Genomic DNA, 55,047 nt, shown 5'->3' on the forward strand with positions numbered 1-55,047 from the left:
TTTTGTCGAATGGGACGTTGGCTTGCACCGGGAGACCCTCCAGAAATTAACTATACTAATTACGAATATACTTTCTGCCTTAATGAAGCCTTAAACAAGTCTTTTTGATCGATTTGGGCCATTTACCATCTTAAATCAGCCTTTTTTCGCCAAAACTAGTGTCGCCCAGTCTACAATCGACCGATTTTCGATTAATTCGAACCCATTTTGATGATAAACTGAAACGACCTCATCGGCTTGTTCGTTCAAAATACCCGAGAGAATCACATACCCTCCCGTGCTTACATGCCGCCCCATATCAGGCGCGAGGCCGATCAGAGGGCCTTTGAGAATGTTGGCAAAGATCAAGTCATAGGGGCCTCCATTTGCCAGTTCGGGCGCTTCAAAACCCGGCGCTACAAGACAGTTGATGCGGTCGCGCAGATTATTGCTCAACACGTTGGCTTGGGCCACTTCAACAGCGACCGGATCGATGTCGCTGGCCAAGATCATATCAGGCAACACTTTGGCAGCTGCCATTGCGAGTACGGCCGTGCCGCAGCCGATATCCAAAATCCGCCCACCTTTGAACCCTAGGTCCATTAACGCGTCGAATGCTTCTAGGCAGCCTTTTGTGGTGCCGTGATGACCCGTTCCGAACGCCATTGCCGCATCGATTAACAGCGGGATCTTGTCCATTGGCACCTTGTCTGCGTCATGCGATCCGTAGACAAAGAACCGCCCTGCTGCGACGGGCGCCAATTCGCGCTGCACTTTGGACACCCAATCCTGATCGGGGATTTCCGAGATGTTGAATGGTTTGGCTTGATGCAAGGCCGAAAACACAGCCAATGCCGCCGCGTCTGGCGTTTGCGTGAAATAGGCCGCGACCTCCCACAGACCCGAACCGTCTTCGATCTCGAAAACACCGATGCCTGTCGGCTCAGGCACCAGCCCTTCAAGTGTCTCTGCTAATTGGTAGGCAGGATCTTCGCCCGCGATGGTTGTCAGTGCAGCATATGTGGTCATTTTGGCGCCCTTCGCGTCTGTCCCGCTCCCGTTATTGCGCAGGCCCGACAGCGTCAAGGCAATGGCGCGTGCGCTTTGATGCACTTTACCGCTTCTGCCGCCCATGCGGCATAGACATCAGGTCCGGGGTGAAATCCATCAGACGCCATGCTGTCAGCTTGTAAGGTTTGGCTGAAGGCCAGCCCAGCGCAGCCAGCACGCTGATCCACCATTTGCCGCAAAGCCTTATCGAACCGCATTGCTTGTCGGCCCAGTAGCCACCGAAGTGGATATGGCAGGGCCGGAAAATCCTTAACTGGCGGCAGGCCTGATATGATGACCAATCCGGCTTGGCGTTGCGACTGCAGGTGATCAAGCATTTGTGCCTGCTGCCAAAGGAACCGCCGCAGCGATGTACCTTTTGTGACGTCATTCACACCAAAGGCCGTGAGAACAACGTCATATTGGTCCGAAGCGAGGTCAGGCAGCCAGCCCAGCGCATCAACTGTGCGCGCGCCTGTGACAGCCACAAGGTCATAGTGAACGGTGAAATCATCACAAAGCGTTTGGGTGATCTGCCCCAAAAGCGCATCCGCTTGTGTAGCAACCCCCACGCCTGCGGCGGAAGAGTCGCCGATGATGAGCAGGCGCAGACTTGGGCCAGAACCACAGCTACCACTGCGCGCGCCCTGCGGTTCTGGCAGTTTGACAATACGGTTGCGAACAAAAAGCGCTTGCCCAATCAAGACAGGCAGCAAAGCAATTCGCGCACCGATATCAAGCATCATGGTGTTCGCTTACGCGCCGACCCCAATCGGGCAGGTCACCCCGGTGCCACCGATCCCGCAATAACCACTCGGGTTTTTGGCAAGGTACTGCTGGTGATACTCTTCCGCAAAATAGAACGTCGGCGCGCCGACGATCTCGGATGTAATCACACCAAAGCCTGCTTCGGACAAGCGCGGTGCAAAGGCGGATTTAGATGCTTCGGCCGCAGACTGCTGCGCACTCGAATAAGTGTAGATGCCAGAGCGGTACTGCGTACCCGCATCATTGCCTTGGCGCATGCCTTGGGTCGGGTTGTGGCCTTCCCAAAATACCTGCAGCAGTTCGTCATATGAAATAACGGACGGGTCAAACACGACGCGAACGACCTCGTTATGGCCGGTCTTGCCGCTGCAAACTTCTTCGTATGTCGGGTTCGGAGTATAGCCGCCGGCATAGCCAACCATTGTGGATTGCACCCCGCCCAGCTTCCAGAACATCCGCTCAACGCCCCAAAAACAGCCCATACCGAACATCGCCTCTGCGAGGCCTTCGGGGGCATTTGCGACGATTGGCGTGCCGTAGACAAAATGGGTTTGTGCAGTCGGGATCGCTGATGCGCGTCCTGCGAGTGCAGCCTCTGGCGCGACCATTTCGGATTTTGAACGGTTCATGAAAAACATTTGCGGCCTCCTGTTAGGTTCGACAAGGATATAAGGCGGATGTGCGCATTTACTACTCTGCAGCGCTCAATAATCGCCCTTGGAACACGGTCTCGTGACCGGGGGCTGGATGGCGCGGGATCATCAACGACAAAAGCAGCGATATGATCGCCATGCCAGCAGCGAGCAAAAACACCATGCCGGGTGATTGCAGCCAAACATATCCGAGTAGCGCAGGCAAAAAGACTGCTGCGATATGGTTGATCGTAAAGGCCACTGCGGCAGTCGGTGCAATATCTTGCGGGTCAGCGATTTTCTGGAAGTATGTCTTGATCGCAAGAGCGAGGCTAAAGAACAGGTGGTTCACAACATAAAGTACCGTCGCCAACACCACGCCCCAGCCGAAATAATAGATGCCGCCGTAGGCGAAAAACACCAGACACAGCCCGGCATATTCGAACACTAACGCACGGCGTTCGCCAAAGAATTGCACCAATCCACCCAAAAGCGGGGCCACGAACATATTGATCAGTAAAGTCACCATGAACAGCTTGGTGATGTCATCAACCGCAAAACCAAACTGTTCGACCATCATAAAGCCCGCGAACACGACAAAAATCTGACGCCGCGCGCCAGACATGAATTGCAAGGCATAATACAGCCAATAACGCTTGCGTAGGATCATCTTTTTGATTTGCGGATGCGGGGCCTCGAATTGCGGATAGGCTAGCAGGCAGATCGTGGCGACAACGGCGGTGAACCCGCCAGAGAGCCAATAAACGATACTATATGTTAGCCCGAAACGCTCCCAACTGATCACAATCAGCAGGTAAACCACTAAAGTTGCGGCAGACCCGGCTGACAAAATCCAACCCAGCGTTTGTGGTGCTTTCTTTTTGTCGATCCACTGCAATTGCAGTGATTGGTTTACCGTTTCGTAATAGTGGAAACCGATTGAAGACAACATCGTGACCGCCAAAATCCCGCCCATTTGGGGGAATTGCGCAGTCACCGCTGTGGCCGCACCCAGCATAATCAGCGCGACAAGTCCTAAAACCTGTTCGCGGATAAACATGATCAGGGCGATCACACCAATCGCAAAGAACCCCGGAATTTCGCGGACCGTATGCAGCCAACCAATGTCAGATCCGTCAAAGCCTGCCACCTCAATCACAAAGTTATTCAGCAGCGCGGACCATGTCGCAAAGGCAATTGGCATCGCCATTGCCATAACAAACAACAGCGTTGTCGGCCTGCGCCATAGTGGCAGGGTATGGGCATCTTCAAGGCGAACAATATTCATACCCGCAGACCTACGCCTGTTGTTTCGTGAAAGCGAGAGGGCTTAGTCGTAGGCCGCGTCCACGATGAATTCGACCTTCAATTCTGGACGCGCCAGCTTGGCTTCGCCGCAAGCGCGTGCAGGTGCATGACCGCTGGGAACCCAGTCGTTCCAAACCTCGTTCAGTCCTGCGAAGTCTTTCATGTCCGCCAACCAAATCGTGACCCGCAGCATGTTTTCGCGCGATGATCCGGCTTTTTCCAGCAAGGCATCAACCTTGTCCAAACAAATGCGCACCTGCTCTTGGATCGTGTCACCTTCGGCGACCTGACCGGTCAGGTATGCCACCCCATTGTGCTTTACGATTTTGGAAGAGCGTTCGCCGGTTTCAATACGTTCAATCATTCTGGGTTCCTCTTTGGATCATCATTACGCGCATCAAAGTGATACCGTCCGCGCTTTGGGTCTTATGAACGCGGTATCGCGGCGAAAGCAAATGCAAACATATTTCGATTTTGCAATACAAAGTTAGTTAGATTGATCCACATCAAGGTTTTCTATCGCAACTCCCTTAGAACAGACTCAGCGAACAGAAACTTTCTTTAGGCCAAAAAATGTCTTCAACAGATCCGCAGCCGCTTTATGCCCCGCGTGAACCTATTTTTCCGCGCAGAGTAAAAGGCTTTTACCGCAATCTAAAATGGTGGGTGATGGGGATCACTTTGGGTATTTATTACCTGACCCCGTGGATTCGTTGGGACCGTGGGCCGAACCTGCCCGACCAAGCGGTGTTGATTGATATGGCCCACCGCCGTTTCTATTTCTTCTGGATCGAGATCTGGTCGCACGAGTTCTATTTCGTCGCGGGTCTTTTGATTATGGCCGGGCTTGGACTGTTTCTATTCACGGCGGCACTTGGACGGGTTTGGTGTGGCTATACTTGCCCCCAAACTGTCTGGACCGACCTGTTTATCCTTGTCGAGCGCTGGATCGAGGGCGACCGCAACGCACGGGTCCGCCTGTGGAAAGCGGATTGGAGTTTTCACAAAATCCGCCTGCGCCTATTTAAATGGACCGTTTGGTTGCTAATCTCGGTGGCGACGGGTGGTGCGTGGGTGTTCTATTTCGCCGATGCGCCGACTTTGGCCGTTAGCCTTGCAACCTTAACCGCACCTGCCGTCGCGTGGGCCACAATCGCCGTGCTGACTGCAACAACATTCATATTCGGCGGCTTTATGCGCGAACAAGTGTGCAACTACATGTGCCCTTGGCCCCGTATTCAGGCCGCAATGATGGACCCCGAAACACTGACTGTCGCTTATCGCGAATGGCGTGGCGAACCGCGCGGCAAGCAGCGCGTCGAAGGTGCGGGCGATTGCATTGATTGCATGGCTTGCGTGAATGTCTGCCCAGCGGGCATCGACATTCGCGATGGTCAACAGATGGAGTGCATCACTTGTGCGCTGTGCATTGATGCCTGCGATGACATCATGGCGAAGATTGGCAAACCGCGTGGATTGATTGACTACCTTGCACTGTCTGATCAGGACGAAGAGGCCAAAGGCAAACCAGCCAAGCGTATTTGGGAACATGTCTTGCGCTTTCGGACCATGCTTTACACGACCCTTTGGGCTTTGATTGGTGTAGGTCTGGTTGTGGCACTGTTTGTGCGTGCTGACATCGAAATGACGGTCGCACCTGTGCGCAACCCGACATTTGTAACTCTGTCAGACGGCACGATCCGAAATATCTACGACATCCGCCTGCTCAACAAGAATGGCGAGGACCGCGAGTTCCATCTGTCCCTCACCTCGGACGCGATCCTGCGGATCGAACTTGAGGGGACATCGCAGTTGGTTGTCACGGTCCCCGCAAATGAAACATTTCTACAGCGCGTTTACGTATCGGCCCGCCCAATTGATCCGGCGGCGAGCGTTGACCGAACCGATCTTCGGTTCTGGGTCGAAGACCTGATTTCAGGCGAACGCGCCCACAAAGACGCAATCTTCAACGGAAGGGCACAATAATGACACGTGAATTTACTGGCTGGCACATGTTGGGCCTGATGATTGGTGGTTTTGGTATCATCATCGCGGTGAACCTGACACTGGCGTGGAATGCCGTTGCGACCTTCCCTGGCCTTGAGGCCCGCAATTCCTACGAGGTAAGTCAAACCTTTCAAGCCGACCGCGCAGCACAAAACGCACTGCGCTGGGATGTCAGTGCGGACATCGACGACGGTCTTTTGACGGTAACTGTCCTTGATCATCGCGGTGAACCCATCGAAGTTGAAGTCACGCGCGCCATCCTTGGCCGTGCGACCAACACCAGCCAAGACAGCACGCCCGCATTTGTCTGGAACGGCACCGAATTGGTGGCACCTGTTGCTATGCACGAAGGCTACTGGAATTTGCGCCTTGAATTGATCGCTCCTGACGGTACGAAATTTCGCCGCCGCTTTCCGCTGACCGCGAAATGAGCGACGCCGCCTTTTGTCCAGCTTGCGTTGGGCTGCCAGAAGGGCAGCTTGAAAAAGCGGCATCCAATGGCACCAACCAGATCGTTTTGTCGTTACCCGGTATTCACTGTGTTGCCTGCATCAACGGGGTCGAGCGCAGCTTGCGCGCACTCGAAGGTGTCGCAAACGCGCGGGTAAATCTCAGCATGAAGCGGGTCACGATCGGCACCAACCAGCCCGTGTCACCCGAAACCCTGATTGACACGCTTGAGATGGCAGGGTTCGAGGCCCGCATTCTGGACAATAGCCTGCTAGGTTCCGACGCCGACGAATACGGGCGTGGCCTGATGACCCGCCTCGCCGTGTCCGGTTTTGCGAACATGAATATCATGCTGCTGTCCGTCGCGATCTGGTCCGGTGCGATCGGTGCGACAATGCAGCTGTTCCATTGGATCACAGCGATGATCGCGATCCCGACACTGCTCTATTCCGCCCAACCTTTCTTTGAAAGCGGCTGGCGTTCGCTGAAAGCGGGCCGGTTGAATATGGACGTGCCAATTGCGTTGGCGATCATTCTGGCCTCTGGCATTTCGCTTTATGAGACGATTTATGGCGGGCATCATTCTTACTTTGACGCAGCCGTCACACTGACGTTCTTCCTGCTCATTGGCCGCTACCTAGATCACCGCAGCCGCAAAGCTGCCGCCTCCGCCGCCGCGCAACTTTCCGCACTTGAAGTACCGCGCGTCATGCGGTTGCGCGACGGCGTGCGGCAAATGGTGGATTTCGCAGATTTGGCGATTGGCGATCTGATTCAAGTCTTGCCCGGTGGGCGCATTCCCGTTGATGGCAAAATCACCGACGGTATCAGCCAAATTGACCGCTCGCTTTTGACAGGTGAAAGCCGCCTGAGCGACGCAACTACGGGGACCTCGGTCACCGCAGGCGAGGTCAATATGACCGGTCCGCTCACGATCCGCGCGACCACGGTCGGTTCGGACACAACGCTGCGCAAGATGGTCACGATGGTTGATGAGGCCGAAGCGGTGCGCAATCGCTACACGGCAGTCGCCGACAAAGCCGCTGCGATTTATGCGCCTGCCGTGCATCTGCTGGCACTGTTCGCATTTATCGGCTGGATGCTGTATTCTGCCGATCTGCGTCTGTCGCTGAACATCGCGGTCGCGGTTTTGATCATCACTTGCCCTTGTGCGATGGGCCTTGCTGTCCCTGCAGTGTCGACCACCGCCGCTGGGCGTTTGTTCCGTGCGGGTCTGTTGGTCAAAGACGGCACAGCGCTGGAACGTTTGGCCGAAGTCGATACGGTTGTATTCGATAAAACCGGTACGCTGACCATGCCCGCAGCAGCCCGTGATATGATGGATGCGCAAACGCAAAGCATCGCCCTTGCCATGACACAAAACGCGACCCACCCGATTTCCCAAGCGATAGCGGCTTCGCTTCATGGTGTGATCCCCGCATTAGTGACGAACCAACAAGAACATGCTGGCCAAGGCCTCAGCGCCACTTACAACGGCCAAACGGTCCGCCTTGGGTCAGGCAATTGGCTTGGTGTAGGGCACGGCACATTCATTCAGATCGGTGATGCAAAGCCACAAAGGATTGCTTTGCAGTCGCAGCTGCGCGAAGGCGCGGCAGCCCTCGTGCGCGCATGGCAGGACCAAGGGCTTAGCATTCATCTGGTGTCAGGTGATGACGCAAATGAAACGGCGCGCATCGCTGCCGCACTGAACATTGATGCATGGCAGGCGGCAACCAAACCCGCAGACAAGATAGCGTACATTGAAAAGCTGACAGCAGATGGCGCAAAGGTCCTGATGGTCGGCGACGGTTTGAATGACACTGGTGCGCTGGCCGCGGCCTATGCCTCTATTTCGCCGGCGACGGCGGCGGATGCGTCGCGCGCGGCCTCTGACATCGTGCTGCTGAACGACAGCTTGCAGCCCTTGATCGAACTGCCGTTGGTGGCACGCGCAGCGCTTGCCCGCATCAAGGAAAATTTTACGATATCGACCATTTATAACGTCATCGCAGTGCCCGTAGCCCTTGCCGGTTTTGCCACCCCGCTGATCGCATCCATTGCAATGTCGGCGTCTTCGATTACGGTTCTTTTGAACGCATTGCGCTTGAAGGGACGGCTATGAACATTCTTGTTGTGCTCATTCCAATATCACTTTTTCTAGGCGGGCTTGGGCTGGCAGCGTTCTTGTGGACGCTGCGCAGCAATCAGTATGAAGACCTTGAAGGTGATGCATGGCGTATTCTTTCGGAAGATGACAAAGAACCACGCAAGAAAGACTGAGTGGTGATCGATGCACTGCTTTGGATGAGGGCAGAAACGTTGATCAGCGCATTTGACAAGTAGATAAAGCGGTAATTTTCGCATGCCAAAGACTGTCATACTTGTCAGGCTATTTAACACAAATACAACATACATGTCGAATGTGCTGTTCAGCGCGGCGCTCCACAAGCCCTCCGTTTGCGAGTGCGCACAAGTCACTTCGTTTCCCCAACCAAAATCCCTTGAAACAGAAAAACAAACAATTGCGGGGTGCCACCTGTTGACTCACCTCTCCACGGTCCCTACCTACGCGTTGTCACTCGGCACTGTTGAGTGCTAACACAAAGAAACCCGAACTGGAGAAGTTCTGAAATGGCATTTACACCACTTCACGACCGCGTACTCGTCCGTCGCCTTGAAGGCGAAGAGAAGACGTCTGGCGGCCTTATCATTCCTGAGAGCGCGAAAGAAAAGCCCGCAGAAGGCGAAATCGTCAGCGTTGGCGAAGGCGCACGCAAAGACAGCGGTGAGCTGATCGCGATGTCCGTCAAAGCAGGCGACAAAGTACTGTTTGGCAAATGGTCCGGCACTGAGGTCAAGATCGACGGCGAAGAGCTGTTGATCATGAAAGAAAGCGACATCCTCGGCATTATGTAAGCCGAAGTGATCGACCTCATTATTCACTTAAACGAAGGAGCACATGAAAATGGCTGCTAAAGAAGTAAAATTCGGGACCGACGCCCGCAACCGTATGCTCAAGGGTGTGAACATCCTTGCAGATGCGGTTAAAGTCACGCTTGGTCCAAAGGGCCGCAACGTGGTTTTGGACAAGTCGTTCGGCGCCCCACGTATCACGAAAGACGGTGTATCTGTCGCTAAAGAGATCGAACTGGAAGACAAGTTCGAGAACATGGGCGCGCAGATGGTCAAAGAAGTTGCATCGCGCACCAATGACGAAGCTGGTGACGGTACAACAACTGCAACAGTTCTGGCCCAAGCGATTGTTCGCGAAGGTATGAAATCTGTTGCTGCTGGCATGAACCCAATGGACCTCAAGCGCGGTATCGATCTTGCCACGTTGAAAGTCGTTGAAGCCATCAAAGCTGCGGCACGTCCGGTCAACGACAGCGACGAAGTTGCGCAGGTCGGTACAATTTCCGCCAACGGCGAAGCAGAAATCGGTCGTCAGATCGCTGATGCGATGCAAAAAGTTGGCAACGAAGGCGTTATCACTGTTGAAGAGAACAAAGGCCTCGAGACTGAGACTGATGTTGTTGAAGGCATGCAGTTCGACCGCGGTTACCTGTCCCCTTACTTTGTCACTAACCCTGACAAAATGACTGTTGAACTCGAAGATGCGATCATCTTGTTGCACGAGAAGAAGCTTTCTTCCCTGCAGCCAATGGTTCCACTGCTTGAGGCAGTCATCCAGTCCGGCAAGCCACTTTTGATCATCTCAGAAGATGTCGAAGGCGAAGCACTTGCAACGCTTGTTGTAAACAAGCTGCGCGGCGGTTTGAAAATTGCGGCTGTTAAGGCACCTGGTTTCGGCGATCGCCGCAAAGCCATGTTGCAGGACATCGCAATCCTTACTGGCGGCCAGGTCATCTCTGACGATCTGGGCATGAAGCTGGAAAGCGTCACAATGGACATGCTTGGTTCTGCCAAGCGCGTTTCGATCACCAAAGACGAGACGACTATCGTTGACGGTGGCGGCGACAAAGCTGAAATCGAAGCACGCGTCATGCAGATCCGTGGCCAAGTTGACGAGACAGCATCCGACTACGACCGTGAAAAGCTGCAAGAGCGCGTTGCCAAATTGGCTGGCGGTGTTGCTGTTATCCGCGTCGGCGGCATGTCCGAAGTGGAAGTCAAAGAGCGTAAAGACCGCGTTGACGATGCACTGAACGCGACACGCGCTGCTGTTCAAGAAGGCATCGTTGTTGGTGGTGGTGTTGCTCTGGTTCAGGCTGGCAAAGTACTTGCTGACCTGAAAGGCGCGAACTCCGACCAAGACGTTGGTATTTCGATCATCCGCAAGGCCCTCGAAGCACCACTGCGTCAGATCGCTGAAAACTCAGGCGTTGACGGTTCTGTCGTCGCTGGCAAAATCCGCGAAAGCAACGACAAGTCGTTCGGCTTTAACGCACAAACAGAAGAATATGGCGACATGTTCAAGTTTGGCGTCATCGACCCGGCTAAAGTTGTGCGCACAGCGCTTCAGGACGCAGCATCTGTTGCTGGCCTGCTGATCACAACCGAAGCTATGGTTGCTGATAAGCCGTCGAAAGACGGCGGCGGCGCCGGCATGCCTGACATGGGCGGAATGGGCGGCATGGGCGGCATGATGTAAAACGCGACTTGGGCATCGCCCATACGCGTTTTGCATGAAGCAAGTGTTTGCACAGCAAATACCGGGAACATGTAGACCAAAGTTAAAGAAGGGCGGTTCCGCAAGGAGCCGCCCTTTTCATTTTCGTGTAACCAGTATCAACTAGCTCGACCGCAATTGAAGGGGCTCAAATGGAACGGATCGGTGTCATTGGATTAGGCCGCATGGGTAGCGCCATCGCTTCGCGCATGCAGGATCAAGGATACAACGTCTTGGGCTGGACCCGAAGTGGCGCCAACTTAGCAGGCATCACATCAGCGCCCAATCTTGCAGCACTTGTCGCCAATAGCGACGTCCTGATCCTAAGCCTATTTGACGATACTGCCGTCGCCAGCGTTCTGGATGCATTGCTGGACTCTGACTTGACCGGAAAACAAATCATCGAAACCAGCACTGTTGTTCCTGCCGTTTTGAAGGACCGTATCGCAAGTATAGAAGCGAAAGGGGCGGTTGCCGTTGATGCACCTATTTCTGGCGGACCTGAACTTGTTCATGCTGGTGCGTGTGGTGTTTTCATTGGCGGAACAGAAGCCGCAGCAAAAAGGGCGAGTGCAGTTCTTGCAGGCATCTCAAGTCGGGTTTTTCATGTAGGTCCACTGGGAACCGGACTTGTGATGAAGACAATCAACAACGCTATGCTGCAATGCTACTTTAACGGGCTTGGCGAATTAATGCCCTTGGCCAAACGCTCTGGCTTGCCGATGGAGACGGCGATGCGCATTCTGGCCGGAGGTCCGGCAGGTATGCCTTTCATAGTTGATCGGTTGCCAAAAATCCTAGGCGAAGATGACACCGCGGGCTTCACCATCAACGCGGGCAAAAAAGACAACGGTGTGTTTCAGGGGGTGGTGCAGTCTTATGGGCTGGCATCCGAAACATTGAAGGCTTCCGGCACACGTCTAGAACTGGCGATCAATGCAGGACTGGGCGAAGCCGATCCTGCAGCGCTTGTCCGATTTGCATATGATGCGGGATAGCGCATGAGACTCTTCGCGCTTGTCGCTTTGACAATGTGTGCCTTTGCGGCCAATTCGGTACTCAACCGGATCGGGGTCGCGTTGCAGGGCATGGATCCGCTGGATTTTGCCACGGTACGGACCGCTGCTGGTGCCCTGATGTTGTGGCTGTTGGTGATCGTCCGCAAGGCCCCTTCCCCGCCAGTTTTGACCCGAAAACGCATGGCAGGTGCGGCAGCGCTCGCAGTCTACATGGTTGGGTTCTCATGGGCCTACATCACGCTCGACGCGGGTCTAGGCGCTCTTATTCTATTCGGTGTTCTGCAAGTTGTCATCTTTGGCTGGGCTGTGTTTGAAGGCAATAACATTCCCCTACTGCGCTGGATCGGGGCCGTGATCGCGCTGACGGGGCTTTGCGTATTACTGTGGCCCAGCGGAGAAGCGGCGGTGCACTTGGGCGGTGCAATATCAATGACAATCGCGGGTATCGCTTGGGCTGCCTATACGCTTTTGGGTCGCGCTGAATCTGACGCTTTGGGCGCGACTGCGAGCAACTTTTTGTTGTGTTGCCCTCTCGTGGCAGCGGCAATGGTTTGGATCGGCATTGGCGCCATGCCATTGAACGGTATATTCACAGCGATCATCGCAGGGGCAATCACATCCGGTGTCGGCTATGCGATGTGGTATCACGCACTGCCATCTCTGCCCACAACAGTCGCAGGGATCGCACAGCTTAGCGTTCCAGTGATCGCCGTGGCAGCCGGGGTTGCGCTCCTAAGCGAGCCCTTAACGCTGCGCTTGATCGTCGCTGGCGCGCTTGTTCTAGGCGGAATAGCGGTGTCACTTACCGCGCGACGTTAGGTTTTCTTGTGTTGGGGCTTTTGCTACGCCGAACAAATGCTACCTTTCCAATATGAAACTGATTTGGGCGATCCTTTTTGGCGTTTTTACCGGAGGTGCAGCAATGGCACAGGACTGCGTTGTGCTATTGCACGGCTTGGCACGGACTGAAATTTCTTTGACACCGATGCAATTGGTCCTTGAGGATCACGGCTATAAGGTGATCAACCGCGGCTATCCTTCGACGTCTGCTGATATTCAAACCCTTGTCGATGAACACCTCGCCGAAGATGTGGCGGCCTGTGGTGACGCCACTGTGCATTTTGTGACCCACTCGATGGGCGGCATCCTTGCGCGTGCTTGGCTAGAAAATAACCGCCCGCCAAGCATGGGTCGTGTCGTGATGCTGGCACCACCGAATGGCGGGTCTGAACTGGTCGACATTTTCGGAGATTTTGAACCGTTTCAGTGGGTCAATGGACCTGCGGGAATGCAGCTAGGTACTGACGAAGACAGCCTACCAAACTCTCTTGATTTGCTGCCCTATGAAATTGGGATCATCGCAGGAAACCGCTCGCTTAATCCGGTCTATTCGGCATTAATTGACGGGCCAGACGACGGCAAAGTTTCGGTTGCATCGACCCAGCTGGCCGAAATGCAGGACCAGATTGTCCTGCCTGTCACGCACACCTTCATGATGAACAACCCCCTGGTCATAGAAGAAGTGATCGTGTTCCTCAAGGAAGGGCGTTTTGATCGCGACCTGAGCCTGACTGACGTTATTTTCGGGAACGACTAAGGTCTATTTGGCGGCAGGCACGATCTTGTTTACGTGGCCCATCTTACGGCCCGCTTTAACGTCAGCCTTGCCGTAAAGGTGGATAGCCGCATCGGTTTTAGCTAATTCAGGTACGCGGGCCATATCGTCGCCGATCAGATTTTCCATCACGACATCAGAATGACGCGATCCGTCCCCCAAAGGCCAACCTGCAATGGCACGAATATGCTGTTCAAACTGACAAATCGTACAGCCGTTCTGCGTCCAATGCCCCGAATTATGCACGCGCGGTGCAATTTCGTTCACGATCAAACCTTGCGGTGTCACGAACAGCTCGGCCCCCATAACGCCAACGTAGTCCAGCGCATTGAGAATGCGTGCGGCGATCAAAACCGCGTCTGTCCGCTGGTTCGGGCTAAGCTTTGCAGGCACAGTAGTGGTGCGCAAAATGCCGTCCTCATGCACGTTTTCGCCGGGATCATAGCAAGACACTGCGCCATCCGGCGACCGCGCGCCGATGATCGACACTTCGTGGCTGAAATTAACAAAGCCTTCCAGGATTGCAGGCGCGCCTGCCATATCAGCAAATGCTCCAGCAGCAGCAGCAGGCGTCATAATCCGCGCCTGCCCTTTCCCGTCATACCCGAAACGGCGGGTTTTCAGGATCGCGGGTGTGCCGATTTCAGCAATCGCGGTATCTAGATCAGCGGCGCTGGCCACATCCGCAAAGGGTGCGGTTTGCAGGCCAAGATCTTGCAAGAACTTCTTCTCGACCAATCGATCCTGGCTGGTCGCCAATGCAAGGCGTCCAGGGTGTATCGGCGCAAGCGTTTCAAGCAGATCAAGCGCGCTGGTCGGGATGTTTTCGAATTCATAAGTAATGACATCGACGCTGTGACCAAATGCGGTCAGGGCTATGGCATCTTCATAACTGGCGGTCGTCACACGGTGGGCCACGTCGCCAGCAGGCGCATTTACACCTGGCTCAAAGATATGTGTTTTCAGACCCAACCTTGCAGCCGCGACAGACAGCATCCGACCCAATTGACCACCGCCCAAAATACCAATGGTCGCCCCCACGGGCAGCGGCTTAGTCATTGCTAGGCTCATCAGGGATAGAGGCGCTGAGATCAGCACGCCATTGGTCAAGACGGACGGCAAGTGCGGGGTCTTGAAGCGCCAGAATACCAGCCGCCATCAAGCCACCATTTTTAGCACCAGCCGCACCGATTGCCATTGTGGCCACCGGATAGCCACGCGGCATTTGCAAAATAGAATAAAGACTGTCGACACCCGACAGGGCATTGGTTTGCACTGGAACACCCACAACTGGCACGCGGGTCTTAGAAGCCATCATACCCGGCAAATGAGCAGCGCCGCCTGCGCCAGCAATAATCACCTGCAGTCCGCGATCAACGGCAGTTTTGCCATATTCCCATAGGCGATCAGGCGTGCGGTGCGCTGACACGATCTTGGTCTCATAGGCGACACCCAACTCATCCAATACATCTGCAGCTTCGCGCATTGTGGGCCAATCGGATTGGCTGCCCATAATAATGCCGACAAGGGGTTTGGTCATGACATCGTTCCATCGTTTCAAGAAGGCCGCACTATAGCCATGGCCGCAAGCGCGGCAATGCCATCAGGCAATAATATCAGGGAGAATGCAGTCCTCAAGATACGTGATCCGGTCTTTCAGAGCCAATTTTTGCTTTTTCAACCGCCGCACCGTCAACATATCGGACGATCCACGCATTTGCAGGGCGTCAATCGCCTCGTCGAGATCGCGGTGTTCTTGCTTGAGTACTTCCAATTTCACACGCAGCACTTCGTGCTCTTCCATTTCGTTCGAAACATTCATGTGAAAGGCGTCCAAATCTAGCGTTAACTTGTCGCTACCCTACAGCGGTTTAGGACCAAGAACCTAATACTTCCTCTTGATCAATGCCCTCAGCGCCCCCATATTTTTGATAACGGTCGCCGCATGCGGGGCCAGCACCTGACAGTCGCTTCGAAAAGGACATGTCTTATGACAAAAATGGCTTTAGGGACGCATCCGTTCCTTTTGGGATTTGAGCAGCTGGAAAGGCTGGTTGAACGTACCGCAAAGAACGGGAACGATGGGTATCCCCCCTACAATATAGAACAAACTTGCGCGCATTCCTACCGTATCACGCTGGCCGTGGCAGGTTTCGCGGAAAGCGATCTGGCAATCACCGTCGAGGACAGCGCTTTGGTGATCCGTGGGCGACAGTCCGACGAAAGCGATGGACGGATTTTCCTACACCGCGGAATTGCCGCCCGCCAGTTTCAGCGGTCATTCGTTCTGGCAGACGGCGTTGATGTCGGCGAGGCTGTGATGGAAAACGGATTACTGCACATCGATCTGACCCGCGCAGAACCGGAGCGCATCGTTCAAACAATCAATATCAAGAAAGGCTAGAGCATGAACACGAAATTCGACTTGGGAAACATCGACAAAGGCATCGTCTACGTAAAACCGATCCTGGTTGCTGATCTGCCTGATGACATGCGCGAAAAAGCCGGAGATCTGCTGGAATTATTCGCTGTTCACAACGCCTCTGGCGAACAACTGGCCTTGGTCGCAAACCGCAAGTTGGCTTTTCATCTGGCGCGCGAAAACGACATGCAGCCCGTCACACTACATTGATGGACGTAAGGTGGGTCTTGACCCACCCTACCCCTTAATCAATCCAAGGCTTTCAAGCTTCAAGATCACTTGATGCGCACAGTTATCGACAGGCACGCTTTCAGTCTCAAGGCTAAGCTCGGGGTTCTGCGGAACATCATATGGGTCTGAAATCCCCGTAAATTCCTTGATCTTCCCCTCGCGGGCCAGCTTATAAAGCCCCTTGCGATCACGGCGTTCACATTCCTCGATGGATGTTGCGACATGCACTTCGATGAACGCACCAAATTCCTGTACATCTTCGCGCACAGCGCGGCGGGTCGTTGCATAAGGCGCGATCGGAGCGCAAATCGCGATGCCGCCATTTTTGGTAATTTCGGACGCAACATAACCGATTCTACGGATGTTCAGATCGCGGTGTTCTTTGCTAAATCCCAATTCCGATGACAGATTCTTGCGCACGATATCGCCATCAAGCAAGGTCACCGGACGGCCGCCCATTTCCATCAGTTTGACCAGCAAAGCATTCGCTATCGTCGATTTTCCAGAACCGGAAAATCCGGTAAAGAACACAGTAAAGCCCTGTTTCGCCCGAGGCGGCCGCGTCTTGCGCAGCTCTTCCACAACGGCCGGGAACGAAAACCACTCTGGTATTTCTAGCCCTTCAGACAAACGACGTCGCAGTTCAGTGCCCGAGATATTCAGAATTGTGACGTTTTCTTTGTCCGTAATTTCGTCGGCTGGTTCGTATTGCGCGCGGTCCTGCACGTACACCATCTGCTTAAAGTCGACCATCTCGATGCCCATTTCGACTTGGTGCTCGCGGAACAAATCCTGTGCATCGTAGGGCCCGTAGAAATCTTCACCTGCCGAGTTTTTGCCCGGTCCAGCATGATCGCGCCCCACAATAAAATGGGTACAGCCATGGTTCTTGCGGATCAGACCGTGCCAAACTGCCTCGCGTGGGCCGGCCATGCGCATCGCTAGGTTCAACAGGCTCATCGTCGTTGTCGCGGACGGGTATTGATCCAGAACCGCCTCGTAGCAACGCACGCGGGTAAAGTGATCAATATCGCCCGGCTTGGTCATGCCAACGACGGGATGGATCAACAGGTTCGCCTGGGCTTCTTTCGCGGCACGGAACGTCAGTTCTTGATGGGCACGGTGCAGCGGGTTGCGGGTTTGAAAGGCCACGACCTTGCGCCAGCCCAGTTTGCGGAAATAGGCGCGCAGTTCGTTTGGCGTGTCACGACGTCCGCGGAAATCATAGTGAATGGGCTGTTGAATGCCCGTGATCGGGCCGCCCAGATAAACGGACCCAGCCGTATTACGCAAATAGTTCACGGCTGGATGGGCCTGATCGTCAGCGCCGAAGACCATCGTGGCTTCGTGTGATTTATTAGGCACCCATTTATCGGTTACCGTCATAGTCGCAAGGATCACGCCTTCTTGGTCGCGCAGCGCAATATCCTGCCCAATTTTGACCGTATCTGAGACGGTCTGCGAGACATCCAAGTTGATCGGCATCGGCCACAACGTGCCGTCCGCCATCCGCATGTTGTCCACAACGCCGTTATAGTCTGCCTCTGACAAGAACCCTTTTAGTGGATTGAACCCACCATTCATCAACAGTTCCAAATCGCACACTTGGCGCGGCGTCAGGTCAAGGCTGATCAGATCAGCCGCTTCGACCTTTAGCTTTTGTGCACTTTCATAGGACACATAAAGTTCGGGGATTGGGGCCAGATCTTGCGACATTTTCATACTCTATCAACTGCCAATGCGATTGCTGTTGGCATACCCCTCCAATAAGTAGGATGTCTAGCAAGGCAGGCAGAAAAGGCCGTTTATCTGCGAAAACGCGGCTAATCGGGACGTATCATGCCAAAACGACATCTGCTTAGGACGGATCATCCATTTCTGCGATGAACTTTTCCGCGTCCAACGCCGCCATGCAACCCATCCCCGCAGAGGTAACCGCTTGGCGGTAAACGTGATCGGTCAAATCGCCCGCTGCAAACACACCCGGGATCGCCGTTTTGGTCGTACCTGCCGCAACTTTCACGTAGCCACCGTTGTGCGTCTCAAGTTGGTCTTTCACCAATTCGCTGGCAGGCGCATGGCCGATCGCCACGAAAACACCCTTGGCAGGCAGGTCCGTCACTTCACCCGTTTTCGTGTGTTTAACGCGGACACCTTCGACACCTAGCGGGCTATCGCCGCCATAAACTTCTTCGATCTGATGGAACCAGAGCGTTTCGATTTTGGGGTTTTTCATCAGACGATGCTGCAAAATCTTCTCGGCCCGCAATTCATCGCGGCGGTGCACCAACGTCACTTTGGACGCGAAATTCGTTAGGAATAGCGCCTCTTCCACGGCCGTATTGCCGCCGCCAACGACGACAATCTCTTGGCCGCGATAAAAGAACCCGTCGCAAGTCGCACAGGCACTGACACCAAAACCTTTGAATTTTTCCTCGGACGGCAGGCCCAGCCATTTGGCCCGCGCGCCAGTGCACAAGATCACTGCGTCCGCAGTATATACCGCGCCGCTATCACATTTAGCAGTGAAGGGGCGGTTTTGCAGATCAAGTTCGGTAACGATATCGCCTACAATCTCGCAGCCCATTGCGCGGGCGTGCGCCTCCATCCGGATCATCAGATCGGGACCTTGCACTTCGGTATCGCCGGGCCAGTTTTCGACCTCTGTCGTTGTGGTCAATTGTCCGCCCGGTTCGATCCCTTGAATGAGCACCGGTTCCAACATCGCGCGCGCGGCATAAACGCCCGCAGTATAGCCAGCAGGGCCAGAGCCAATGATCAGAACTTTGATGTGTCGCGTGTCGGTCATGGCAGCCTCTTCAAATTTTGTTCCTCTCGATATAGCCCCGCAGCGGGTATGTTGAAAGACCAGCAAACAGCAAAATAGCAAAGTTCTTTTCTTGCGAGGTCTTGAAATATTGTTGCGCAAGTCATTACTTCAGCGTAGTATTTGTAAAAATATCAGGGAAATATCCGATGCCAGGGGCAAAATTAGACGAAATTGACCGGATGATTCTGGCCGAGCTTCAGGCGGACGGTCGTATGACCAACGTCGAGCTAGCCAAACGCGTCGGAATCTCTGCGCCACCCTGTCTGCGCCGCGTGCGGACGTTGGAAGAACAGGGCTTCATCCTTGGCTACCACGCAGACGTTAACGCCCGCGAATTGGGGTTCGAAGTGCAGGTCTTTGCGATGGTCGGATTGGTCAGTCAAGCCGAAGCAGACTTAAGCGCGTTTGAGGGGCTTTGCCAAAGCTGGCCGTTAGTGCGCGAGTGTCACATGCTGAACGGCGAGGTGGATTTTGTCCTCAAATGCGTGGCTCCTGATCTGCGCACGTTCCAGCGGTTCTTGACCGAAGAACTGACCAGCGCGGGCAACGTCGCATCAGTGAAAACATCGCTGGTTATTCGCGGCGCGAAGGACGATCCAGGTGTGCCTTTTGATGTGCTTGAGGCGCGATTGGCGCAGCAGGCTTAGCGCGTCAGACGCCACAGTTGATAGAGTGCAACGCCAAACGCAAGCAAGGCCATAGACAACCATGCTATGCCTGATTGTTCCAAATAGACGTTCCCGACATCACCATCGAAACACCTGCCTGCCTCGTTGAAACAACTTTGCCAATTGCGATACGAAAAGTAATACGCAATGCAGAAAAGTCCCGACAGTCCCGAAGACACAACGAAAATTGTTTTTCTGAGCCAGTTTCTCATTGCACCATTCTGACAAGCGGCCACCAGACTATCAATTGTTGCTTACGTCCGCATCGCAGATGCGTATAGCCCGCAATCCAACATAACCTAACTGCAGATCAAAGGTCTTCTATCAGAAAAAGGCGCCCGCTTTCGCAGACGCCTTTCCCTTCACTTGGCCCTTGCACCTATGCGCGAACAGGTGGTGCAGGGCCGGTGATGCTTACTCGCCCCCTCCCAATTGGTGCACGTAAGCGGTGACTGCTTTGATCTGCGCTTCGCTCAAGCGTTCACCCCAAGGGGGCATCACACCAAAGCGGGCATAACGGACAGTTTCTTCGAGGCTTTCCAGATCACCACCGTAAAGCCAGATCGCATCTGTCAGGTTGGGCGCACCAAGATCGTAGTTGCCCATGCCTTCATCACCGTGACAAGCAGAACAGTTGTTCAAGAACAGCTCTGTTCCCGCCTCGGCCATGCCTGCGTCATGTTCTTGACCTGAAATCAAACGCACATACTGGACAACCTGATCGACCTCTTCATTGCTGAAAATCTCGTCATAGGCGGTCATCTCGGAATAGCGCGCATCCCAGTCCTCTTCGTTGCGAATGCCGTGGCGCACTGTGTATTCGATATTCTCGAAATCACCGCCCCAAAGCCAATCATCGTCAAGCAGGTTGGGATAACCCAAAGCACCAGCCGCACCCGATCCGTGACACTGCGAACAGTTGTTGCGGAAAACCGCAACACCCGCAGAGTTCGCAAATCGCAACAATTCTGGATTTTCGTTCAGAACGTTCAGATCCGCTGACGCAAGTTGTGCGAGTATCTCGCCGTTAGCGTCTTCAAAGCGGGCGATGTCTTGGGCGACTTCTGCGCGTGTTGAATAGCCCAGCACACCAGCGGTGGCGCTGCTGACCATCGGCCATGCGGGATATGCGATCGTATAACCGACAGCCCAAATGATCGTCAGGTAAAGTGACCACAACCACCAACGTGGCAACGGGTTGTTCAATTCCTTGATGCCGTCCCAGTCGTGACCAGTGGTGTCGGTGCCGGTGACTTCATCAATGTCTTTTTGATCATTGCTGCTCATGATTGCGGCTCCTCGTTCTTGGATGACGCCTTGCGGTTCGCGCTTGGCGGGTGATCCTCGTTGCGGAAAGGGATGTTGGCTGTTTCCTGGTGAACGGCTTTGCTACCTGGGCGCAAAGCCCAGAGAATAGCACCGACAAACAAGGTGAACATTGCCACAAGCATCCAGTTATCTGCGAGTTCGCTTAGAACAGATGTAGTTTCCATTATCAGCCCTCCTTAGCGGCTTGCGGCTGGGGTAAAGGTCGAAAAATCGACCGTGGTGCCCAGCATTTGCAGATAAGCGATCAAAGCATCCATTTCGGATACGCCCGGCGCGTCATCAAAGTTGCGAATTTGCGCACCCGGATAGCGTTCCAACAGATCATCATAGGCATCTGTATCCGGATCGCCCTGTGCCAACACGTCAGCGGCGGCCACTTCGACCATCTCTTCCGTGTAAGGTACGCCGACAAAGCGGTGGGTGGATACCAGATCGGCGGTGTGTTCCGCGTTCACTTGGGTATTAAGCAAATAGGCGTAGCCCGGCATGATCGATTCCGGCACAACAGAACGTGGCGCAATCAGGTGATCAAGATGCCAAGCATCCGAATACTTGCCCCCGACCCGGGCCAAGTCAGGCCCGGTACGCTTTGATCCCCATTGGAACGGATGATCGTACATCGATTCCGCAGCCAGTGAATAGTGACCATAACGTTCGACCTCGTCGCGCATTGGGCGGATCATCTGGCTATGGCACGTATAGCACCCTTCGCGGATGTAGATGTCACGCCCTGCCAATTCTAGCGGGGAGTAAGGACGCACGCCTTCGACCTCTTCGATCGTACCTTCGAGGTAGAAGAGCGGTGCAATTTCCACGATCCCGCCGATGGACACGACCAACAAGGTCGAAACCAGAAGCAACGTGGGGCTACGCTCCAGCAATGCGTGTTTGGCAAGGAAGCCTTTAGCGGGTGAGTTTGGTGTATCAGACATTTTCCTGACCTCCTTATTCAGCTGGCACGCCAACCGGTGCAGTGACTTTCGCCCCACCCCGGATGGTCATGAAGATGTTCCAGGACATGATCACTGCGCCAGTCAGGTACAAAACCCCGCCAAGGCCGCGAACAACATACATCGGGAACTTCGCGGAAACGGTGTCGGCAAAGCTGTTCACAAGGAACCCGTTTGCGTCGACTTCGCGCCACATCAGGCCTTCCATGATACCGGTGACCCACATCGAGGCCGCGTAAAGGATGATGCCGATTGTCGCCAACCAGAAGTGCCAGTTAATCGCACTCATGGAATACATCTGTGCCCGGCCCCACAATTTTGGTGTGAGGAAGTACAGTGCAGCAAATGTAATCATGCCGTTCCAGCCAAGTGCGCCTGAGTGAACGTGACCAATGGTCCAGTCAGTATAATGTGACAGGCTGTTGACCGCTTTGATGGACATCATCGGACCCTCGAAGGTCGACATCCCGTAGAACGCGAGGCTAATCACCATCATCCGCAAGATCGGATCGGTGCGCAGTTTGTCCCAAGCGCCTTGCAGCGTCATCAGACCGTTGATCATACCACCCCAGCTTGGCATCCACAGAACGATCGAAAAGACCATGCCCAAGGTTGCAGCCCAATCAGGCAGCGCTGTGTAGTGCAAGTGGTGTGGACCGGCCCAGATGTATAGAAAGATCAGCGCCCAGAAGTGAATGATCGACAGCTTATAGGAATAAACCGGACGACCGGCCTGCTTGGGCACGAAGTAGTACATCATGCCAAGGAAGCCCGCAGTCAGGAAGAAGCCCACCGCGTTATGTCCATACCACCACTGCACCATCGCATCCTGCACGCCACTAAAGACCTGCACGGATTTGCTGCCCCAGATGCTGACGGGAATACTAATGTTGTTGACGATATGTAGCATCGCCACTGTGACGATGAAGGCCAGCAAGAACCAGTTTGCAACATAGATGTGCTTTTCGGTCCGCTTAAAGATCGTACCAAGATAAACTGCCAAGAACGCAACCCAAACAATGGTCAGCCAGATATCGACGTACCATTCAGGCTCTGCGTATTCTTTGGATTGTGTGGCGCCCAGCAGGTAGCCAGTCGCGGCAAGAATAATGAACAGGTTGTAACCCCAGAACACAAACCATGCCAGATTGCCGCCCCACAGGCGCGCACCACAAGTGCGCTGCACGATATAGAACGACGACATGATCAGGGCATTGCCCCCAAACGCAAAAATCACCGCACTGGTGTGCAGCGGGCGTAGGCGTCCAAAGTTGCCATAAGGTTGCAATACCTCAAAGTTCAGAGCCGGAAAGGCCAACTGAAAGGCGATAACGACGCCGACCAACATGCCGATCACACCCCAAAAACTTGTGGCGATCACACCGGCGCGGACGACATCGTCCATATAGCCATCCGGTGTGGCGTAGGCTGGTGCATCCATGCGGCGCAAAACGCGCACGAACATATAGGCTGCAACAACCATAATAATCATGGCGTGAACGATGTAAGCAACATCACGCCCCCAGTTTGCCCCGATAGCGGCAAAGAGCGTCACGCCCCCCAGTGCTATGAGCTTAATGTAGTTCCCCATAAGAGATCCCCTTCTTTTGTCGGATTACAAATGGGTCCGACAGCTACTTGGTGATTTTCTTATGATGCGCGCGACATCGAGCGTCCTTGATGTGGATCAATGGCACATTTGATATGGATCAAGTCAGCCTTCGCAAGCCTGTGCCATGATCATGTTTATGGAGCGGTTCTGCGCGAACGATCGCCCCCAATATTTATCCGATACGGGGAAGGCCAAGCACTATGGCTTACAAGATCATTGCGACTATTCTAACAAGCACCAATCAAGCGGCCGAAGGACTTGATGCGGCGATCGCACTTGCTGACAGAATGGACGCCCATCTGGATGTTCATGTCGTCACGATCAGTCATACGGAAACGATGCACCACTACATGGGCTCCGAGGCGCTGTTGATTGCCGAACAAACCCGTGATGCGATGGCGGAACGTGACAAGATCAATGTCTGGCTCAAAGATCGGATGCACGGTGAAGTCACCCGCTGGTCGTCGCAATCTGCGACCGTTCAAGGCCCTGCTCTGCATGATTACCTTGCAAGCAAACTTAGATTTTCTGATTTGGTCGTCCTCCCCCGACCCTATCAGGACAACCCGGAAGCTGCCACTTTGGTTGAGGCGTGCCTTTTCGCAGCCGAGCGTCCGGTTTTGATGATCCCCAAAGGCTGCAAAGCCCCCGATGCGGGCGGCCATGTGCTCATGGGGTGGAACGACGGCGACGAGGCGCTGGCCGCTGCGCGCGCGGCGTTGCCTTTGTTGGAACAGGCCGACGTGGCCGATATTTGCATCATTGATCCGCCAAAGCATGCTGCTGACCGGTCCGACCCGGGCGGCGCTATGGCACAATACCTAATGCGGCACGGCACCAAATCAGAGGTCGCGGTCTTGGCGAAAACCGAAACGCATGTGGGTGACATCCTGTTGCGGCGCGCCAAAGAAGTCGGCGCGCATATGATCGTCAGTGGTGCATATGGACATTCAAGAATGCGCGAAGCCGTCTTTGGTGGGGCAACGCGTGACTTGCTCGAAGCTGCTGATCTGCCGATTTTAATGTCACGCTAGGTGATCCGGCCAACGTCCCGTCTTTGACAGCTTGACTTATATGGGCCAACCCTTAGGGGCAGTACATGACCCAACAGCACATCATCTCGCAGGCACAGACGCCGCGCGCCCTGATCATTTGGCGCGAAATGCGCAAACTGACGGGTTTGGGTTTTCCTATCGTGATCTCTTTGGCGGCGGCTACATTGATCGGCGTTGTGGACACGATCATGATCGCGCCCCTCGGCACGCTATCGCTTGCGGCAGCATCGATTACCAATTCGGTGATTATCATCTTTTATTCAGGGCTTTATGGCTTTGTCTCAGCCGTTGGCGTGCGGATGGCAGAAGCCCGCGGCAAGCAAAGCGTAGATGACCTTTCAAGCGCCACCCAAACCGGTGTGCGCATTGCGATTGTGGCAGGCATCCTAGGCGCCACGCTGATGCTCATGCTGCGACCAGCATTGGTCCATTTAGGCCAGCCACCAGAAGTTCTGGCACTTCTTTGCGGGTATTGGACTGCAATGAGCCTGCTGTTAATCCCGTTCACCATCTTTTACGCGCTTAAGGGTTTGTTTGATGCAATCGACGCGCCTTGGGTCGGTGTGATGCTGGCACTTGCGGCCGTCGTGCTGAATATACCCGCCAACTACATCCTCATTCACGGGATCGGACAATGGGAAGGGCTTGGGCTTGTCGGCGCTGGTATTGCAAGCCTCTTGTCGCAAACCGCGTCGTTGGTCTTGGCGTGGATCATTTGGCAGCGATCCAAACTGACAGCAGACGCGCGGATGAAAGTTGCGCGCAATCGGCAAGAACTTCGAATTCAACTCAAGCAAGGTGCGGCGATTGCGACCGGATATATCGGCGAAGGTGCTGCCTATGCTTTTGCGGGCTTGATGATGGGATGGTTCAGCGCGGTGGCGCTTGCGGCTAACCAGATCGTTTCTGCTGTGGCGGGCGTGCTTTACATGGTGCCTTTGGGCATTTCGATCGCGGTTTCAATTCGCGTGGGCCAAGCAGTTGGCGCAGATGAACGCGCGCGACTGGTACAAATCGGGATTGCGGCACTTGCCGTGATTATCGGATGGATGACGCTTGTCATGGCGGGCCTTTTGGCAGGCGGCGATTATCTGGCCAACGCACTCTCGGATGATGCAGCAGTGATCAAGCTGGCCACATCAATGTTCATCGTCATCGCTGCAATGCAAGTGGCCGACGGCGTGCAAGGCACGATGCTGGGGGCGTCACGCGGTATGATGGATAATTTTGTGCCCGTGGGGATCACCATGATCAGCTATTGGATCATCGCACTGCCTATTGGCTATGTCTTGGGGTTTGTGTGGGATTGGGGGCCAAACGGAGTCTGGATCGGATATGGAACCGGACTTGGGATTGCGGCGATTGCCACGACCTATCGGTTCTTTACGAAAGTTAAGGCTTAGAAGTCCTCGCCTGTTTCCGCTTTGAGCGCTTCCAGATCAGGCACGCGAATATCGCGGCGGTCTTCAAATGCAATCAGCCCTTCTTTCTTGAGTGCAGACATCTGGCGGCTGACAGTTTCAATGGTCAAACCCAAATAATTCGCCATCGTTTCACGGGTAATCGGCAGCGTAAAAATCGCCTCTGCCGTCTCTCCGGGTTTCAGCGATGCCATGCGGACAGCAATCATATGCAACAGCGACGCGATCTTCTCACGTGCGGTTTTTCGCCCCAAAACCAACATCCATTCGCGGGCGGCATCAAGTTCATCCAATGTCATCTCAAGCAGGCGCTGGCCGACATGCGGGGTGCTCTCGATCATCTGCTCGAATGGCTTACGGCGGAAACAGCACAGCATCACATCTGTCTCGGCCACAACATCACATTCAATCGTCGCGCGGTTCGGTCGGCCCATAAAATCACCGGGCAACAAAAGCCCGACCATCTGGATACGCCCATCAGGCAAAGTGCGGGTCAGGCTGGTCACGCCAGAGACAACCGAACCTACAAATTCCAGAGAATCGCCACCAAAAAAGATTGTCTGGCCTGCTGAATATGAGCGGTAGTATTTGATTTCTTCCAAGTCGCGCATTTCGTCTGGTTCGCATTTGGAACAGACAGCATTATAGCGGATCGGACAGTCCGAACAGGACTTTAGTTTCGGGACGGCAAGCGTCATCTGCAATTCCCCAGTCTTTTGGCTACCTTCTGTATGCCTCAGCCTAGGCACCCATTCCAGCCAAAAATCTGAAGCTGCAAAATGTTACGTGAAAGCGACAGGGTATGTTTTCACGAATGAGTGCTAAAGCACCAATTAGCTGCGTCTTAGCGACCCACAATCGCGGCTAATTCAACTGCGGCGTCTTGAAGCAGTCCCAGATACTCGACCAAATCAGGCAAATGACGGCGTTGTTCGGGCGCATGAATTGACAGTGTCGATAGTAGCCGGCCGCGATTATCCAATATTGGTACCGCAATTGCCGTCATTCCGGGCATGAATTCTTCATTATCGGTTGAATACCCACGCTCGCGCGTGATTTCCAGTTCTTCGTGCAGCAGTTTGGGGTCTGTAATTGTCTTGTCGGTTTGCTTTTCGAGCACATAGTTTTTCAAGAACCGTGCAAGGTAATCAGGCCGCAGACTAGACAGATACATCTTACCGCTGGCAGTGCAATGGAATGGAACTTGGGTGCCGACGGGCAACTGGATGCGCAGCGGCCAATGCGTTTCAACACGGTCAAGATAGAACATGCCATCGCGTTCAGGGATAGCCAGATTACAGGTCTCGCCAACACTGACGGCAAGTCCTTTCAGAATTGCCAGACGCACAGTGCGCACACGTTCTGATGAAAGAGTATTGATTGAAAGTTGGCGCATACGTCGACCGGGACTGTAGGATCGTCCGTCGATATCACGCTGCAAGAACCCTTCGGCCTCTGCTGTTGCAAACAGGCGATGGATCGTTGGTTTGGGCAGGCCCATCACCTCGTTCACCACCGAAGGAGTGACGGGAACACCGACCTTCGCGACCTCCTCCAGCAGCAATAGCAGCCGGAGGTTGGTCGGAATTTGGCCGGAGTTCTCAGTTTCTTCAGTAGTCATGTGATCCTTAACGCTCTGGTAAGATCATTAGAGCAGTTTCTGGAACCAAGGCCACAAAGAACCACACTGTGATCAAAGCAATCAGGTATGGAATGATGTAGCGCAGCAACCTGAAGTACGGCACGCCCGTCACTCCCGATGCCACGTATAGGTTCAGACCGTAGGGCGGTGTGATAAAGCCGATCGACGCACCCACAAGGAACACAACAGCAAAGTGGATCGGATCGATCCCCACTGAGGCCGCAATAGGTGCCAAGATCGGTGCCAGAATGATTGTCACAGGCAGGGATTCCAAGATCATCCCTGTGACAAACACAATCGCCATAGATGTGAACAGAACCGCATAGTAGCCGCCCATGCCCGTCACGAATTCACCGATAAAGTCTTTGGCGCCAAGTGACGACATGACCTGCTGCATCGCAACCGAAACCGCAATCAATGGCACCAAGATGCCCGAAATCTGCGCGGAACGCGAAACGATGTTCGGGATCTGTAAAAGCGTGAAGCCTTCGACAACAAACATTGATGCATAGCTTTTTTCTTCGACAGGTGTATCAGCCGTGCTGCCCATGATCCGGTTCAAAGGATAAGACACCAAACCGATGAACACACAGAAGGCAACGGTCACACCAGCAGCTTCTGTTGGTGAGAACTTACCGGTGTAGATGCCCCAAAGCACCAAACCAATAGCGAAGAAGCCTAACCATGCGCCGATGCCTGTCTTGATCATACGTGTGATCGACAGACCGATCAGCACGCCCCAGCCGTTGATTGTGCAGACGATGAACGCCGCAGTCATCATGCCCAGAACCATCAAGGAACCGGGAATAATACCCGCCACGAACAGGTCCGAGATAGGAAGGTTCAGCAAGAAGCCATAAACGATGAAGATGATCGACGGTGGGATAATGATACCAACCGTACCACCCGCAGCAGCGGTCGCCGCCGAGAAGCGCTCGTCATAGCCGCCTTTGACCATTTCAGGGTGCAACATCGAACCGATTGTCGCCGTGGTGGCCGAGTTCGATCCAGAGATCGCCGCGAACAAACCACAAGCAGCAATTGATGCCATCGCAAGGCCGCCACGCAACCAACCAAGGCAAGAATATGCAAAGTCTGATAATCGTCGCGCAATACCTGATTGGTTAATCAGGTCGCCGGTCAGAATGAACAGTGGCATCGCCAGCAGTGCAAAGCCTTTACTGAACACGTTGATCAACTCGTTGCCAGTGTTGGCAAGTGGCAGGTCGATGACAAAGCTACAGCCAATGACCCAGTAGAAAATCACCAACAAAACTGGTGTGCCAAGCATGAAGAATACCGTCACGCCCAGCGAGATAAGTGTAATGAGTGTACCGTCAGACATTATACATCCCCCCCGATAACAGCTTGTTTGATGATCTGGTCACCGGAACGGTAGTTGTTCCAGTCTTCCAGCCAGTTTCCGATTACGCGGCCTGACATCAAGGTAAAGGCGGCAGGAACGGTAAGGTAGAACCACCACTTCATGACGTCGTCGACGCCGTCAACAAGTTGAAAGTTGTCCGCAGACAAAGCGGTAAATCGCAAGGATGTGGTTATCGCGATCCAACAAAAGCCAAACCAGAGTGCAGCATCCAACGTCAGCGTCGCCATCTGGCCCCTCGGTGCCATCTTTGAACGGAATTCACTAAAGCTCAGGTGTGTGCGGAGCTTGACGTTATACGAACATGCGAACCAAGCCATGACCATGAACAGGAAAGGAGGGATTGTGGTAGATCCGGACCACTGGCTAGAGAAAACGAACCGGTCAATAACGCCCCAAGCGATAATCGCGGCGATAATCAGATATACGAAGACCGAGATACCTCTCTCAAGGTGCCTCTCCATGAATGGAGATGCTTTGTAAAATAGATGCGCCAGATAGCCACCAATAAAGGTGGCAATAAAGCAAAACAGCCACATGCCATCGGCATCAAATGCTTGACGCTTTTCCCATGCACTTCCCGAGAATAAAGCAGGTATTACTGCCACCGCTTCAGCCAATATCGACATTTAGGTCTCCCCCCTCATATGTCATTTGTCCCGCCATCATGTGGCGGCATTTTCGAAATGAAAAGGGCCGACCGAACTCCCATTCGGTCGGCCCCAAACTTTCGGGTTAGCTAAAGGCTATATTAGCCCTTCCACCAACGACGTGGCTCAACGTTCTCAGGCAGCGTGTTGCCATCGATTGTACGAACTTCGTCATAGATTTCCTGGTATGTGTCCAAACCGCCGGACCAGCCGTTAAGCCGCTCGCGCCATTCTTCCCACAATGCAGGCTGATACTCGGGTGAGCACATTTCTTCGGCTTTCTTAATCTCTGCAGCGGACAAGAATGCGTTGCGCACGTTGTTCTGAGCAAAGATTGTGTTTGGAAGCTGTGGATCAGACTGGCCAACAGTGTTGATCAGGGCAACTTCGTTTGCTGCCTGAACATGTGTCTGTGCCCAATAGGCTGATTCCATAACCGCATCCTGCAGATAACCCTCAAGGCCATCAAACACGCCAGCGTTCATTGAAGTCGCTTCGGTACCGCAGAAGAAGTTCAGGTGAACCGACTGGGACACAACTGGTGCCATGTTTGCGTATGCAACAGCAGACGCCCATGTTTCTGCACCGTCGATCAGGCCCTGCTTCAGACCGTCAAGTGTCTCTTCCCATGCAACCGGAACCGGGTTCAGGTTCAAAGCTGTCATCGCGATGCGACCCAACTGTGTACCCGTGACGCGGTTCTTCGTACCAGCAAGATCGTCAACAGACGTGACAAGTGGCTTGTCTTCAAAGTTCAGACCCATCTGCAGGCCGCGCAATTCAGCGTGGCTGAAGAGGAACTTCAGGCCGTGACGTTTTTCGTATGGATCACGCAGCAAACGCTGTGATGCTGGTGAATACAAGAAGTGGTACTGGTCCGCACGGTTACGGAACATATACGCATAGTCCAGAACGTTCAGGTAAGGTGCACCACCGGCAGAGTTCTGCGTAGAAGCAGAATAGATGTCGACGATACCCTGCTGTGTCTTCTCGACGCAGGATGTCTGACCACAAATCTGGTTGTCACCAATAAATTCGATGCGAATTTCGCCGTCCGTACGTGCCTCCAAGTCACGTGAGAACTCAAGCGCGCCTGCACGCTCGATCAGCAAGTTGCGTGCGTTAAATCCCGCAGCACCGTGCTTCAAGGTGTATTTCGCAGGCTTCGAAAAGCGACGCTCGTACGTCGATTCTGCCGCTGAAGCGAGGTTTGCAAGGCTCATGGCACCACCGAATGTACCCGCCGCCATAAGCGTCGAACTCATCCCGTATTGCCCTGCTACCTTGAACAGATCCCGCCGCGAAATGCGACCTAGCTTATCTCCAATCATCATGTTTCCTCCCATGTTGTCGATTATTGAGACTTATCGTTTCAAAAAAGAGTAGTATAGTCTGCGCGTTCTGCATAGAGTTTTTTCACATTGATGGAGAAAGAAGCTATGGAAGCTGATTTTATAGTCGTAGGCGCAGGGTCTGCAGGGTGCGTCTTGGCCAACAGGCTAAGCGCGAATCCGGCCAACAAAGTGATTCTGCTCGAAGCAGGTGGTCGCGATCTTAACCCATGGATTCACATTCCGGTGGGGTATTTCAAGACGATTCATAACCCGAAAGTCGACTGGTGCTACAAAACCGAACCCGATCCGGGCCTGAATGGGCGGTCAATTGAATGGCCACGCGGCAAGGTTTTGGGCGGATCATCGTCATTGAACGGTCTGCTTTACGTCCGCGGCCAACCACAAGATTATGATCGCTGGCGCCAAATGGGCAATACAGGTTGGGGTTGGGACGATGTCCTGCCGCTATTTAAACGCTCCGAGACGAACGAGCGCGGCGCAGATGAATTCCATGGCGACGCAGGCCCGCTTTCGGTGTCGAACATGCGTATCCAGCGCCCGATCACAGATGCGTGGGTCGCGGCCGCACAGGCTGCCGGCTACAAATTCAACCCCGATTACAATGGCGCTGAACAAGAAGGCGTTGGTTTTTTCCAGCTCACGTCGCGCAATGGACGGCGGTGCAGTGCGGCTGTGGCCTATCTCAATCCGGTCAAGAAACGTCCAAATCTGCAGATCATCACCCATGCGCAGGTCGAAAAGGTCGTGATCGAAGGTAAGCGCGCAACTGGCGTCGTATACACAGATCGCAGCGGCAACAAGCAAACCGTTAAGGCCCGAAAAGAAATCGTGTTGTCAGGTGGGGCAATCAACTCGCCACAGCTTTTGATGCTCTCGGGGATTGGCGAAGCCGCACAACTGGCTGAAAACGGCATTGATGTCGTCAAGGATGTGCACAGCGTCGGCAAGAACATGCAGGACCACCTACAAGCGCGGCTCGTTTATAAGTGTAATGAACCGACGTTGAACGACGAAGTTGGCACGCTTTTTGGGCAGGCCAAAATCGGACTAAAATATCTGACATCACGCAGTGGCCCGATGACTATGGCCGCGAGCCTTGCCACTGGCTTTATGAAAACCCGCGAAGATATGGAAACGCCCGATATTCAGTTCCATGTCCAACCTCTTTCAGCTGAAAACCCCGGCAAAGGCGCTGACAAATTCTCGGCGTTTACGATGTCGGTGTGCCAGTTGCGCCCCGAAAGCCGTGGTGAAATCCGACTTGGCGGGAGCGATCCAAAGACCTACCCCAAGATCATTCCCAATTATCTTGCGACTGAAACGGATTGCCGCACGGTTGTGGCTGGCGTCAATATCGCCCGAAAAATCGCACGCCACGCTCCTTTGACGTCAAAAATCAGCCAGGAGTATCGGCCACATGCCGACCTCGATATGGATGACTATGACGCGACGTTGGATTGGGCACGCAATAACACGGCCTCAATCTATCACCCGACCGGCACCTGTAAAATGGGTCAAGGCAAAGACGCCGTCGTCGACGAACGCTTGCGCGTGCATGGTATTCAAGGGCTGCGCGTCGCCGATTGTTCGATCATGCCCGAGATTGTGTCGGGAAACACAAACGCACCCGCGATCATGATTGGGGAAAAAGCATCTGATTTGATACTCGAAGACGCTTAATTCGCACTTTAGGCAGAGGCGGCTAACCACGCCTCTGCCGCAGCTTCTTGATCCAATGCAAAGCTTTTGATCTTAAGTCCGGGGATCAGCGCGCCCTCGATTTGGGCGGCTTTCTGGATCCAGCCTTCGTCACTGATGACTGCGCATTTCGCAAACCTGCCAATCAGGCTGAAAAGCTGCGGAAGCTGGGTCATTTCGACACCAATCGCACCCAAAGTCGGCAATGAGAAATCCGTGATGCGGTACAGCATGGCAGCACCGCGCATCCCGTCAGATTTTTCAATCAAAGCATCTAGACCCGCGCGCATTTCATCTGCGTCGATCTGCCCCCGGATGACGATATCCAACCGGTTGGGCGATTTTTCAATGATCTCAAACATGTTTTTTGCTCCTCGTATGTGATTCCATATTAGCTGACGAACGCTGCACCGTCCCTAATAAGTCTCAAACCTAACACAAAGTCGTGGTTCGCGCGCCAATTCACCCCTATCCCAGCAAGAGCCCGCGATTGTCGCGGAACACCTGGGCCCGCACATCGCAGAGACGCTGATCGGTCAGGTCAACGCATAGGCCGCTGACCCAACCCATTCTTTCCGAACGAAAAGTCAAAGCTGACGTTGGTTTCCAGCATCAACTCTTATCGCAATCACCCCGTGATTATTGGCCATGCGGACATCCACACACCCCAACTTGCCGCTTGACCCGCCCTGCGGAATCGCAAACATTGACGGCGATGGTTTTCTTGCGCCGAAAATGCGTAAGGAATGAAAAGGGAATACGGTGAGGAAGAGCCAAAGCGCGCCAAAACCGTGACTGCCCCCGCAACTGTAAGCGGCGAGTGACCCCGATGATCACCACTGAGCGTTAGCTCGGGAAGGATCGGGTAAACTGCGACCCGCGAGTCAGGAGACCTGCCATCAATGGCGCGAAAGCGCCCGACTGAAACCAACCGGACGGGGTGTCTGGGAAGGAGATGATGATGGTATTACGGTTCACACCGCACAGATTTGCATATCACCACCCTTGCCCCGCGTTATCGCGGAGGGCGAGATGGACAGGACAACACATCGCATAACTGTTTGCACTTCATGCAAACACAAAGGGACGGACTGCCGCCCCGGTTATGAACTTATCGAAAAACTGCGCCGTGCGATTGCTACGGCTGGTGACACGATCACCGAAGACTTCGCCGTTTCAGGCGTGGCGTGCATGGCAGGCTGTGACCGGCCTTGCACTGTGGCTTATCATGGCACGCAAAAGGCGACGTATCTGTTCGGAGATATGACCCCCGAAGACGACATCGAAGACCTTGTCGCATTCGCCAAGCACTACGCCTTGCTGGACGACGGCTGGTGTTCCTCTGTGGACCGCCCCGGAAAACTGCGCAAATCGACCTTGGCCCGCGTGCCTGCCGCGTTGATGGTGATTGAAGAAGCCAAGGCTTTGGCATCATGAGTGGTGCACACCTGTCTGTCCAAAACGTCAGCTGGCGACCGCGCAAACGCGCGCCACTGGTCCTGCACCCCACCAGTTTCGAAGTTGGCACAGGGCGCGTTCTTGGTGTGGTCGGTCCAAACGGCGCGGGAAAATCGACGCTATTGCGCCTACTTTACCGTTTTCAAACCCCTTCCACTGGCCAAGTAATGATCGACGGCCAAGACCTGTGGGCAATGCCCGCACGCCAAGCTGCCTGTCAGGTCGCAGCCGTCTTGCAAGAACAACCCGCAGCCTTTGGCCTAACCGTGCGCGAAATCGTGACGCTTGGGCGCACGCCGCATCAGCATGGATTTGCAAAAGCAGGTGCTGGCGACGACCTTTTCATCAACCGCGTGATCGCTCTTTTGGACCTGACCTCATTTGCACATCGCAGTTTTGGCACCCTATCAGGGGGCGAACGTCAACGCGTTATGGTCGCACGTGCGCTAGCCCAGGACCCAAAGATCCTCATTCTCGACGAGCCTACAAACCACCTTGATATCCGCCACCAGCTTGAGGTGTTGGCCCTGATCCGGCAATTGGACCTGACAATCATTGTGTCTTTGCATGACCTGAACATGGCCGCGAATATCTGCGACGATGTGCTCGTGCTTGAAGACGGCCATCCACGCGGCTTTGGGGCGCCCCATGACCTGCTGACTGAGGCGCTTGTTTCGCAAACCTTCCGAATTGATGCGCGGCGCGAAACGCTGGCCCCTAGCGACACCAATCACCTTTCCTTTCATCTGCCAATTCACTGAGATGCCCCTATGAAACTGATCAATGCGACCTTTGCTGCCATCCTGTTGGCGAGCACTGCCGTGGCACAAACAACGGTCCAAAGTTGCGACCGCGAAGTCACCTTTGACGCTCCGCCAACAGCTGCAGTGTCCAACGACATTAACCTCACAGAAATGATGCTGGTTCTGGGCCTGACGGACCGTATGGTCGGCTACACTGGTATTTCCGGCTGGAACAAGCTGGACGCGGAAATGCGGGCTGGCGTCGATCAATTGCCGGAATTGTCCGCACAATACCCATCCAAAGAGGTCTTGATCGGCGCCGACGCTGATTTCTATTTTGCTGGCTGGAACTATGGCATGCGCGTCGGCGGCGAGGTGACACCGGAAACTTTGGCCCCTTTCGGGATCGACGTTTATGAATTGACAGAAAGCTGCATCCAGATCGGCACCAAAGGTGCTGCGTCCATGGATGATATGTACAATGACCTGCGCAATTTGGGCAAAATCTTTGACGTACAAGATCGCGCGGAAGCTTTGATTGCTGGATATGAGGCCGAATTAGAAGCGTTCCTTGCGGATCAACCGCAGCTGCCCACCCCGCCGCGTGTCTTCGTCTATGACAGCGGCGAAGACACCGCTTTTACCGCAGGACGCTATGCGATGCCAAACGCCATGATCGAAGTCGCAGGCGGCGTGAACATTATGAACGACTTTGACAAAAGCTGGGCCACTGTCGGCTGGGAAGCCGTGGTTGAACGCAACCCCGAGATCATCATCATCGTGAACTACGGCGAAGTGTCTGCTGCGCAAAAGCGCGCATTCATGCTGACCAACCCCGCCTTTGCGGAACTTGATGCTGTTAAGAATGACCGTTTTGTTGTGCTTGAATACGTTGAGGCCACACCAGGGCCCCGCAACATAAATTGCGGAACTTGATGCTGTTAAGAATGACCGTTTTGTCGTGCTTGAATACGTTGAGGCCACACCAGGGCCCCGCAACATAAACGCAGTTAAAACGCTGGCTACTGCGTTTCGGGCTGATTGATCTGAAATGGCCCACGCTGAACCGCATATCGCAACGCTTACGCTGCAAAAAATCAGGTTCCGCCTGACCTTTGCCGTGGGCGCGCTTGTGCTGTTCTTATCGGTGTCGATGGCAATCAGCGTCGGGGCGGTATCCGTGCCGCTATCAACCGTCTGGGGGATCATCGCCAACAAACTAATCCCCGGAGTGATTACCCCTGACTGGTCGACAGGCCGCGAGGCAATAGTATGGGATATCCGCCTGCCCCGCGCGATCCTTGCGTGTTTGGTCGGGGCAGGCTTGTCGATTGTCGGGGCCAGCTTACAGGCCGTCACACGTAACCCGCTCGCAGACCCGCATCTGTTGGGGATATCGGCGGGTGGCGCGTTCGGAGCAATCGTTGCCTTGCTGCATACCGGGCTGTTCTTGGGGCTTATGACCGTACCGCTGCTTGCGTTCGCAGGCGCGTTGGGGGCGACGTTCATCGTCTTGGCAGTGTCGCAATTCGCGTCAGCGACAAGCGCTGATCGCTTGGTCTTGGCAGGTGTGGCTGTGTCTTTCATCGTCATGTCTGCGGCGAATACGCTGATCTTTCTTGGCGATCCACGCGCGGCGCACACCGTAGTGTTCTGGATGCTTGGCGGTCTTGGCCTTGCACAATGGAGCCAGCTGATCTTTCCGCTCGTGATCTTGATCGGTTGCGGCGCTTACCTTTTTGCCAATGCCCGCAACCTGAATGCCATGACAATAGGGGATGAAACTGCTGCAACACTTGGGATTCCGGTCCGGCGCTTTCGCTTGCAGGTGTTTGTTGTTGGCGCAGTTATCACCGGCGTTATGGTCGCCTTTTCGGGCATTATTGGCTTTGTCGGCCTGATGATCCCGCATATCGTGCGGCTGATTGTAGGGGGTGACTATGCCCGTGTGCTGCCTGTCTCTGCGATTTGCGGCGCGATCTTTCTGGTCTGGGCTGATATATTTGCGCGCACCGTGATGGCACCCGATGACATCCCAATTGGCATTATCACCGGATTGGTCGGTGGTGTGTTCTTTGTATGGCTGCTGCGCGCCGCTAGCCGGTAATACAGCTGGATTATTCCTTAAGTCGCGACCAAGTCAGGCGGACCAGCAGCCCACCCAATGGCGCGCGACCAAGTGACAGGCTGCAGTCATGCGTCACTGCCATGTCATGCGCGATACTAAGCCCCAGTCCCGTCCCCGGTTTTTCTTTGTCTAACCGACTGCCGCGTTCAAGAACGGCGTCTCTCGCTGCGCCAGGAATACCAGGGCCGTCATCCTCGACAGTCAAAAACGCCAAATCGCCGTCATGACCTGCCCGCAAGGTAATGCGTCCTTGTGTCCATTTCATCGCATTGTCGATAAGGTTCCCCAAGAGTTCGGTAAGGTCGAATTCGTCAAACGGTGCGCGAAGCGTTTCAGGAATGTCGACAACCCACGCAATGTGTTCTGCACCGGGTTGGCGGCTGAGAGCTGCCTGCAGGCGCACGGCAATTGGGGCCAGTTTGCAGTGCCGCCTGATCTGATGGCTGTCGCGGCTACGGGCGAGTTCACGTTCAACGATGTATTCGATGTTTGCGATCTCAGTGCTCAATTCACTCGCAAGCACGCCTTGCCCACCCCGGCGCATCTTGCGTTCCACACCTTGCATGATTGTTAGCGGTGTTTTGAGGCCATGTGCCAAGTTTGCTGCCCCCGAGCGTACCCGACCCAATGTCTGTGCGTTGGTATCAAGGAGTTGATTGACCTCATTGGCCAATGGCAAGATTTCGGTCGGATAGTCCTCTGACAACCGATCAGTAGAGGAATCGCGAATTCGGCTTAATTCCGAGCGTACCATTTCGAGTGGCTTTAGCCCAAGCTTCACCTGAACCCAGGTTGCTACCAACAAGAATGCACCAAGAATGGTAAGCGCCAAAACAGAGTAACTAAAAAAACCCGCGACCGAAGCATCAAGGTCGGCCCGGTCAATCGCCACTGCCAAATATACTTCACGCCGTGCGTCGCCTGCGCCGGTGGTCACAATCCAACTTGCTACGGCGACAGCTTCGCCAGTTTCCATTTCAAGATTCGAAAAAACAATCTGTCCCGCCATATCCGGGCGCTTGATGGCGAGCGGTGCAGCCCAAAAAGACGGGGACAGGACCGGTGGTGCTTCGTCGATTTGAATCTGCCAATAATAGCCCGACAATGCCTGATCAAAGCGCGGGTCAGAAAGCGGTGCAATCTCGATTTCACCTGCGGCATTGACACCCACATTGCCACTTAGCAGCAAGAGGTATGTCTCAAGTTCATCCTGAACGCGTTCTTCGAAATACATCCGAAACAGAAAGTTCAACACGAATGCTGTGGCGACCAATGCCAATGCCGTTGTGATGGCTGCTGCCAGAAGCAGACGTAGGCTTAGGGATGATTTCACGGCTCATCCTCTGCGATCATGTAGCCGAACCCGCGGCGGGTCTGGATCACACCGCCGCCGATCTTGCGGCGCAAGCGGCCCACGAGAACTTCCACAGCATTGCTGTCCGGTTCTTGGTCACGGTAGTAAATGTTCTCGACCAGCTCTTCTTGACCAATCACCTGCCCGCGATGGTGCAACAGGTAATTCAAAAGCCGGTATTCCAAAGGTGTGATCTTCAAAGGGCGCCCATCAACCGATACCCGCATTTGTCGCAGATCCACTCGCAGTGGTCCGGCCTCGAGTGTTGTAGTCTTTTGTCCGCTGGACCGCCGAAGTAGGGCCCGCAATCGGGCGACGAGCTCCTCCATCTGGAACGGTTTACCCAGATAATCATCCGCACCCGCATCAATACCTGCGACACGCTCGTTCCAGTTTGCGCGCGCCGTCAACAAAATGACCGGCATATCCAAACCTTCTTCGCGCCATTTACGCAGGACGGAAATACCGTCACGCTTGGGCAAGCCGACATCCAGAACTGCGGCTGCATATTTTTCTGTGCTGCCAAGAAACCAGCCTTCTTCGCCATCGCAAGCGATCTCTGGAATCATCCCCTCTGCCGTCAGGACATCGGCGATCAATTCGGCGATTTTGCGTTCGTCTTCGACGATCAAAATACGCATTTAGCAGTTCCGCACATTGGTGATTTGACCCGATTTTGCATCAACAGTGACCGATACAATAGCACCGGAACGGTTAACAATGACGACACGAAACGCAGGCGACTGCCCACTTTCGGAAAAGCCGACCCGCAACATTCTGCCGGGGTGTCTGGATTGCACGTTGTTCAAAATCTCGCGCAGCGGTCGGGCATCGCCGCGCGCAATCGCTTGCTGCGCGCGCTCGTAATCTTGGCGCGTAATCTGTCCGCCTCCGGGCAGCGGTGCCTGTCGACAAGTCCCCGCCCCACTTGGACCGCTTGAGCTTGAAACGTTGGTGCGCTCGGTCGTCTCGGACGACCCACTAGGCCCGTTTGATGCAGACGGCGCAGACGGGGTGCTTGCCGGGCTTGGCGGCGAAGGCGGTGTGGCCGGACTGGGTGGCGAAGGTGGTGTCGCAGGACTGGGCGGCGTCGGCGCAGATACGCTTGATGCAGCATGAGCCATGCTTAATCCCAAAATGCCGGGTGACATGTAGATACTCGCGGCGCTCAGACCCAATCGCGACAGCGCCGCGCGGCGAGATATGCGTTTGTTTTCGGTCACCGTACAGCCACTTCAGCGCGCGCCGGAACAATCAACTGGGCCGCAACAAGGCTGCGCATCAGGTCTTCGCTATCGGTCGCAATCTGGGTGGTCGCGACATCTTCGAAGGCCGCCATCAGGATTTCGATGACTTCGTCCAAGTTTGCCGGCTCCTTTAGCACATTCCAGATAGCAACTGATCCCGCGTTCAGGCGGTAGATTGCAAGCCCGTTGCTATCGGCAAGAAAATGATCATGACCCACTTTGGTTTCCGTCAATCCAGCGGCTTGGACATATGGACACGCCCGCATAAACTGCGGCGACGGTTGTCCCAGCATTTCTAAAGGCGCTTGCTTCAAAGCCGGATCAACAGCGCTGCTTTTTGCGGTCGGCAATGCATGAAGCGCCGGATGGTTGGCAAGAAACTGCGCTGCTTGCTCGCCGTTGTGATATGTCAGACGGTACAAAGGGAGATGATGGGTCAACACATCCGTTGCGTTCAGGATTGCGCCAGAAAGCTGTGTGCGGGCAAAATTCTGGGTGATGAGACTGGCAAGCGCGTCCGCGCGCGGGATGACTTCCAGCAATGGCTCTGTTGGGTCGTCTTGCCGTTCCAATACCACCACCGCGCCAAGTGGCATCGTCTCGCCGCCCGGCGCGACCGGGGCCGTAGACAAGTATTTGTACTGCTTATTGGAAGGGCCTGGATCCTGCTGAACCCAAGCCTGAAAGGCATCGCTGAAACTCTCCGGTAAAGGCAGGCGAATGCGTGGCACGACACCGTTTGCAATACCATGAAAGGTACGGCTTTCTGGATCAGTCCGCACAGGCAGGAAATCATCAGTGTATATTTTGTGCCCCAGTTGGCCCAGCGCTGCTGCAATCGTGCTTTTGCCTGCGCGACGGGCATTGGGAAAGACAACAAGCCTTCCGTCAAACGCAACCGCCGCGGCATGCAAGCACAAAAGCGTCGGGTCAGAGCGCAGGCGCTCCCAAGCCATTTCCGCGACAAGGTCACAAACGGCATTCACAGCATTCCAATCACGAAGATCAGAAGGCGCTTCACCAAGCGAAATTGACCAATAATCGCCGGCGCTGGGCCTGATTGTCACGAATGGCTGACTTTGACAGACGGGACTGGCGGTATGCGGCCAGCCCGCAAGGACCTCAGAGATCATAGGCACCAAACGCGCCGCATTGTCTAATGCTACAGGATTTTTTAATCCGTCAAACTGCAAATACGTCGTCTGTGTCACGGTCTGTCCTCGCTGGATGGCCCTAACGCTATCCAAAACGAACCCTCAAGAAAAGGAAAACGGTCTGACTGCTTAAGCCATGGCAGACAAACCGTTCCCCATTTAGGATTTAGTAAGAAAGGCCTTTGCTTACTGAAGACCCATGCACCGCTTGGTTCCGTCGATGTCGTTGTCTACGACCTCTCCGCCAGCAGCTTCGCATTCGCTGGACGTCATGTTCTGTCCTGACCGGCTTGGACCGCTCGACGCGCTGGGTGAGGATGCAGGGCTGGGACTGGACGTCGAACTGGGGGCAGATGCAGGACTTGGGTTGGATGCCGGACTAGGCGCAGATGCCGGACTTGGCGCTGACGCAGGGCTTGGCGCAGATGGGGCACTGACCGACGATGCGGCATGTGCAACCGACATCATGCTGAATGCCGGAATAGTATATGCGGCAAGTGCTGCCCCACCAATGCGGGTAATCGCCTTGCGACGGGAAAGTGTTTTGTCGATGTCATTGGACATTTGAATGATCCTTTTCATGGTTTGGGCGGTTCTGGATATCCACCCTGCATGGCTTTTAGCTTGGCCGCCCGTTCAAGCGCCTGAACCAACATGTCAGTGTTTTGTCAGGTTCGGTGACACGCTCTAACCAGTTCTTTCCATTGAACTTATGTACCATGTCATCATTCGCAGCACTTGTGTGGCTGGCTGTTAAGATAAATCTGCAGCCAATCAAACTCCTAGACGTTGCAGCACCTGATCAGAAATCCAAGCCGCCGGCCTTTGGTCAATGCTCCAGACATTTTTTGAACAAACGGGGCATCCTGAACTCGTTATTCTGTCAGCCCAGTGGACCCTCGACATTGATTGGCTATTGTATTTTACTAGAAAAGACCGGATCGTATTTGTTCCGCAACAAAGCAAGTGCACCGCCTCCATGATTGAAATTTTAGAGGGTTTGAAAGCCGCGTTTTGGCTGGTGATTACATTCGACGCCGAGCTTTGGGAAATTAGCCTTCGGTCACTGCGGGTTACACTGACGGCGCTCTTGATAGCTTCGGCTATCGCGATCCCCTTGGGGACCTATCTCGCGGTGCAACGCTTTCGGTTTCGCCGTTTTGTCATATCATTGATCAACGCCTTGATGGGCCTGCCGCCGGTTGTTGTCGGGCTTGTTGTCTATATTTTGTTGTCCCGCACGGGGCCGTTTGGGGTGCTTGATCTCCTGTTCACGCCCACGGCTATGATCATCGCCCAAGTCATCATCATCACGCCCGTGATTGCCTCCATCGCGCATCAATCCATGCGCGAGCTTTGGGCCGAATACCATGATCTTCTGATCTCGCTGAATACGTCAAAAAGGCAACGTATTCTGACGTTAATCTGGGACGGCAGACGGAATTTGTTGACTGCCGCGCTCGCCGGATTTGGGCGTGCTATTGGTGAGGTCGGTGCGATCATGATCGTTGGTGGAAACATCGATCACGTAACACGCGTTTTGACGACGGCGATTGCGCTGGAAACGGGCAAAGGCGATTTTGCGCTCGCCCTTGGACTTGGCTTTGTGCTGATCGGTCTTGCGATTTTGGTGAATTTGGCGATCCACACGTTGTCACAAACAGAGCGGGAGGGCCGCTGGTGACACAGATGTTCCCATTAACCCTTGATCAAGTTTTGGTGCGTCGGCGTGGCAAAGCTGTCATCGGTCCGACCAACCTTGTGCTTCAGCCCGATGGCCCCACAATCATTATTGGGCCAAACGGTTCGGGCAAGACCACATTGCTGCGTGTGATGCACGGGATCGAACGGGTGACCAGCGGCACGGTTGCTTGGCAGCATAATGATCCGTCGCAACACGCCTTTGTCTTTCAGTCCCCAATCGTCTTGCGGCGATCGGTTTATGAAAATCTGGCTTATCCATTGCGGTTAATCCAAACGCCGAAGCCTGAAGTTGCGCAAGCGGTGGATCATTGGTTAGAACGCATTGGTCTTGCCGATATGCGCCATAGTCCAGCGTTGCGTTTGTCAGGTGGCGAGAGGCAAAAGCTAGCCATTGCGCGGGCGCTTATTCGCAAACCACAGGTCCTATTTCTGGACGAACCTTGCGCAAACCTTGATGGCCACGCCACCCGCGAAATCGAGGCGCTGCTCCAAGAAGCCACTGCAGCAGGAACCCGCCTTGTGATGTCGACACATGACATGGGTCAGGCCCGCAGGCTTGCGCAAGAACTCGTCTTCATGTTGGGTGGCAAAGTACATGATGTGGGCGATGCAGAGACCCTATTCACAAGCCCCGCAAACAAAGAGCTATCAGCGTTTCTAAGAGGAGATATCGTAACATGATCAGAAGTTTTTCGGCGCTTATCCTTGCGCTTTGGGCTACGGGCAGTACCGCTGAAGAGATGCGTTTGGCAGTAACAACGTCTTTTGATAGCTCGGGATTAGCGGATGTACTTCTGCCTGCGATCAAGGAAGATCTTGATCTGGACGTGCAATTGCTTGTCGTGGGAACCGGACAAGCGCTTCGATTGGGCGAGGCAGGCGATGTCGATGCCGTTCTGGTTCATTCCAAAGCCGCGGAAGAAGCATTCGTCGCCGCAGGTCATGGCACGCACCGTCGCGAGATCATGTATAACGATTTTGTCCTGATTGGCCCCGCAACAGATACGGCTGGAATTGCGGATGCGGCCAGTGCTGCAGATGCATTGCAACGCATCGAAACCGCACAATCCCTTTTCGTCAGCCGTGGTGATGACAGCGGTACACACAAGGCAGAGTTGACCGTTTGGGCGCAAGCTGGGTTTGACGCAAGTACCTTTGACAGTTGGTATCGTTCTGTCGGGGCTGGCATGGGTCAGGCTTTGAACACCGCCGCCGCGATGGATGCCTATGTTCTGTCAGATCGGGCCAGTTGGCTGAATTTTGCAAACAAGGCCGAATTGGCGCTGCTCTATTCCGGCGACCCTGCCCTGTTTAACCAATACGCATATCTTCCTGTCGCACCGGCTAAAAACGAAAACGTCCGCAATGATTTGGCGATGGTGCTTGAGGCATGGCTGACGGGTCCCCGCGCAGAGGCGTTGATCAATGGCTATGCGATCAATGGCGAGACGCTTTTTGTGTTCAACGCACAGCCAAAGTGATCAGTGCTGGTGTGGTTCATCCAATGAGCCATGCACAGCGAACTGGTTCATGTCCGCTTCTTGAGGTTCAATAACACGGTAGGTTTCTTTGACGCCGGCTTCGGTCAGTTCACGCGCAACCGTGAGCAGCGTATTTGGCCCATGATCGGCGCAAAGCTCTGCCATTTGGTTGATTTCTTCCATCGCGACAGCGTGTGCCGCATCAAGCGACGGCGCGCCGTAAATCTCGACAAAGTGTCGGGCAAGCAGGCCCGCAATTGCATCGTGTTCTTGCGGTTCAATTTGTGTGACGGCCACAAAGCTGACACGCCCATAGGTTTCACACCCCATCCAGCCATTCGCAAATGCCTGTCTGGCTTTGCCAACAAGATCGGCTTCGCCCCAGTTTGAAAATTCAAACCCACCTGAAATGCACCATTCACCCGTGCGCGCCGGATTGTGGAACACACGAGAGTCGCTTTCGTCAAAATGTATCGCGCGGGCAAGTTTCATGTGGGCCTCGTCAGATTAACGGTAAGTGGGACAAGTGTTGTCTTTTCATCGACCTTCAACAAGAGGCCAAGGTCTTCATCCAGCCCGCTGTAGGTGCCGGTTTGGCCCGCGACCGTGATTTCGCCTTCTAGCCCGTGTGCAAGTCCAGACCATTCACGGTGAAGCTGTGCCGTGCCGGTGTCAGCCCAAGCGTTGATACCAACCAACGTATGACGCACCCATGCTTCTAGCAAGGCGACCGCATCAACCTCTGCGCAGCCTTCGGCATAAAGGGCAGTGTCGTCTGGCGTCAGGCCAGTGTCGTCGCTAAGTGGCCACAAGGAAAGTGTAAGGTCGATGACCAACCAATCGGGTTCATTTTCGGGCAGACCGGACGCTGCCATATGCATAGCCCCGCATCGTCCGCCATTGACGTAAATCGTCCCATCCCAACCCAGATGCACACCCACTTCCGGTGGGGCCAGCGCACCAAGCGCGTTTTGGAACCCTACACCGCAAATCGGCAGCATAACCGCCGCTTTTGCCAAAGTAACGTCAGGCGCAAAAACGATCGCCGCCCGCAAGGTGTCCGGCGCAAGATCATAGATCACGAGACCCGCATCGCAACCAGCCTCGGCCGTGGTACAGGCTAGTGCAAACGGGTCACCCCCGTTCGCATCCTGCCCGGTAAAAAGCGGCGGAAACGACGGTGCGATCATGCGTGACCCTTAGCGATTAGATCGCGTGCGACACTGCGGAATGCAGCAGCTTGGGCGCTGTCTGGCTTGGACACGACTATCGGCGCACCGCCATCGGCGGCGAGACGGATATCAATGTGCAGCGGTATTTCTGCCAACAAGGGAACCCCAAGTTTTTCGGCTTCTTTCGCAACGCCACCATGACCGAACATATGTTCTTCATGACCGCAGGCGGAACAGATATGCGTCGACATGTTTTCGATCATGCCAATCAACGGTGTTCCTAATTGGTTGAACATGTCGATCCCCTTGCGGGCATCAAGAAGCGCGATGTCTTGCGGCGTTGAAACGATGATCGCGCCGTCCAACTGCGACTTTTGCGCGAGCGTCATTTGCACATCGCCCGTGCCGGGTGGCAAGTCGACGATCAGCACATCTAGCGCGCCCCATTGAACTTGGGTCAGCATTTGTTGCAGCGCGCCCATCAGCATTGGGCCACGCCACACAACGGCTTGATCTTCATTCGCCATCAAGCCCAGCGACATCATAGTGACACCAAAATTGCGCATTGGCAGGATCGTTTTGCCGTCGGGTGACGCAGGTCTGCCTGATACCCCCAACATACGCGGCTGACTTGGGCCGTAAACATCCGCATCCAACAAACCGACGCGGCGCCCTTCAGCGGCGAGCGCACAGGCAAGGTTAGACGCGACAGTCGATTTCCCGACGCCGCCTTTGCCAGAAGCCACCGCGATAATGCGGTCCACTCCGGGGATCTTTTCAGGGCCAGCAGGTGCGCCGCCACGTTGTGGCTTAAGGTCCGGCGGTGCAGCAGGTGCACTATGCGCGGTCATGACAACCGATACAGATGCGACCCCGTCGCATGCTTTAATCTTGGCCTCGGCATCATCCTTAAGGGCGGTGTATGCTTTTGCGTGGCTGCCATTGACCTCCATGACAAAACGCACATTGCCGTCTTCAACTGTGAGAGCCTTGACGATCCCGGCTTCGGTGATGGATGTCCCACTGATTGGATCAATGATGTCCTTGAGGATGGACAGGACTGTTTCTCGGGTAATCGCCACGTTAAGATTGTCCTTCGATTTTGCCGGTTACAGTATGTTCAAGCTCGAGCCCATCAATCGTCAGAACGACTTTGGCGTCAAAACTTTGTCCGCTCGTGTCGCCGCCCTTGCGCAGGGCGTCTTCGATGGCCTGTTGCGAGGTCACGCCGACCTGCTTGAGGAACTTGCGCATCGACATGTTAAAATCATCACTCATTGGGATGTCTCCATATTGCTTGGCCGTTTTGCTGACTGCGGCCTAAGTTGCTGCAGTTCAAAACGGGATCGTTGATGAGAGATCACAGGTACCCTCTTTAAAATTGATCTTGCCCGCAAATGCGGCGGCGACGGGAACGTTCAAGTTGTCTGCCCCCGACAAAATTGTCCAGTCCGGGCTTTTGCTAAACCCCTTGGCTAAGCGCCGCAAAATCAGTGATCCTTGCGCTTGGACAGATAGTCATCTGTCGTACGTGGACGCGGTCTGTCGCCACCTGCGAAGGGGTTATTTTCCGAATGGTATTGGGCATTGATGCGGCAATTGTCGCACATCTGGATCATTTTGATCGTGTCTGGGTTCGAGAACATCGCGTGATTACCAGCGAGCTTTTCAGTGATCTTTTCGACAGTCGATTTGACGCCAAATAAAATACCGCACTCGATGCAAGCAAAAGGTTCTTCTTCGTTCAGGATTGACTGGGATAACGCGGCATCGGTCAGATCAAGCTGCGGCTGCAGGGTAATTGCCTTTTCAGGGCAGACATTGGTGCAAAGTCCACATTGCAAACATGCGTCCTCTTGGAACCGAAGTTGCGGCAGATCGGAATTGTCGCCTAATGCCCCAGATGGGCAAAGCGACACACAGGCCAAGCACAACGTACATGCATCTGTGTCGACAATGACGGCGCCATAAGGCGCGTTGGCTGGCAGTGGCAGCGTTTCGACACCAGGATTAAGTGCCTTGGCCGACAATCGCGCAACTTGTCTGCGTGTGCCAAGCGGCAGGATCGGGCTTGCGATTGCAGACTTTCGCGCGTCTCCAAACAGATGATCCGACAGCGCATCAGGGTCTTCGAAATCAAGTAATGCGACCGTTCCGGGCGCTATCGCATTGGCCAATTCCGCCTGCGGCACCAGCGCGTCGCGCTCTGTTTTGGGGGCCAGCAAAACGTCAACACGGGCAAAGCCGCTGGCCAGCGCGCCAACCATCTCTGCGTGGCCAAATCCGGCAAGTGCTTCGACCTCCATGGGGATCACATGCGCGGGCAATCCACGTCCATAGCGTGCACCCAGACTGATCATCTGTCCGCCGTGATCATCATGCACCAACAGCGTGGCGTCTTTTCCGCCCGCACTGCGATAGCTGCTTGCCAATGTATTGATCCGGCGAAAGACAAAATCTGACGACGGAGCGTCATAGCTGATCGCACCTGAGGGGCAGACGGCAGCACATGCGCCGCATCCCGCACAGATCATTGGATCAATGCTGACATGTTCGCCTGCCGAAACGATTGCGCCCGTCGGACACACGTTTAGGCAATTTGAACATGCGGGCTTTTCTGCACGCGAATGCGCACAAAGACTTGTCTCCATGCGGATATAAAACGGTTTTTCAAACGTACCCACAAGCTGGCTTGCAGCAAAGATTGCATCAGCAACAGCCACCATGCTTTTGGGATCAGCGCGGACGTATCCGTCACGTTTCTCTGGCGCGGGGAAAAGCGGGGCAGCCCCCGAAAGATCAAGAATAATATCACATTGCGACAGAGCACCATCCCGCGCGGGGGTCATCGCAGGTGTGCCGCGGCCGCCCGAAACACTTTGTTGAAAATCATTAATGCGGACTTCAAATCGCCCGAGTGTTCCAGTCGCTTGGTGCAAATTTCCAACGACGGTATCGTAATTGGGCGACGGAATAACCTCCGTGCCCGGAGCCAGCAAAACAGTGACAGATAGTGCCTCTCCAAGCTTTTCAGCGGCCGACAGAACAACATCTGCAGCCCCAACAATCATGCAGGTGCCTTCGCTGATAATATCAAAGGACTTTTGCGCAGGTGGGTTCAAAGCAGCATCAGCGATCAAAGCGGCCATCTTTGGCGTGGTGTCTGCTGCATCATCTGTCCATCCAGCACGGTCGCGAATGTCGACAAAATCAGGCGCGCTGGCGTCCATATCTTCGGCAAGCGAAGCGAAGCGATGTGCTTCTTGCTGGCAAGCAATGACGACATCGCCCTCAGCAATCGCCTTGGCCGCGATGTCGATCTGATCGGTGCAAAGGCTTGTAAAACAGGTGCGACATCCAAGCCCGGTCGCTTTTTCTAAAGCAGCAGCATCGACTTTCTGAGATCCGAGACAATCACACACCAATAATGTTTTCGACATGGTTTTCCTCGATTTTCATGAACTTAGGTCGCGACTTAGCTAGGCAGGAAAATCCGGCACAGTAAACCCGAATTCCTACCCGAGACTGACTTTAGCGGCTGCATATGGTTACTGCAGGGACAATTTGTCGCCCAATTATCAGGCCGGTTTGGCCCTCGATTTCCTGTTCAGTATGGGGCTAGGGCAATGCCGCAACGCAGAATGATATTGGCTTCTCTTTCAGAACTAAATTGTTTCTTTGCGTTTCGCTTATACTAGTCCATGCTGTTTGAAAGAATCTGCCACCAACGGAGTACCACTTGAAGTTCGAATACCCAGACTCTCAGACGTTGCCACTTGGCGTTGTCGTCAAGCGTTCAATTGGTGTGACGAGATGGGCAAAGTATGCTTGGAAAGCGACAGACGTGTTACCGGGCGCCGGACCTGCCGATTGGAAAGTGCTGCGAACCGATGGTGATGTGACCGAATTTCACGCGGCGACACTCCCTTTGACACTCTATGTTTCGGACGCCGAAGCATACGCGCACGAACTTCAGGCGCGGATACCTTCGGTTTACGCAGTTCTACGGCCCGGCGATGTAAACGCCGATGTGCCATGGACCGTCGCACTTGTGACCGCGTCCCCCTACGAGGCGCAGGATTATTGCGATTCCGCTGAAGAACTGGTTGAGAAAATTCCAATGTCAGACGGGCTTGGTGCATGGGTCACTGCGTTTGTTGAAAAGCATTACGAAGAAGAGGCATTTGTAAAACGCCGCCGGAAAAACGCCCGTGTTGACCAAAGCCAAGATGGCATTGGCGATCCGCGTATCCGCCAAGTGAGCGACGTCTACCGCGCGCCGCGCCGCAAAGAGGTGCCAAATTGAGCGATATGATGTCATCATGGTCGCGCCGTCGGGCCGCTGTCGCTGCTGAATCCGAAGAAGCAGACGTCGCCGCGCAAGAAGCCGCACATGCGCTTGAGCAAGAAGCGTTGGCAGAAAAAACTGACGAAGAGATACTTCAAGAGCTTGGCTTGCCAGATCCAGACAGCTTGGGACTTGGTGATGATTTTAAGGCGTTCATGTCCAAATCCGTGCCGCAACATCTGCGCAAACGCGCGCTGCGCAAACTGTGGCGCAGCAATCCCGTGTTGGCCTGCGTTGACGGGCTGAATGATTACGACGACGATTACTTGGCCCAAAGCCTTGGCCAAGGTGTGATCAAAACCTCTTATCAGGTTGGCAAAGGCATGTTGGCGCACCTGTTAGAAGTTGAGCGCCTCAAGAATGCTGACCCAGAAACTGCGACGCTTGAGGTCGCGGTTGATGAGGAAGTTGTTGAAATCGCCGCCGAAACATTGAATGAATGTGGTGACGTGGCCGATGACGTCCACGTAGTTGATGAAGAACCAGCACCAAGCGCGCCCCGCCGGATGCAGTTCCAGTTTGAGGACGACACCGCATGAATGTTGCCGCCGCCATCGCAGAAGTACCTCAAGAAGATCGGCTGCGCGCGGACCTTTACAACTACTTGGGTCTCATGCTTGCAGGTCCACCTGATCAACTGCTGTTGGATCAATCAGCCGATCTAAGTGGTGACGAAACGGACCTTGGGCAGGCGATCAATGGGCTGGCACGGGTTGCTAAGATCACAAAGCCAAAGGCCGTACGCACGGAATATAACGCCCTGTTCATCGGACTAGGCCGAGGCGAGCTTTTGCCATTTGCAAGCTACTACCTCACAGGGTTCTTAAACGAAAAGCCGCTAGCGAATTTACGCGCAACTATGGCCGATTTCGGCATGACGCGCGCGAACGACGTGTTCGAGCCGGAAGATAACATCGCTTCATTGATGGAAATGATGGCGGGCATGATCGTCGGTCGCTTTGGCCGCGTGGCAAGTGTGGCCGAGCAACAAACGTTCTTTAACGCGCATATTAGCACATGGGCGACACATTATTTCAACGACCTGCAAGGGGCCAAATCATCAATTCTGTACGCATCAATCGGTGCGGTCGGTTTGGCCTTCATGGAAATCGAAAAAGAAGCATTTCGCATGTCCGCAAGCTAGTGGACTTGCCATACAACCGGTGGGGATGCCCGCCAAAGAAGCAAAGGGAGACATCCTATGACCGATAAAAAAGCAGGCGCTAGCCGCCGTGACTTTCTGAAACTGGCGGGAACTGCTGCACCAGCAGCTATCGCCGTGGCGGCAGGCGGGGCAACACAAGCCGCAGCAGAGCCGGCAGATCTTTCATCACAGACGATGCAAGATACCGATCACACGCGCGCTTACTTCGAAAGCACTCGTTTCTAGGTTCGTTTCATGGCCGCCGTCACCGTTGAGGAGAATGATGACAGAGCGACCTAAAAGAGTTCATCCGGCAAGACCGGATAAGGGAGGAAGAAGATGCTGAGGAAAAAGACCAACGGGTACACACGCCGGTCCGGTCGTTCGCCAATCATGGTGAACAAAGGATCGAATGGCATTGATCGTCGTGGTTTCTTGCGCGGATCAGGTCTTGCGATCGGTGGCTTGGCCGCAATCGCAGCGACAGGTGGTTCAGTCACGCAAGCAACTGCGCAATCTGCAGCGACCCGCGCAATCGAGACAATCAAATCAGTCTGCACACACTGTTCTGTAGGCTGTACAGTCATCGCCGAAGTCGACAATGGCGTCTGGACGGGTCAAGAACCCGGCTGGGACAGCCCGTTCAACTTGGGTGCACATTGCGCCAAAGGTTCAGCGGTGCGCGAGCACGCTCACGGCGAGCGTCGCCTAAAGTACCCGATGAAAAAAGAGAACGGTGAATGGGTTCGCATCTCTTGGGAAACCGCGATCAACGAGATCGGCGACGGCATGACGAAAATCCGCGAAGAAAGCGGGCCCGATTCTGTCTATTGGCTTGGTTCTGCCAAGCACAACAACGAACAAGCCTATCTGTTCCGCAAGTTTGCTGCCTATTGGGGCACCAACAACGTCGATCACCAAGCGCGGATTTGTCACTCGACGACTGTTGCTGGTGTGGCGAACACATGGGGCTACGGCGCCATGACGAACAGCTACAACGACATTCATAACTCCAAGGCGATCTTTCTGATCGGTGGCAACCCAGCCGAGGCACATCCAGTGTCGCTGCTGCACATGCTCAAAGCCAAAGAGCAAAACAACGCGCCTTTGATCGTTTGTGACCCTCGTTTCACGCGGACTGCAGCACACGCTGACGAATATGTCCGTTTCCGGCCCGGCAGCGACGTTGCTCTGGTTTGGGGTATCTTGTGGCACATCTTTGAAAACGACTGGCAAGACAAAGAATTCATCCGGACACGTGTTTGGGGAATGGACCAGATCGAGACCGAAGTAGCGCGCTGGACGCCCGAAGAAGTTGAACGCGTTACTGGCGCACCCGGCAGCCAGCTGGAACGTGTCGCTAGGACCCTTGCAAACAACCGCCCCGGCACTGTGATCTGGTGCATGGGTGGCACGCAACATACCAACGGTAACAACAACACCCGTGCGTATTGCATCCTTCAATTGGCCCTTGGCAACATGGGCACCGCAGGTGGTGGTACTAACATTTTCCGCGGCCACGACAACGTACAGGGTGCCACTGACCTTGGCGTTCTTGCTGATACGCTGCCTGGTTACTACGGACTGTCAGCAGGTTCATGGGCACATTGGGCCCGTGTTTGGGAAGAAGACCTTGATTGGCTCAAGGGTCGGTTCTCAACTGCAACGGTGGGCGATACCGCAATGATGAACCTGACAGGTATTCCTGTCAGTCGCTGGATTGACGGCGTGCTCGAAGAAGCGGCGGATATCGATCAACCCGATAACGTGCGCGCCATGGTGCTTTGGGGCCATGCGCCAAACAGCCAAACGCGTCAGAAGGAAATGAAAACGGCAATGGAAAAGCTCGACATGCTTGTCGTTGTTGACCCATATCCGACTGTGACGGCTGTCCTGCAAGACCGCCAAGACGGTGTTTATCTGCTGCCCGCATGTACGCAGTTTGAAACACGCGGCTCTGTGACAGCTTCCAACCGGTCGCTGCAGTGGCGTGACAAAGTGGTTGAACCACTGTTTGAATCCCTGCCCGATCATACGATCCTGGCGATGTTCTCGGAGAAATTCGGCTTCCACGACAAGATCTTCCGCAATATCGCGATTGATGAAGGCGGCGAGCCGAACGTCGAAGACATTACCCGCGAGTTTAACCGCGGCATGTGGACGATTGGCTATACCGGCCAAAGCCCAGAGCGCATGAAGCTGCACATGGCCAACCAGCACACATTTGACCGTACAACCTTGCGGGCTGTTGGTGGTCCAGCAGATGGGGACTTTTACGGGATGCCGTGGCCTTGCTGGGGCACACCCGAGATGAACCACCCCGGTACTGCGAACCTTTATGACATGTCGATGCCCGTCGCCGAAGGTGGCCTAACATTCCGCGCCCGCTTTGGTGTGGAACGTGACGGCGACAACCTTTTGGCCGAAGGGGTATTTACCCCCGGTTCCGAAATCGAGGATGGCTATCCAGAGTTCACCATGCAGATGCTAATGGATCTTGGATGGGACGGTGATCTGACGGCTGATGAACGTGCCGCTATCGATGCGGTCGCAGGCCCGAACACCAACTGGAAAACTGACCTGTCAGGTGGCATCCAGAGGGTTGCAATCAAACACGGTTGCGCACCATTCGGAAACGCCAAGGCGCGTGCAGTGGTTTGGACCTTCCCTGACCCTGTGCCAACGCACCGTGAACCGCTCTATTCAAACCGGCGGGATCTGGTTGCGGATTATCCGACCTACGAAGACAAGAAGTTCTGGCGCGTCCCGACACTATACGCATCAATCCAGGAACAGGACTTTTCGCAGGAGTATCCGATTATCCTGACGTCAGGCCGACTGGTTGAATACGAAGGTGGTGGCGATGAAACCCGCTCGAACCCATGGCTTGCGGAATTGCAGCAAGACATGTTCGTAGAAATCAACACACGTGACGCCAACAACTTGGGTGTCCGTGATGGCGCACAGGTCTGGGTCGAAGGCCCCGAAGGCGGCAAGGTCAAGGTTATGGCCATGGTCACCGAACGGGTCGGCGAAGGCGTTGCATTCATGCCGTTCCACTTTGGTGGACACCTGGAAGGTGTTGATCTAAGGGATAAATATCCAGAAGGGGCCGATCCGTTTGTATTGGGTGAATCCTCCAACACAGCACAAACATACGGCTATGACAGCGTAACCCAGATGCAAGAGACCAAAGCGACTCTTTGCAAAATCTGGACAGCATAAGGGAGAAGTAGAATGGCTAGAGCAAAATTTCTCGTTGATGCTGAACGCTGCATCGAATGCAATGCCTGCGTAACAGCGTGTAAGAACGAGCACGAAGTGCCTTGGGGTATCAATCGCCGTAAGGTCGTTACCATCAACGATGGTTCACCAGGAGAGCGGTCAATCTCGGTCGCGTGTATGCACTGTTCTGACGCACCTTGCATGGCCGTGTGTCCGGTAGATTGTTTTTACCAGACAGCGGACGGCGTTGTGCTGCACTCAAAAGACCTCTGCATCGGGTGCGGTTACTGCTTCTACGCATGTCCGTTCGGTGCGCCACAGTTCCCACAAGCGGGCAACTTTGGATCGCGCGGCAAGATGGACAAATGTACCTTCTGTGCCGGTGGCCCTGAAGAAAACAACTCAAGCGCTGAGTTCGCCAAGTACGGACGCAACCGGATCGCAGAAGGCAAATTGCCAATCTGCGCCGAGATGTGTGCTACAAAGGCTTTGCTGGCCGGTGACGGGGACACAGTTTCCGACATCTACCGCGAACGCGTTGTGGCCCGTGGCTTTGGTTCGGGTGCTTGGGGTTGGGGTACTGCCTACAGCCAAAAAGGCGGCTAATCGCCCCTTTTGCAATGCATGAAAAGGGGCGGCCTTTAAAGGGCCGCCCTTCTTTGATCTGACAGTGAGGACTGATCGATGCTCCGTCTTATGACCCTTATTGCTTTGCTGTGGACCCTTGCCGTGCCTGTCACGGCTCAAGAGGCTACAGACCCGTCGCGTGCAGCCACTGGTGGGGCGCAAACACTCGAAGATATCCTGCGCCGGCAAGAAGGTCAGGTCATCGACGACAGTTTTCGCAGTGATGTCACGGGAAACCCTGATCTCGCTGCTCCAATAACAGAGCAATTAGGCACTTTAGGCGGCGCATCCGATCCAGATCTTTGGCGCGCGTTCCGCTATAGCTCTGCTGATATCAGCACCCAAGACCGCGGCCCTGCCACGACGACCTTGATACAAGACGGCGGCATGTGGTGGCTCTTGTTTCGCGAAGGGCCATTGCTCAAAATGGCAGCCTATCTGCTTGGTGGGACAATCCTTGCACTGGCGCTCTTTTACCTGATCCGCGGGCGTATCAAGATTGACGGCAAGAAAACTGGCCGAACGATCACCCGCTTCAAAGCGTTTGAACGTTT

At 54.5% G+C, this 55,047-nt stretch carries 57 protein-coding genes, 2 pseudogenes and 1 riboswitch; of the genes and pseudogenes, 31 read left to right on the forward strand and 28 right to left on the reverse strand.

Annotation, left to right across the window (positions count from 1 at the left end):
* Positions 1–135 precede the first annotated feature (135 nt).
* Genes QZ197_RS00665 through QZ197_RS00685 form a run of 5 tightly spaced genes read right to left on the reverse strand, consistent with a single transcriptional unit; the run spans position 136 to position 4,101 of the window.
* Positions 136–1,008: a 50S ribosomal protein L11 methyltransferase gene (locus QZ197_RS00665; protein WP_296429278.1), complete on the reverse strand. Its 873-nt coding sequence runs from the start codon at positions 1,006–1,008 to the stop codon at positions 136–138.
* A gap of 53 nt (positions 1,009–1,061) precedes the next feature.
* Positions 1,062–1,775 carry an SGNH/GDSL hydrolase family protein gene (locus QZ197_RS00670; protein ID WP_296429279.1) on the reverse strand — a complete coding sequence of 238 codons (714 nt, stop codon included), beginning with the start codon at positions 1,773–1,775 and terminating at the stop codon, positions 1,062–1,064.
* A 9-nt stretch (positions 1,776–1,784) separates the two neighbouring features.
* A complete protein-coding gene (gene msrA / locus QZ197_RS00675) occupies positions 1,785–2,435 on the reverse strand; it encodes a peptide-methionine (S)-S-oxide reductase MsrA (RefSeq protein WP_296429280.1) in 651 nt (216 codons plus the stop codon).
* 52 nt (positions 2,436–2,487) lie between these two features.
* On the reverse strand, positions 2,488–3,717 hold the full coding sequence (locus QZ197_RS00680; protein ID WP_296429281.1) for an MFS transporter: 1,230 nt from the start codon (positions 3,715–3,717) through the stop codon (positions 2,488–2,490).
* A gap of 42 nt (positions 3,718–3,759) precedes the next feature.
* Entirely contained in the window at positions 3,760–4,101 is a 342-nt protein-coding gene (locus tag QZ197_RS00685) for a RidA family protein (RefSeq protein WP_296429282.1), read from the reverse strand.
* Positions 4,102–4,310: 209 nt separating this feature from the next.
* On the opposite strand from QZ197_RS00685, the gene ccoG reads away from it, so the two are divergent.
* From ccoG to QZ197_RS00730, 9 genes are all read left to right on the forward strand, one after another.
* Complete coding sequence (ccoG, locus tag QZ197_RS00690) at positions 4,311–5,723, forward strand: cytochrome c oxidase accessory protein CcoG (RefSeq protein ID WP_296429283.1); 1,413 nt, start codon at positions 4,311–4,313, stop codon at positions 5,721–5,723.
* Complete coding sequence (locus QZ197_RS00695; protein ID WP_296429284.1) at positions 5,723–6,175, forward strand: FixH family protein; 453 nt, start codon at positions 5,723–5,725, stop codon at positions 6,173–6,175. Before ccoG ends, QZ197_RS00695 begins: the two co-directional genes overlap by 1 nt.
* A complete protein-coding gene (locus QZ197_RS00700) occupies positions 6,172–8,319 on the forward strand; it encodes a heavy metal translocating P-type ATPase (protein WP_296429285.1) in 2,148 nt (715 codons plus the stop codon). The genes QZ197_RS00695 and QZ197_RS00700 overlap by 4 nt, the downstream gene beginning before the upstream one ends.
* A complete protein-coding gene (gene ccoS, locus QZ197_RS00705; protein ID WP_296429286.1) occupies positions 8,316–8,477 on the forward strand; it encodes a cbb3-type cytochrome oxidase assembly protein CcoS in 162 nt (53 codons plus the stop codon). The genes QZ197_RS00700 and ccoS overlap by 4 nt, the downstream gene beginning before the upstream one ends.
* Positions 8,478–8,828: 351 nt before the next feature.
* Positions 8,829–9,113, forward strand: a complete 285-nt coding sequence (locus tag QZ197_RS00710; RefSeq protein WP_296429287.1) for a co-chaperone GroES — start codon at positions 8,829–8,831, stop codon at positions 9,111–9,113.
* A 49-nt stretch (positions 9,114–9,162) separates the two neighbouring features.
* A complete protein-coding gene (gene groL / locus QZ197_RS00715) occupies positions 9,163–10,809 on the forward strand; it encodes a chaperonin GroEL (protein WP_296429288.1) in 1,647 nt (548 codons plus the stop codon).
* Between the two features lie 170 nt (positions 10,810–10,979).
* A complete protein-coding gene (locus QZ197_RS00720) occupies positions 10,980–11,825 on the forward strand; it encodes an NAD(P)-dependent oxidoreductase (RefSeq protein ID WP_296429289.1) in 846 nt (281 codons plus the stop codon).
* Positions 11,826–11,828: 3 nt separating this feature from the next.
* A complete protein-coding gene (locus QZ197_RS00725; RefSeq protein ID WP_296429290.1) occupies positions 11,829–12,665 on the forward strand; it encodes a DMT family transporter in 837 nt (278 codons plus the stop codon).
* A gap of 52 nt (positions 12,666–12,717) precedes the next feature.
* Complete coding sequence (locus QZ197_RS00730) at positions 12,718–13,443, forward strand: alpha/beta fold hydrolase (RefSeq protein WP_296429291.1); 726 nt, start codon at positions 12,718–12,720, stop codon at positions 13,441–13,443.
* A 3-nt stretch (positions 13,444–13,446) separates the two neighbouring features.
* Here QZ197_RS00730 and QZ197_RS00735 read toward each other — a convergent pair whose 3' ends face one another.
* The 3 genes from QZ197_RS00735 to QZ197_RS00745 all read right to left on the reverse strand — a co-directional run bounded on the left by QZ197_RS00735 (position 13,447) and on the right by QZ197_RS00745 (position 15,283).
* Positions 13,447–14,520, reverse strand: coding sequence for a 5-(carboxyamino)imidazole ribonucleotide synthase (locus tag QZ197_RS00735; protein ID WP_296429292.1), 1,074 nt, complete (start codon positions 14,518–14,520; stop codon positions 13,447–13,449).
* Positions 14,513–15,001, reverse strand: a complete 489-nt coding sequence (purE, locus tag QZ197_RS00740; protein WP_296429293.1) for a 5-(carboxyamino)imidazole ribonucleotide mutase — start codon at positions 14,999–15,001, stop codon at positions 14,513–14,515. Before purE ends, QZ197_RS00735 begins: the two co-directional genes overlap by 8 nt.
* A 63-nt stretch (positions 15,002–15,064) precedes the next feature.
* Positions 15,065–15,283: a DUF465 domain-containing protein gene (locus tag QZ197_RS00745; protein WP_296429294.1), complete on the reverse strand. Its 219-nt coding sequence runs from the start codon at positions 15,281–15,283 to the stop codon at positions 15,065–15,067.
* A gap of 168 nt (positions 15,284–15,451) precedes the next feature.
* Here QZ197_RS00745 and QZ197_RS00750 point away from each other — a divergent pair, with 168 nt between their 5' ends.
* Together QZ197_RS00750 and QZ197_RS00755 are read left to right on the forward strand one after the other, a co-directional pair.
* A complete protein-coding gene (locus QZ197_RS00750) occupies positions 15,452–15,865 on the forward strand; it encodes an Hsp20 family protein (RefSeq protein WP_296429295.1) in 414 nt (137 codons plus the stop codon).
* A gap of 3 nt (positions 15,866–15,868) precedes the next feature.
* The gene (locus QZ197_RS00755; RefSeq protein ID WP_296429296.1) at positions 15,869–16,093 is read left to right on the forward strand and encodes a DUF1150 family protein; all 225 of its coding nucleotides are present in this window, start codon (positions 15,869–15,871) and stop codon (positions 16,091–16,093) included.
* A gap of 27 nt (positions 16,094–16,120) precedes the next feature.
* Here the strand turns inward: QZ197_RS00755 and QZ197_RS00760 are convergent, their stop codons facing one another.
* Together QZ197_RS00760 and trxB are read right to left on the reverse strand one after the other, a co-directional pair.
* On the reverse strand, positions 16,121–17,836 hold the full coding sequence (locus tag QZ197_RS00760) for a bifunctional sulfate adenylyltransferase/adenylylsulfate kinase (protein ID WP_296429297.1): 1,716 nt from the start codon (positions 17,834–17,836) through the stop codon (positions 16,121–16,123).
* A gap of 136 nt (positions 17,837–17,972) precedes the next feature.
* Complete coding sequence (gene trxB, locus QZ197_RS00765) at positions 17,973–18,923, reverse strand: thioredoxin-disulfide reductase (RefSeq protein ID WP_296429298.1); 951 nt, start codon at positions 18,921–18,923, stop codon at positions 17,973–17,975.
* A gap of 167 nt (positions 18,924–19,090) precedes the next feature.
* Between trxB and QZ197_RS00770 the strand changes: the two genes are divergently transcribed.
* Positions 19,091–19,591, forward strand: a complete 501-nt coding sequence (locus QZ197_RS00770) for an Lrp/AsnC family transcriptional regulator (protein WP_296429299.1) — start codon at positions 19,091–19,093, stop codon at positions 19,589–19,591.
* A gap of 435 nt (positions 19,592–20,026) precedes the next feature.
* Here QZ197_RS00770 and ccoP read toward each other — a convergent pair whose 3' ends face one another.
* Genes ccoP through ccoN form a run of 4 tightly spaced genes read right to left on the reverse strand, consistent with a single transcriptional unit; the run spans position 20,027 to position 23,482 of the window.
* On the reverse strand, positions 20,027–20,899 hold the full coding sequence (gene ccoP, locus QZ197_RS00775; protein ID WP_296429300.1) for a cytochrome-c oxidase, cbb3-type subunit III: 873 nt from the start codon (positions 20,897–20,899) through the stop codon (positions 20,027–20,029).
* The gene (locus QZ197_RS00780) at positions 20,896–21,105 is read right to left on the reverse strand and encodes a cbb3-type cytochrome c oxidase subunit 3 (protein WP_296429302.1); all 210 of its coding nucleotides are present in this window, start codon (positions 21,103–21,105) and stop codon (positions 20,896–20,898) included. Before QZ197_RS00780 ends, ccoP begins: the two co-directional genes overlap by 4 nt.
* 12 nt (positions 21,106–21,117) lie before the next feature.
* Positions 21,118–21,873, reverse strand: coding sequence for a cytochrome-c oxidase, cbb3-type subunit II (gene ccoO / locus QZ197_RS00785; protein WP_296429304.1), 756 nt, complete (start codon positions 21,871–21,873; stop codon positions 21,118–21,120).
* A 13-nt stretch (positions 21,874–21,886) separates the two neighbouring features.
* On the reverse strand, positions 21,887–23,482 hold the full coding sequence (ccoN, locus tag QZ197_RS00790; RefSeq protein WP_296429305.1) for a cytochrome-c oxidase, cbb3-type subunit I: 1,596 nt from the start codon (positions 23,480–23,482) through the stop codon (positions 21,887–21,889).
* A gap of 221 nt (positions 23,483–23,703) precedes the next feature.
* Here ccoN and QZ197_RS00795 point away from each other — a divergent pair, with 221 nt between their 5' ends.
* Both QZ197_RS00795 and QZ197_RS00800 read left to right on the forward strand, forming a co-directional pair.
* A complete protein-coding gene (locus tag QZ197_RS00795) occupies positions 23,704–24,537 on the forward strand; it encodes a universal stress protein (RefSeq protein WP_296429306.1) in 834 nt (277 codons plus the stop codon).
* Positions 24,538–24,602: 65 nt separating this feature from the next.
* Positions 24,603–25,961 (forward strand): MATE family efflux transporter, encoded by a 1,359-nt coding sequence (locus QZ197_RS00800; RefSeq protein WP_296429307.1) that lies wholly within the window; start codon positions 24,603–24,605, stop codon positions 25,959–25,961.
* Here QZ197_RS00800 and fnrL read toward each other — a convergent pair.
* From fnrL to QZ197_RS00825, 5 genes are all read right to left on the reverse strand, one after another.
* Positions 25,958–26,677, reverse strand: a complete 720-nt coding sequence (fnrL, locus tag QZ197_RS00805) for a transcriptional regulator FnrL (protein WP_296429308.1) — start codon at positions 26,675–26,677, stop codon at positions 25,958–25,960. The two genes, QZ197_RS00800 and fnrL, sit on opposite strands and share 4 nt — an antisense overlap.
* A 146-nt stretch (positions 26,678–26,823) precedes the next feature.
* On the reverse strand, positions 26,824–27,600 hold the full coding sequence (locus tag QZ197_RS00810) for an IclR family transcriptional regulator (protein WP_296429309.1): 777 nt from the start codon (positions 27,598–27,600) through the stop codon (positions 26,824–26,826).
* 7 nt (positions 27,601–27,607) lie between these two features.
* Positions 27,608–28,966, reverse strand: a complete 1,359-nt coding sequence (locus tag QZ197_RS00815) for a TRAP transporter large permease (RefSeq protein ID WP_272146584.1) — start codon at positions 28,964–28,966, stop codon at positions 27,608–27,610.
* Entirely contained in the window at positions 28,966–29,634 is a 669-nt protein-coding gene (locus QZ197_RS00820; RefSeq protein WP_296429310.1) for a TRAP transporter small permease subunit, read from the reverse strand. The genes QZ197_RS00815 and QZ197_RS00820 overlap by 1 nt, the downstream gene beginning before the upstream one ends.
* A gap of 122 nt (positions 29,635–29,756) precedes the next feature.
* Entirely contained in the window at positions 29,757–30,989 is a 1,233-nt protein-coding gene (locus QZ197_RS00825; protein ID WP_272146582.1) for a TRAP transporter substrate-binding protein, read from the reverse strand.
* A gap of 105 nt (positions 30,990–31,094) precedes the next feature.
* On the opposite strand from QZ197_RS00825, the gene QZ197_RS00830 reads away from it, so the two are divergent.
* Positions 31,095–32,690 carry a choline dehydrogenase gene (locus QZ197_RS00830; protein ID WP_296429311.1) on the forward strand — a complete coding sequence of 532 codons (1,596 nt, stop codon included), beginning with the start codon at positions 31,095–31,097 and terminating at the stop codon, positions 32,688–32,690.
* 8 nt (positions 32,691–32,698) lie between these two features.
* Here QZ197_RS00830 and QZ197_RS00835 read toward each other — a convergent pair whose 3' ends face one another.
* A complete protein-coding gene (locus tag QZ197_RS00835; protein WP_296429312.1) occupies positions 32,699–33,070 on the reverse strand; it encodes an STAS/SEC14 domain-containing protein in 372 nt (123 codons plus the stop codon).
* 337 nt (positions 33,071–33,407) lie between these two features.
* A riboswitch (cobalamin riboswitch) is annotated at positions 33,408–33,624 on the forward strand.
* A 116-nt stretch (positions 33,625–33,740) separates the two neighbouring features.
* Between QZ197_RS00835 and QZ197_RS00840 the strand changes: the two genes are divergently transcribed.
* The 4 genes and pseudogenes from QZ197_RS00840 to QZ197_RS00855 all read left to right on the forward strand — a co-directional run bounded on the left by QZ197_RS00840 (position 33,741) and on the right by QZ197_RS00855 (position 37,016).
* Entirely contained in the window at positions 33,741–34,145 is a 405-nt protein-coding gene (locus QZ197_RS00840; protein WP_296429313.1) for a DUF1636 domain-containing protein, read from the forward strand.
* On the forward strand, positions 34,142–34,927 hold the full coding sequence (locus QZ197_RS00845) for an ABC transporter ATP-binding protein (protein WP_296429314.1): 786 nt from the start codon (positions 34,142–34,144) through the stop codon (positions 34,925–34,927). The genes QZ197_RS00840 and QZ197_RS00845 overlap by 4 nt, the downstream gene beginning before the upstream one ends.
* A 9-nt stretch (positions 34,928–34,936) precedes the next feature.
* Positions 34,937–35,954: pseudogene (locus tag QZ197_RS00850) on the forward strand (ABC transporter substrate-binding protein).
* Between the two features lie 6 nt (positions 35,955–35,960).
* Positions 35,961–37,016, forward strand: coding sequence for an iron ABC transporter permease (locus tag QZ197_RS00855; RefSeq protein WP_296429315.1), 1,056 nt, complete (start codon positions 35,961–35,963; stop codon positions 37,014–37,016).
* 10 nt (positions 37,017–37,026) lie between these two features.
* Here QZ197_RS00855 and QZ197_RS00860 read toward each other — a convergent pair whose 3' ends face one another.
* Together QZ197_RS00860 and QZ197_RS00865 are read right to left on the reverse strand one after the other, a co-directional pair.
* Complete coding sequence (locus QZ197_RS00860) at positions 37,027–38,370, reverse strand: HAMP domain-containing sensor histidine kinase (protein WP_296429316.1); 1,344 nt, start codon at positions 38,368–38,370, stop codon at positions 37,027–37,029.
* Complete coding sequence (locus QZ197_RS00865) at positions 38,367–39,032, reverse strand: response regulator transcription factor (protein ID WP_296429317.1); 666 nt, start codon at positions 39,030–39,032, stop codon at positions 38,367–38,369. The genes QZ197_RS00860 and QZ197_RS00865 overlap by 4 nt, the downstream gene beginning before the upstream one ends.
* Positions 39,033–39,345: 313 nt before the next feature.
* Here QZ197_RS00865 and QZ197_RS00870 point away from each other — a divergent pair, with 313 nt between their 5' ends.
* Complete coding sequence (locus QZ197_RS00870; protein WP_296429318.1) at positions 39,346–39,510, forward strand: hypothetical protein; 165 nt, start codon at positions 39,346–39,348, stop codon at positions 39,508–39,510.
* 100 nt (positions 39,511–39,610) lie between these two features.
* Here QZ197_RS00870 and QZ197_RS00875 read toward each other — a convergent pair whose 3' ends face one another.
* On the reverse strand, positions 39,611–40,849 hold the full coding sequence (locus QZ197_RS00875; RefSeq protein WP_296429319.1) for a PqqD family protein: 1,239 nt from the start codon (positions 40,847–40,849) through the stop codon (positions 39,611–39,613).
* 142 nt (positions 40,850–40,991) lie between these two features.
* Here QZ197_RS00875 and QZ197_RS00880 point away from each other — a divergent pair, with 142 nt between their 5' ends.
* The 4 genes from QZ197_RS00880 (at position 40,992) to QZ197_RS00895 (ending at position 43,977) form a co-directional block, all read left to right on the forward strand.
* On the forward strand, positions 40,992–41,360 hold the full coding sequence (locus QZ197_RS00880; protein WP_296429320.1) for a hypothetical protein: 369 nt from the start codon (positions 40,992–40,994) through the stop codon (positions 41,358–41,360).
* A 411-nt stretch (positions 41,361–41,771) separates the two neighbouring features.
* A complete protein-coding gene (locus QZ197_RS00885; protein WP_296429321.1) occupies positions 41,772–42,476 on the forward strand; it encodes an ABC transporter permease in 705 nt (234 codons plus the stop codon).
* 5 nt (positions 42,477–42,481) lie between these two features.
* Positions 42,482–43,177: an ATP-binding cassette domain-containing protein gene (locus QZ197_RS00890; RefSeq protein WP_296429332.1), complete on the forward strand. Its 696-nt coding sequence runs from the start codon at positions 42,482–42,484 to the stop codon at positions 43,175–43,177.
* Positions 43,174–43,977: a substrate-binding domain-containing protein gene (locus tag QZ197_RS00895; RefSeq protein WP_296429322.1), complete on the forward strand. Its 804-nt coding sequence runs from the start codon at positions 43,174–43,176 to the stop codon at positions 43,975–43,977. The genes QZ197_RS00890 and QZ197_RS00895 overlap by 4 nt, the downstream gene beginning before the upstream one ends.
* Here QZ197_RS00895 and QZ197_RS00900 read toward each other — a convergent pair whose 3' ends face one another.
* The 5 genes from QZ197_RS00900 to QZ197_RS00920 all read right to left on the reverse strand — a co-directional run bounded on the left by QZ197_RS00900 (position 43,978) and on the right by QZ197_RS00920 (position 48,589).
* A complete protein-coding gene (locus QZ197_RS00900) occupies positions 43,978–44,469 on the reverse strand; it encodes a DUF6505 family protein (RefSeq protein WP_272146619.1) in 492 nt (163 codons plus the stop codon).
* Positions 44,466–45,167, reverse strand: a complete 702-nt coding sequence (locus QZ197_RS00905) for a biotin/lipoate--protein ligase family protein (RefSeq protein ID WP_296429323.1) — start codon at positions 45,165–45,167, stop codon at positions 44,466–44,468. Before QZ197_RS00905 ends, QZ197_RS00900 begins: the two co-directional genes overlap by 4 nt.
* Positions 45,164–46,231, reverse strand: a complete 1,068-nt coding sequence (locus tag QZ197_RS00910) for an Mrp/NBP35 family ATP-binding protein (protein ID WP_296429324.1) — start codon at positions 46,229–46,231, stop codon at positions 45,164–45,166. Before QZ197_RS00910 ends, QZ197_RS00905 begins: the two co-directional genes overlap by 4 nt.
* 1 nt (position 46,232) lies before the next feature.
* Positions 46,233–46,427 carry a DUF6494 family protein gene (locus QZ197_RS00915; protein WP_296429325.1) on the reverse strand — a complete coding sequence of 65 codons (195 nt, stop codon included), beginning with the start codon at positions 46,425–46,427 and terminating at the stop codon, positions 46,233–46,235.
* Between the two features lie 212 nt (positions 46,428–46,639).
* Positions 46,640–48,589, reverse strand: a complete 1,950-nt coding sequence (locus tag QZ197_RS00920; RefSeq protein ID WP_296429326.1) for a 4Fe-4S binding protein — start codon at positions 48,587–48,589, stop codon at positions 46,640–46,642.
* 299 nt (positions 48,590–48,888) lie between these two features.
* Between QZ197_RS00920 and QZ197_RS00925 the strand changes: the two genes are divergently transcribed.
* The 7 genes and pseudogenes from QZ197_RS00925 to QZ197_RS00955 form a co-directional block, all read left to right on the forward strand.
* Complete coding sequence (locus QZ197_RS00925) at positions 48,889–49,455, forward strand: DUF3305 domain-containing protein (RefSeq protein WP_296429327.1); 567 nt, start codon at positions 48,889–48,891, stop codon at positions 49,453–49,455.
* A 5-nt stretch (positions 49,456–49,460) separates the two neighbouring features.
* On the forward strand, positions 49,461–50,036 hold the full coding sequence (locus QZ197_RS00930) for a DUF3306 domain-containing protein (RefSeq protein ID WP_296429333.1): 576 nt from the start codon (positions 49,461–49,463) through the stop codon (positions 50,034–50,036).
* The gene (locus QZ197_RS00935; protein WP_296429328.1) at positions 50,033–50,641 is read left to right on the forward strand and encodes a molecular chaperone TorD family protein; all 609 of its coding nucleotides are present in this window, start codon (positions 50,033–50,035) and stop codon (positions 50,639–50,641) included. The genes QZ197_RS00930 and QZ197_RS00935 overlap by 4 nt, the downstream gene beginning before the upstream one ends.
* A gap of 57 nt (positions 50,642–50,698) precedes the next feature.
* Positions 50,699–50,887, forward strand: a complete 189-nt coding sequence (locus QZ197_RS00940; RefSeq protein WP_296429329.1) for a twin-arginine translocation signal domain-containing protein — start codon at positions 50,699–50,701, stop codon at positions 50,885–50,887.
* 93 nt (positions 50,888–50,980) lie between these two features.
* Positions 50,981–53,866 (forward strand): formate dehydrogenase subunit alpha, encoded by a 2,886-nt coding sequence (locus QZ197_RS00945; RefSeq protein WP_296429330.1) that lies wholly within the window; start codon positions 50,981–50,983, stop codon positions 53,864–53,866.
* A 12-nt stretch (positions 53,867–53,878) separates the two neighbouring features.
* The gene (gene fdh3B / locus QZ197_RS00950) at positions 53,879–54,472 is read left to right on the forward strand and encodes a formate dehydrogenase FDH3 subunit beta (protein ID WP_296429331.1); all 594 of its coding nucleotides are present in this window, start codon (positions 53,879–53,881) and stop codon (positions 54,470–54,472) included.
* A 78-nt stretch (positions 54,473–54,550) separates the two neighbouring features.
* Positions 54,551–55,047: pseudogene (locus tag QZ197_RS00955) on the forward strand (formate dehydrogenase subunit gamma); the annotation flags it as partial.

The sequence above is a fragment of the Yoonia sp. genome (assembly GCF_017854415.1).
In the GTDB taxonomy this organism is placed as follows: Bacteria; Pseudomonadota; Alphaproteobacteria; order Rhodobacterales; family Rhodobacteraceae; genus Yoonia.

What these genes read in the sequence shown, in the direction of transcription:
- QZ197_RS00750 (WP_296429295.1), top strand. Translation starts at nt 15,452, where the DNA reads ATGACAAAAATGGCTTTAGGGACGCATCCGTTCCTTTTGGGATTTGAG.
- QZ197_RS00725 (WP_296429290.1), top strand. Translation starts at nt 11,829, where the DNA reads ATGAGACTCTTCGCGCTTGTCGCTTTGACAATGTGTGCCTTTGCGGCC.
- ccoS (WP_296429286.1), top strand. Translation starts at nt 8,316, where the DNA reads ATGAACATTCTTGTTGTGCTCATTCCAATATCACTTTTTCTAGGCGGG.
- QZ197_RS00695 (WP_296429284.1), top strand. Translation starts at nt 5,723, where the DNA reads ATGACACGTGAATTTACTGGCTGGCACATGTTGGGCCTGATGATTGGT.
- QZ197_RS00900 (WP_272146619.1), bottom strand. Translation starts at nt 44,469, where the DNA reads ATGAAACTTGCCCGCGCGATACATTTTGACGAAAGCGACTCTCGTGTG.
- QZ197_RS00820 (WP_296429310.1), bottom strand. Translation starts at nt 29,634, where the DNA reads ATGTCGATATTGGCTGAAGCGGTGGCAGTAATACCTGCTTTATTCTCG.
- ccoP (WP_296429300.1), bottom strand. Translation starts at nt 20,899, where the DNA reads ATGAGCAGCAATGATCAAAAAGACATTGATGAAGTCACCGGCACCGAC.
- ccoG (WP_296429283.1), top strand. Translation starts at nt 4,311, where the DNA reads ATGTCTTCAACAGATCCGCAGCCGCTTTATGCCCCGCGTGAACCTATT.
- QZ197_RS00700 (WP_296429285.1), top strand. Translation starts at nt 6,172, where the DNA reads ATGAGCGACGCCGCCTTTTGTCCAGCTTGCGTTGGGCTGCCAGAAGGG.
- QZ197_RS00880 (WP_296429320.1), top strand. Translation starts at nt 40,992, where the DNA reads ATGCACCGCTTGGTTCCGTCGATGTCGTTGTCTACGACCTCTCCGCCA.
- QZ197_RS00710 (WP_296429287.1), top strand. Translation starts at nt 8,829, where the DNA reads ATGGCATTTACACCACTTCACGACCGCGTACTCGTCCGTCGCCTTGAA.
- QZ197_RS00745 (WP_296429294.1), bottom strand. Translation starts at nt 15,283, where the DNA reads ATGAATGTTTCGAACGAAATGGAAGAGCACGAAGTGCTGCGTGTGAAA.
- QZ197_RS00730 (WP_296429291.1), top strand. Translation starts at nt 12,718, where the DNA reads ATGAAACTGATTTGGGCGATCCTTTTTGGCGTTTTTACCGGAGGTGCA.
- QZ197_RS00800 (WP_296429307.1), top strand. Translation starts at nt 24,603, where the DNA reads ATGACCCAACAGCACATCATCTCGCAGGCACAGACGCCGCGCGCCCTG.
- QZ197_RS00830 (WP_296429311.1), top strand. Translation starts at nt 31,095, where the DNA reads ATGGAAGCTGATTTTATAGTCGTAGGCGCAGGGTCTGCAGGGTGCGTC.
- QZ197_RS00905 (WP_296429323.1), bottom strand. Translation starts at nt 45,167, where the DNA reads ATGATCGCACCGTCGTTTCCGCCGCTTTTTACCGGGCAGGATGCGAAC.
- QZ197_RS00685 (WP_296429282.1), bottom strand. Translation starts at nt 4,101, where the DNA reads ATGATTGAACGTATTGAAACCGGCGAACGCTCTTCCAAAATCGTAAAG.
- QZ197_RS00915 (WP_296429325.1), bottom strand. Translation starts at nt 46,427, where the DNA reads ATGAGTGATGATTTTAACATGTCGATGCGCAAGTTCCTCAAGCAGGTC.
- trxB (WP_296429298.1), bottom strand. Translation starts at nt 18,923, where the DNA reads ATGACCGACACGCGACACATCAAAGTTCTGATCATTGGCTCTGGCCCT.
- QZ197_RS00760 (WP_296429297.1), bottom strand. Translation starts at nt 17,836, where the DNA reads ATGAAAATGTCGCAAGATCTGGCCCCAATCCCCGAACTTTATGTGTCC.
- QZ197_RS00835 (WP_296429312.1), bottom strand. Translation starts at nt 33,070, where the DNA reads ATGTTTGAGATCATTGAAAAATCGCCCAACCGGTTGGATATCGTCATC.
- QZ197_RS00780 (WP_296429302.1), bottom strand. Translation starts at nt 21,105, where the DNA reads ATGGAAACTACATCTGTTCTAAGCGAACTCGCAGATAACTGGATGCTT.
- QZ197_RS00855 (WP_296429315.1), top strand. Translation starts at nt 35,961, where the DNA reads ATGGCCCACGCTGAACCGCATATCGCAACGCTTACGCTGCAAAAAATC.
- QZ197_RS00920 (WP_296429326.1), bottom strand. Translation starts at nt 48,589, where the DNA reads ATGTCGAAAACATTATTGGTGTGTGATTGTCTCGGATCTCAGAAAGTC.
- fnrL (WP_296429308.1), bottom strand. Translation starts at nt 26,677, where the DNA reads ATGACGCTTGCCGTCCCGAAACTAAAGTCCTGTTCGGACTGTCCGATC.
- QZ197_RS00665 (WP_296429278.1), bottom strand. Translation starts at nt 1,008, where the DNA reads ATGACCACATATGCTGCACTGACAACCATCGCGGGCGAAGATCCTGCC.
- QZ197_RS00735 (WP_296429292.1), bottom strand. Translation starts at nt 14,520, where the DNA reads ATGACTAAGCCGCTGCCCGTGGGGGCGACCATTGGTATTTTGGGCGGT.
- QZ197_RS00945 (WP_296429330.1), top strand. Translation starts at nt 50,981, where the DNA reads ATGCTGAGGAAAAAGACCAACGGGTACACACGCCGGTCCGGTCGTTCG.
- QZ197_RS00935 (WP_296429328.1), top strand. Translation starts at nt 50,033, where the DNA reads ATGAATGTTGCCGCCGCCATCGCAGAAGTACCTCAAGAAGATCGGCTG.
- QZ197_RS00755 (WP_296429296.1), top strand. Translation starts at nt 15,869, where the DNA reads ATGAACACGAAATTCGACTTGGGAAACATCGACAAAGGCATCGTCTAC.
- QZ197_RS00930 (WP_296429333.1), top strand. Translation starts at nt 49,461, where the DNA reads ATGATGTCATCATGGTCGCGCCGTCGGGCCGCTGTCGCTGCTGAATCC.
- fdh3B (WP_296429331.1), top strand. Translation starts at nt 53,879, where the DNA reads ATGGCTAGAGCAAAATTTCTCGTTGATGCTGAACGCTGCATCGAATGC.
- msrA (WP_296429280.1), bottom strand. Translation starts at nt 2,435, where the DNA reads ATGTTTTTCATGAACCGTTCAAAATCCGAAATGGTCGCGCCAGAGGCT.
- ccoO (WP_296429304.1), bottom strand. Translation starts at nt 21,873, where the DNA reads ATGTCTGATACACCAAACTCACCCGCTAAAGGCTTCCTTGCCAAACAC.
- QZ197_RS00770 (WP_296429299.1), top strand. Translation starts at nt 19,091, where the DNA reads ATGCCAGGGGCAAAATTAGACGAAATTGACCGGATGATTCTGGCCGAG.
- QZ197_RS00845 (WP_296429314.1), top strand. Translation starts at nt 34,142, where the DNA reads ATGAGTGGTGCACACCTGTCTGTCCAAAACGTCAGCTGGCGACCGCGC.
- ccoN (WP_296429305.1), bottom strand. Translation starts at nt 23,482, where the DNA reads ATGGGGAACTACATTAAGCTCATAGCACTGGGGGGCGTGACGCTCTTT.
- QZ197_RS00895 (WP_296429322.1), top strand. Translation starts at nt 43,174, where the DNA reads ATGATCAGAAGTTTTTCGGCGCTTATCCTTGCGCTTTGGGCTACGGGC.
- QZ197_RS00795 (WP_296429306.1), top strand. Translation starts at nt 23,704, where the DNA reads ATGGCTTACAAGATCATTGCGACTATTCTAACAAGCACCAATCAAGCG.
- QZ197_RS00825 (WP_272146582.1), bottom strand. Translation starts at nt 30,989, where the DNA reads ATGATGATTGGAGATAAGCTAGGTCGCATTTCGCGGCGGGATCTGTTC.
- groL (WP_296429288.1), top strand. Translation starts at nt 9,163, where the DNA reads ATGGCTGCTAAAGAAGTAAAATTCGGGACCGACGCCCGCAACCGTATG.
- QZ197_RS00940 (WP_296429329.1), top strand. Translation starts at nt 50,699, where the DNA reads ATGACCGATAAAAAAGCAGGCGCTAGCCGCCGTGACTTTCTGAAACTG.
- QZ197_RS00865 (WP_296429317.1), bottom strand. Translation starts at nt 39,032, where the DNA reads ATGCGTATTTTGATCGTCGAAGACGAACGCAAAATCGCCGAATTGATC.
- purE (WP_296429293.1), bottom strand. Translation starts at nt 15,001, where the DNA reads ATGACCAAACCCCTTGTCGGCATTATTATGGGCAGCCAATCCGATTGG.
- QZ197_RS00885 (WP_296429321.1), top strand. Translation starts at nt 41,772, where the DNA reads ATGATTGAAATTTTAGAGGGTTTGAAAGCCGCGTTTTGGCTGGTGATT.
- QZ197_RS00670 (WP_296429279.1), bottom strand. Translation starts at nt 1,775, where the DNA reads ATGATGCTTGATATCGGTGCGCGAATTGCTTTGCTGCCTGTCTTGATT.
- QZ197_RS00815 (WP_272146584.1), bottom strand. Translation starts at nt 28,966, where the DNA reads ATGTCTGACGGTACACTCATTACACTTATCTCGCTGGGCGTGACGGTA.
- QZ197_RS00720 (WP_296429289.1), top strand. Translation starts at nt 10,980, where the DNA reads ATGGAACGGATCGGTGTCATTGGATTAGGCCGCATGGGTAGCGCCATC.
- QZ197_RS00810 (WP_296429309.1), bottom strand. Translation starts at nt 27,600, where the DNA reads ATGACTACTGAAGAAACTGAGAACTCCGGCCAAATTCCGACCAACCTC.
- QZ197_RS00680 (WP_296429281.1), bottom strand. Translation starts at nt 3,717, where the DNA reads ATGAATATTGTTCGCCTTGAAGATGCCCATACCCTGCCACTATGGCGC.
- QZ197_RS00890 (WP_296429332.1), top strand. Translation starts at nt 42,482, where the DNA reads ATGTTCCCATTAACCCTTGATCAAGTTTTGGTGCGTCGGCGTGGCAAA.
- QZ197_RS00840 (WP_296429313.1), top strand. Translation starts at nt 33,741, where the DNA reads ATGGACAGGACAACACATCGCATAACTGTTTGCACTTCATGCAAACAC.